The sequence below is a fragment of the Bacillus sp. FSL W7-1354 genome (genome assembly GCF_038002405.1).
Classification (GTDB): domain Bacteria; phylum Bacillota; class Bacilli; order Bacillales; family Bacillaceae; genus Bacillus; species Bacillus paralicheniformis.
The window spans coordinates 3,645,344-3,703,014 of sequence record NZ_JBBOCL010000001.1; the positions used below are offsets into that span (position 1 = coordinate 3,645,344).

At 46.1% G+C, this 57,671-nt stretch carries 56 protein-coding genes and 1 other annotated feature (2 of these 57 running past the window's edge); of the genes, 37 read left to right on the forward strand and 19 right to left on the reverse strand.

Going from position 1 to position 57,671, the window contains the following annotated elements; all coding sequences use genetic code 11:
• The 4 genes from MKZ04_RS18585 to MKZ04_RS18600 all read left to right on the forward strand — a co-directional run.
• Positions 1 to 492: the 3' portion of an ABC transporter permease gene (locus tag MKZ04_RS18585; protein WP_341046650.1), read on the forward strand. 207 nt of this gene lie to the left of the window's left edge; only the last 492 of its 699 coding nucleotides appear in the window; its start codon lies off the left edge, out of view; the stop codon is at positions 490 to 492.
• Between the two features lie 96 nt (positions 493 to 588).
• Positions 589 to 1,662 carry a DUF3900 domain-containing protein gene (locus MKZ04_RS18590; protein WP_020450009.1) on the forward strand — a complete coding sequence of 358 codons (1,074 nt, stop codon included), beginning with the start codon at positions 589 to 591 and terminating at the stop codon, positions 1,660 to 1,662.
• Between the two features lie 150 nt (positions 1,663 to 1,812).
• The gene (locus MKZ04_RS18595) at positions 1,813 to 2,985 is read left to right on the forward strand and encodes a DUF4885 domain-containing protein (protein WP_341046652.1); all 1,173 of its coding nucleotides are present in this window, start codon (positions 1,813 to 1,815) and stop codon (positions 2,983 to 2,985) included.
• A gap of 417 nt (positions 2,986 to 3,402) precedes the next feature.
• Entirely contained in the window at positions 3,403 to 4,314 is a 912-nt protein-coding gene (locus MKZ04_RS18600) for a macrolide 2'-phosphotransferase (protein WP_341046653.1), read from the forward strand.
• Between the two features lie 34 nt (positions 4,315 to 4,348).
• On the opposite strand, the gene MKZ04_RS18605 is transcribed toward MKZ04_RS18600, so the two are convergent.
• Complete coding sequence (locus MKZ04_RS18605; RefSeq protein WP_341046655.1) at positions 4,349 to 4,768, reverse strand: MarR family winged helix-turn-helix transcriptional regulator; 420 nt, start codon at positions 4,766 to 4,768, stop codon at positions 4,349 to 4,351.
• 277 nt (positions 4,769 to 5,045) lie between these two features.
• On the opposite strand from MKZ04_RS18605, the gene MKZ04_RS18610 reads away from it, so the two are divergent.
• From MKZ04_RS18610 to MKZ04_RS18655, 10 genes are all read left to right on the forward strand, one after another.
• Positions 5,046 to 6,557, forward strand: a complete 1,512-nt coding sequence (locus MKZ04_RS18610) for a class I adenylate-forming enzyme family protein (RefSeq protein WP_020450013.1) — start codon at positions 5,046 to 5,048, stop codon at positions 6,555 to 6,557.
• Between the two features lie 107 nt (positions 6,558 to 6,664).
• On the forward strand, positions 6,665 to 7,879 hold the full coding sequence (locus MKZ04_RS18615) for a serpin family protein (protein ID WP_023857768.1): 1,215 nt from the start codon (positions 6,665 to 6,667) through the stop codon (positions 7,877 to 7,879).
• 111 nt (positions 7,880 to 7,990) lie between these two features.
• Positions 7,991 to 8,818, forward strand: a complete 828-nt coding sequence (locus MKZ04_RS18620) for a PPC domain-containing protein (RefSeq protein WP_023857769.1) — start codon at positions 7,991 to 7,993, stop codon at positions 8,816 to 8,818.
• A 63-nt stretch (positions 8,819 to 8,881) separates the two neighbouring features.
• On the forward strand, positions 8,882 to 9,709 hold the full coding sequence (locus MKZ04_RS18625) for a DUF4885 family protein (RefSeq protein WP_020450016.1): 828 nt from the start codon (positions 8,882 to 8,884) through the stop codon (positions 9,707 to 9,709).
• Between the two features lie 118 nt (positions 9,710 to 9,827).
• Positions 9,828 to 10,580, forward strand: coding sequence for a MerR family transcriptional regulator (locus MKZ04_RS18630; protein ID WP_020450017.1), 753 nt, complete (start codon positions 9,828 to 9,830; stop codon positions 10,578 to 10,580).
• A gap of 211 nt (positions 10,581 to 10,791) precedes the next feature.
• Positions 10,792 to 10,971 (forward strand): hypothetical protein, encoded by a 180-nt coding sequence (locus MKZ04_RS18635; protein ID WP_023857771.1) that lies wholly within the window; start codon positions 10,792 to 10,794, stop codon positions 10,969 to 10,971.
• Positions 10,972 to 10,986: 15 nt separating this feature from the next.
• A complete protein-coding gene (locus MKZ04_RS18640; RefSeq protein WP_023857772.1) occupies positions 10,987 to 11,334 on the forward strand; it encodes a PadR family transcriptional regulator in 348 nt (115 codons plus the stop codon).
• On the forward strand, positions 11,327 to 11,842 hold the full coding sequence (locus MKZ04_RS18645; protein WP_020450019.1) for a DUF2812 domain-containing protein: 516 nt from the start codon (positions 11,327 to 11,329) through the stop codon (positions 11,840 to 11,842). The genes MKZ04_RS18640 and MKZ04_RS18645 overlap by 8 nt, the downstream gene beginning before the upstream one ends.
• 58 nt (positions 11,843 to 11,900) lie before the next feature.
• Positions 11,901 to 12,159 (forward strand) — a binding site (T-box leader).
• A 100-nt stretch (positions 12,160 to 12,259) separates the two neighbouring features.
• On the forward strand, positions 12,260 to 12,421 hold the full coding sequence (locus MKZ04_RS18650) for a tryptophan RNA-binding attenuator protein inhibitory protein (RefSeq protein WP_035337337.1): 162 nt from the start codon (positions 12,260 to 12,262) through the stop codon (positions 12,419 to 12,421).
• Between the two features lie 19 nt (positions 12,422 to 12,440).
• On the forward strand, positions 12,441 to 13,385 hold the full coding sequence (locus MKZ04_RS18655; RefSeq protein WP_023857775.1) for a DMT family transporter: 945 nt from the start codon (positions 12,441 to 12,443) through the stop codon (positions 13,383 to 13,385).
• A gap of 53 nt (positions 13,386 to 13,438) precedes the next feature.
• Here the strand turns inward: MKZ04_RS18655 and MKZ04_RS18660 are convergent, their stop codons facing one another.
• A complete protein-coding gene (locus MKZ04_RS18660) occupies positions 13,439 to 13,594 on the reverse strand; it encodes a hypothetical protein (protein WP_224146494.1) in 156 nt (51 codons plus the stop codon).
• 431 nt (positions 13,595 to 14,025) lie between these two features.
• Between MKZ04_RS18660 and MKZ04_RS18665 the strand changes: the two genes are divergently transcribed.
• The 6 genes from MKZ04_RS18665 (at position 14,026) to MKZ04_RS18690 (ending at position 19,501) form a co-directional block, all read left to right on the forward strand.
• Positions 14,026 to 15,093: a YecA family protein gene (locus tag MKZ04_RS18665; protein ID WP_341046660.1), complete on the forward strand. Its 1,068-nt coding sequence runs from the start codon at positions 14,026 to 14,028 to the stop codon at positions 15,091 to 15,093.
• 120 nt (positions 15,094 to 15,213) lie between these two features.
• Entirely contained in the window at positions 15,214 to 15,930 is a 717-nt protein-coding gene (locus MKZ04_RS18670; RefSeq protein WP_020450024.1) for a lantibiotic protection ABC transporter ATP-binding protein, read from the forward strand.
• Positions 15,927 to 16,685, forward strand: coding sequence for a lantibiotic immunity ABC transporter MutE/EpiE family permease subunit (locus tag MKZ04_RS18675; protein ID WP_023857778.1), 759 nt, complete (start codon positions 15,927 to 15,929; stop codon positions 16,683 to 16,685). The genes MKZ04_RS18670 and MKZ04_RS18675 overlap by 4 nt, the downstream gene beginning before the upstream one ends.
• 1 nt (position 16,686) lies before the next feature.
• Positions 16,687 to 17,457, forward strand: a complete 771-nt coding sequence (locus tag MKZ04_RS18680) for a lantibiotic immunity ABC transporter MutG family permease subunit (protein WP_020450026.1) — start codon at positions 16,687 to 16,689, stop codon at positions 17,455 to 17,457.
• A 20-nt stretch (positions 17,458 to 17,477) separates the two neighbouring features.
• A complete protein-coding gene (locus MKZ04_RS18685) occupies positions 17,478 to 18,140 on the forward strand; it encodes a response regulator transcription factor (protein WP_341046669.1) in 663 nt (220 codons plus the stop codon).
• Positions 18,131 to 19,501: a sensor histidine kinase gene (locus MKZ04_RS18690; RefSeq protein WP_341046672.1), complete on the forward strand. Its 1,371-nt coding sequence runs from the start codon at positions 18,131 to 18,133 to the stop codon at positions 19,499 to 19,501. Before MKZ04_RS18685 ends, MKZ04_RS18690 begins: the two co-directional genes overlap by 10 nt.
• 56 nt (positions 19,502 to 19,557) lie before the next feature.
• Here MKZ04_RS18690 and MKZ04_RS18695 read toward each other — a convergent pair whose 3' ends face one another.
• A complete protein-coding gene (locus tag MKZ04_RS18695) occupies positions 19,558 to 20,457 on the reverse strand; it encodes a LysR family transcriptional regulator (protein ID WP_043054034.1) in 900 nt (299 codons plus the stop codon).
• Positions 20,458 to 20,566: 109 nt separating this feature from the next.
• Here MKZ04_RS18695 and MKZ04_RS18700 point away from each other — a divergent pair, with 109 nt between their 5' ends.
• From MKZ04_RS18700 to MKZ04_RS18710, 3 genes are all read left to right on the forward strand, one after another.
• Entirely contained in the window at positions 20,567 to 20,983 is a 417-nt protein-coding gene (locus tag MKZ04_RS18700; protein ID WP_145654074.1) for a tautomerase family protein, read from the forward strand.
• Complete coding sequence (locus tag MKZ04_RS18705) at positions 20,967 to 21,707, forward strand: SDR family NAD(P)-dependent oxidoreductase (protein ID WP_043054035.1); 741 nt, start codon at positions 20,967 to 20,969, stop codon at positions 21,705 to 21,707. Before MKZ04_RS18700 ends, MKZ04_RS18705 begins: the two co-directional genes overlap by 17 nt.
• Before the next feature lie 87 nt (positions 21,708 to 21,794).
• Complete coding sequence (locus tag MKZ04_RS18710) at positions 21,795 to 23,879, forward strand: class I SAM-dependent methyltransferase (RefSeq protein ID WP_341046676.1); 2,085 nt, start codon at positions 21,795 to 21,797, stop codon at positions 23,877 to 23,879.
• Positions 23,880 to 23,889: 10 nt separating this feature from the next.
• Here MKZ04_RS18710 and MKZ04_RS18715 read toward each other — a convergent pair whose 3' ends face one another.
• Both MKZ04_RS18715 and MKZ04_RS18720 read right to left on the reverse strand, forming a co-directional pair.
• Positions 23,890 to 24,966 carry a DUF4352 domain-containing protein gene (locus tag MKZ04_RS18715; RefSeq protein WP_341046678.1) on the reverse strand — a complete coding sequence of 359 codons (1,077 nt, stop codon included), beginning with the start codon at positions 24,964 to 24,966 and terminating at the stop codon, positions 23,890 to 23,892.
• A 618-nt stretch (positions 24,967 to 25,584) separates the two neighbouring features.
• Positions 25,585 to 26,985 (reverse strand): YfcC family protein, encoded by a 1,401-nt coding sequence (locus MKZ04_RS18720; protein ID WP_274984846.1) that lies wholly within the window; start codon positions 26,983 to 26,985, stop codon positions 25,585 to 25,587.
• 125 nt (positions 26,986 to 27,110) lie between these two features.
• Between MKZ04_RS18720 and MKZ04_RS18725 the strand changes: the two genes are divergently transcribed.
• Together MKZ04_RS18725 and MKZ04_RS18730 are read left to right on the forward strand one after the other, a co-directional pair.
• Positions 27,111 to 28,280: a M20 family metallopeptidase gene (locus MKZ04_RS18725; protein ID WP_039073158.1), complete on the forward strand. Its 1,170-nt coding sequence runs from the start codon at positions 27,111 to 27,113 to the stop codon at positions 28,278 to 28,280.
• Between the two features lie 173 nt (positions 28,281 to 28,453).
• Entirely contained in the window at positions 28,454 to 29,584 is a 1,131-nt protein-coding gene (locus tag MKZ04_RS18730) for a type II asparaginase (RefSeq protein ID WP_095292812.1), read from the forward strand.
• 31 nt (positions 29,585 to 29,615) lie between these two features.
• Here the strand turns inward: MKZ04_RS18730 and MKZ04_RS18735 are convergent, their stop codons facing one another.
• Positions 29,616 to 30,068: a GNAT family N-acetyltransferase gene (locus tag MKZ04_RS18735; protein WP_039073159.1), complete on the reverse strand. Its 453-nt coding sequence runs from the start codon at positions 30,066 to 30,068 to the stop codon at positions 29,616 to 29,618.
• Between the two features lie 100 nt (positions 30,069 to 30,168).
• Here MKZ04_RS18735 and MKZ04_RS18740 point away from each other — a divergent pair, with 100 nt between their 5' ends.
• Positions 30,169 to 31,668 carry an amidase gene (locus MKZ04_RS18740; protein ID WP_079289373.1) on the forward strand — a complete coding sequence of 500 codons (1,500 nt, stop codon included), beginning with the start codon at positions 30,169 to 30,171 and terminating at the stop codon, positions 31,666 to 31,668.
• Positions 31,669 to 31,690: 22 nt separating this feature from the next.
• On the opposite strand, the gene pepF is transcribed toward MKZ04_RS18740, so the two are convergent.
• Together pepF and MKZ04_RS18750 are read right to left on the reverse strand one after the other, a co-directional pair.
• Positions 31,691 to 33,526, reverse strand: a complete 1,836-nt coding sequence (gene pepF / locus MKZ04_RS18745; protein ID WP_079289374.1) for an oligoendopeptidase F — start codon at positions 33,524 to 33,526, stop codon at positions 31,691 to 31,693.
• Between the two features lie 111 nt (positions 33,527 to 33,637).
• Entirely contained in the window at positions 33,638 to 33,907 is a 270-nt protein-coding gene (locus MKZ04_RS18750) for a GlsB/YeaQ/YmgE family stress response membrane protein (protein ID WP_017474015.1), read from the reverse strand.
• Between the two features lie 170 nt (positions 33,908 to 34,077).
• Between MKZ04_RS18750 and MKZ04_RS18755 the strand changes: the two genes are divergently transcribed.
• Positions 34,078 to 35,793 carry a serine hydrolase gene (locus MKZ04_RS18755; RefSeq protein WP_145929800.1) on the forward strand — a complete coding sequence of 572 codons (1,716 nt, stop codon included), beginning with the start codon at positions 34,078 to 34,080 and terminating at the stop codon, positions 35,791 to 35,793.
• Positions 35,794 to 35,852: 59 nt separating this feature from the next.
• Here the strand turns inward: MKZ04_RS18755 and MKZ04_RS18760 are convergent, their stop codons facing one another.
• The 6 genes from MKZ04_RS18760 to MKZ04_RS18785 all read right to left on the reverse strand — a co-directional run bounded on the left by MKZ04_RS18760 (position 35,853) and on the right by MKZ04_RS18785 (position 41,959).
• Positions 35,853 to 37,175 (reverse strand): (Fe-S)-binding protein, encoded by a 1,323-nt coding sequence (locus MKZ04_RS18760; RefSeq protein ID WP_328067005.1) that lies wholly within the window; start codon positions 37,173 to 37,175, stop codon positions 35,853 to 35,855.
• On the reverse strand, positions 37,172 to 38,584 hold the full coding sequence (gene glcD, locus MKZ04_RS18765; protein ID WP_341046689.1) for a glycolate oxidase subunit GlcD: 1,413 nt from the start codon (positions 38,582 to 38,584) through the stop codon (positions 37,172 to 37,174). Before glcD ends, MKZ04_RS18760 begins: the two co-directional genes overlap by 4 nt.
• A 119-nt stretch (positions 38,585 to 38,703) precedes the next feature.
• A complete protein-coding gene (locus MKZ04_RS18770) occupies positions 38,704 to 39,006 on the reverse strand; it encodes a PTS sugar transporter subunit IIB (RefSeq protein ID WP_023857786.1) in 303 nt (100 codons plus the stop codon).
• On the reverse strand, positions 39,003 to 39,335 hold the full coding sequence (locus MKZ04_RS18775; RefSeq protein ID WP_020450044.1) for a PTS lactose/cellobiose transporter subunit IIA: 333 nt from the start codon (positions 39,333 to 39,335) through the stop codon (positions 39,003 to 39,005). The genes MKZ04_RS18770 and MKZ04_RS18775 overlap by 4 nt, the downstream gene beginning before the upstream one ends.
• A 16-nt stretch (positions 39,336 to 39,351) precedes the next feature.
• On the reverse strand, positions 39,352 to 40,638 hold the full coding sequence (gene celB / locus MKZ04_RS18780; protein ID WP_020450045.1) for a PTS cellobiose transporter subunit IIC: 1,287 nt from the start codon (positions 40,636 to 40,638) through the stop codon (positions 39,352 to 39,354).
• Positions 40,625 to 41,959: a 6-phospho-beta-glucosidase gene (locus MKZ04_RS18785; protein WP_026580483.1), complete on the reverse strand. Its 1,335-nt coding sequence runs from the start codon at positions 41,957 to 41,959 to the stop codon at positions 40,625 to 40,627. Before MKZ04_RS18785 ends, celB begins: the two co-directional genes overlap by 14 nt.
• Before the next feature lie 162 nt (positions 41,960 to 42,121).
• Between MKZ04_RS18785 and MKZ04_RS18790 the strand changes: the two genes are divergently transcribed.
• The 5 genes from MKZ04_RS18790 to MKZ04_RS18810 all read left to right on the forward strand — a co-directional run bounded on the left by MKZ04_RS18790 (position 42,122) and on the right by MKZ04_RS18810 (position 47,955).
• Complete coding sequence (locus MKZ04_RS18790; protein WP_020450047.1) at positions 42,122 to 42,856, forward strand: GntR family transcriptional regulator; 735 nt, start codon at positions 42,122 to 42,124, stop codon at positions 42,854 to 42,856.
• Complete coding sequence (locus tag MKZ04_RS18795; protein ID WP_341046693.1) at positions 42,853 to 43,362, forward strand: carbohydrate deacetylase; 510 nt, start codon at positions 42,853 to 42,855, stop codon at positions 43,360 to 43,362. Before MKZ04_RS18790 ends, MKZ04_RS18795 begins: the two co-directional genes overlap by 4 nt.
• Positions 43,326 to 43,586, forward strand: a complete 261-nt coding sequence (locus tag MKZ04_RS18800) for a ChbG/HpnK family deacetylase (protein ID WP_341046694.1) — start codon at positions 43,326 to 43,328, stop codon at positions 43,584 to 43,586. Before MKZ04_RS18795 ends, MKZ04_RS18800 begins: the two co-directional genes overlap by 37 nt.
• A 400-nt stretch (positions 43,587 to 43,986) precedes the next feature.
• The gene (locus MKZ04_RS18805; RefSeq protein WP_206761293.1) at positions 43,987 to 45,783 is read left to right on the forward strand and encodes a glycosyl hydrolase family 18 protein; all 1,797 of its coding nucleotides are present in this window, start codon (positions 43,987 to 43,989) and stop codon (positions 45,781 to 45,783) included.
• Between the two features lie 90 nt (positions 45,784 to 45,873).
• Complete coding sequence (locus tag MKZ04_RS18810; RefSeq protein ID WP_341046698.1) at positions 45,874 to 47,955, forward strand: glycosyl hydrolase family 18 protein; 2,082 nt, start codon at positions 45,874 to 45,876, stop codon at positions 47,953 to 47,955.
• 58 nt (positions 47,956 to 48,013) lie between these two features.
• Here MKZ04_RS18810 and MKZ04_RS18815 read toward each other — a convergent pair whose 3' ends face one another.
• On the reverse strand, positions 48,014 to 48,964 hold the full coding sequence (locus MKZ04_RS18815) for a trypsin-like serine peptidase (RefSeq protein ID WP_023857791.1): 951 nt from the start codon (positions 48,962 to 48,964) through the stop codon (positions 48,014 to 48,016).
• 171 nt (positions 48,965 to 49,135) lie between these two features.
• On the opposite strand from MKZ04_RS18815, the gene MKZ04_RS18820 reads away from it, so the two are divergent.
• The 3 genes from MKZ04_RS18820 (at position 49,136) to MKZ04_RS18830 (ending at position 52,381) form a co-directional block, all read left to right on the forward strand.
• Positions 49,136 to 49,909, forward strand: coding sequence for a glucose 1-dehydrogenase (locus MKZ04_RS18820; protein ID WP_039073164.1), 774 nt, complete (start codon positions 49,136 to 49,138; stop codon positions 49,907 to 49,909).
• A 157-nt stretch (positions 49,910 to 50,066) separates the two neighbouring features.
• Positions 50,067 to 50,897: a DUF1835 domain-containing protein gene (locus MKZ04_RS18825; protein ID WP_341046701.1), complete on the forward strand. Its 831-nt coding sequence runs from the start codon at positions 50,067 to 50,069 to the stop codon at positions 50,895 to 50,897.
• A gap of 86 nt (positions 50,898 to 50,983) precedes the next feature.
• A complete protein-coding gene (locus MKZ04_RS18830; protein ID WP_079289379.1) occupies positions 50,984 to 52,381 on the forward strand; it encodes a YcdB/YcdC domain-containing protein in 1,398 nt (465 codons plus the stop codon).
• Positions 52,382 to 52,434: 53 nt separating this feature from the next.
• Here the strand turns inward: MKZ04_RS18830 and MKZ04_RS18835 are convergent, their stop codons facing one another.
• Positions 52,435 to 53,286, reverse strand: coding sequence for a sulfurtransferase (locus tag MKZ04_RS18835; protein ID WP_035339249.1), 852 nt, complete (start codon positions 53,284 to 53,286; stop codon positions 52,435 to 52,437).
• A 154-nt stretch (positions 53,287 to 53,440) separates the two neighbouring features.
• Between MKZ04_RS18835 and MKZ04_RS18840 the strand changes: the two genes are divergently transcribed.
• Positions 53,441 to 53,869, forward strand: coding sequence for a cell wall hydrolase (locus MKZ04_RS18840; RefSeq protein WP_023857795.1), 429 nt, complete (start codon positions 53,441 to 53,443; stop codon positions 53,867 to 53,869).
• 46 nt (positions 53,870 to 53,915) lie between these two features.
• Here the strand turns inward: MKZ04_RS18840 and MKZ04_RS18845 are convergent, their stop codons facing one another.
• The gene (locus MKZ04_RS18845; RefSeq protein ID WP_223254832.1) at positions 53,916 to 54,908 is read right to left on the reverse strand and encodes an LLM class flavin-dependent oxidoreductase; all 993 of its coding nucleotides are present in this window, start codon (positions 54,906 to 54,908) and stop codon (positions 53,916 to 53,918) included.
• Positions 54,909 to 55,205: 297 nt separating this feature from the next.
• Here MKZ04_RS18845 and MKZ04_RS18850 point away from each other — a divergent pair, with 297 nt between their 5' ends.
• Entirely contained in the window at positions 55,206 to 56,564 is a 1,359-nt protein-coding gene (locus tag MKZ04_RS18850; protein ID WP_103750337.1) for a C40 family peptidase, read from the forward strand.
• 51 nt (positions 56,565 to 56,615) lie between these two features.
• Here the strand turns inward: MKZ04_RS18850 and MKZ04_RS18855 are convergent, their stop codons facing one another.
• Together MKZ04_RS18855 and MKZ04_RS18860 are read right to left on the reverse strand one after the other, a co-directional pair.
• Complete coding sequence (locus MKZ04_RS18855) at positions 56,616 to 57,428, reverse strand: ABC transporter permease subunit (protein WP_023857798.1); 813 nt, start codon at positions 57,426 to 57,428, stop codon at positions 56,616 to 56,618.
• On the reverse strand, positions 57,425 to 57,671 hold the 3' end of the coding sequence (locus tag MKZ04_RS18860) for an ABC transporter ATP-binding protein (protein WP_026580491.1). The gene runs 641 nt beyond the window's last position; only the last 247 of its 888 coding nucleotides appear in the window; the start codon falls outside the window, past its right edge — the gene reads right to left on this strand; its stop codon occupies positions 57,425 to 57,427. The genes MKZ04_RS18855 and MKZ04_RS18860 overlap by 4 nt, the downstream gene beginning before the upstream one ends.

The following is a 57,671-nucleotide window of genomic DNA, read 5'->3' on the forward strand; positions in this document are numbered from 1 at the left end:
TTTGCAGGCGTGCTGATTGCCAAACTGATCATCGGAGAGTATAAAAACAGAACCATCACGGTCATGTTTACATATCCGGTCAGCCGAAAAAAACTGATCGCCGCAAAACTGCTGCTCACCGGCGGATTGACCTTCTTGACAATGATCGTGTCCGAACTGATTCTTGCGTTTATTTTCTCGCAGCTCAATGATGTCTATCAATTCAGCCCGGGAAAACTGACGCTGCAAGCCATTGGAAATGAGATTGGCAGTATGCTCATTTACGATGCTTCTTCGACAGGGTTGAGTTTTATTCCACTATACTTTGGGATGCGCAAACAATCCGTTCCTGCCACTATTGTGACATCCTGCATTTTGATTGCGCTGATCGGTCAGCAAAGTCCTGGATTCTCAATTGCATCTATTATTTATATTCCTGTTTCATTGGCTGTACTCGGGATTGTTATTGCGTTTTGGTCGATCCGAAAAATTGACCGGGAAGATGTATTATAATGGATCAATTATATAGTGAAGGTGCAAATTGACGGATTCCAGGCATTTACCTATACTTGAAGAACTGAAACAACAAGGAAAACGGGTGAACATGTCATGGAATTTGAAATTCGCTATATTTCTTTTTACGTCATTCAGGTCGACGGCAAGGATGAGCAGGCCAACAAGCAATATAAACATTTTCAGACGCTGGATACAGAGGAATTTGAAACCAGCGAACTGAAGGATTTCTTAGACGGGGAATTGAAAAAAATCGTGAAGCGGAAAGCCGAACGCCATCCGAAATCAGAGCAGGTGCCGACGAAAATCGGCCGCTTCATCACAGAGCCGGGGCATGAGCTTGATTCTAATCCGAACTACAATCTGTTTCACAAAACAAAACTGGCGGAGACAAAGGAAGAATTCAATGAGCTGAGCGAACAGTTCGTCCGCACATACCTCGACACGAGCGCCGTCAGGGGAGGCGTTTTTTTGGTGGCGACAGCCGTACCGCGCAAATACTTCGATGATACATTTGTCTTTGTCATGAAGTGCGACTTTGAACCGAAGGTCGCTTCGATCGCCGATGAATCATCGCTGATCCGCAAGGTCGAAATGGCGATCACGACGAAAAACATGAAATCGATCCAGTATCCGCACATGCCTGAAGAGGGCATGACAGAGGAAAGCGAAGTGAAAATCCACCAGGCCTCGCACGCCCGCTACTTTGAAGACTTCTTAAAATTCGTCGAGTACGGCGAGTCGATGCCGGAAATCATGAAGTCCCAAGTGATGAACATGGTGCAGGAGCATGTGTACGAAGCATTTGAAGACAAAAGCGAAGAACTCCAGCAGTTTGAACATGATCTCGAAATCTGGGAAGCGAGCGAAAAGCGGGAGATTCAGGAACGCCTCGACACCCATCAAGTCATCGAAGCCTCCGCCCAGATCGTTGAGCATATGCCTGAGGCAGAGCTGAAAATGAAGCTGGGAGCAACCGAGATTAAAGGACTGCTGGCTGAATTCGGAGATTCGATCCACCTTGCCAAGGTAAACGGGCGCTATGTCGCGCTGATAGAAGCCGAGACGATTTCCTTTGAAAAGGGCAGTTCTCCGGTGGAATTTTATAAACCCGAGGGACTGCATGAGGTGATTGAGCGGATACGGAATAAAAGTGATAGGGAAGATTAGAAATAAGGAAAGGCATCCGTTTTTTCGGATGCCTTTTGATTTTTCATCCAAATTGATGAGGGTGCTATGTAAATTACTGTTTAATAAGGTTAATATAAACATAATCAAGCCGATATAGGGATTATAGAAAGAATTGAGGAGAGGTACCCAATGCGTCTCAATAGTCAATACATCCGTACACAGCTGATGATTCAGAATATGTTGAAAAGGAATGCGGCTGATCCAACTGTAAAAAATGTCTCTTCCGATATCGCTGCCTTTGCGAAGAAGGCCAGCAGTCAAGCAGGAAGACCATCGAAGGAAAATTTGAGTAAGCTGAACTACTCAAAGGACAGTATTGTGAATCATGCCGAAGCTTTCAGGCGGGCATACGAAGCAGCAAATGATCAAACTGTGGAAGAAACGAAGATCAATGCCCAAAACCCCTATGAGTCAGAAAGTGATATCAGGAAAAAAATCTTAGATGAAAAATACAGCAAAATCAATGCAATGAACAAAACGAAACCTGATCCTTTAGGCTATATTAAGGATAAATACAAAAATTCCAATTCCCCTTATTTCAGAAATGACCTGTCGGCAGCAGAAAGACAAGCTGCATATGACAATGAAACTGAGTGGCTGTTCAAAGGAAAAGCGCAAAACTATAATATGCAGGATGCCGCGTTTCGAAATGTGAATTTTAATGGGGAAGTAGAGGCGGAGAATGAGAAAATATATCAGCGCAGCCAAGTCAACAAACAGCTTCAAGCGCTGCTGGATCAATATCATATTGCCATTCCTGCGGATACGGCGCTCACCTTTACAATTTCACCGATTGATTATCAAGTAAAAGTGAGCGGAACAGATGATGAGCAGCTCATCCATCAACTTGAACATATATTGCAATCAGGAGAAAACAGCAAACAGTTATTTCTGCATATCATGAAAAGCTTGAGCAGCGATTCAGCCCAATATTCCAAAGAAGCGCAGCAAAAATATCACACGGTTCGCGAGATATATGAGGTGACAGGCTATCACCTGAAGGACTTGGAAGTGGTTGATGGCCGATATGTAACACCTGACGGCCGTGATTTGTTAGATGTGTATAAAGAAGAGCTGGAGAAGGACCCTGTCCAAAAGAAAACGGCTCATTTCGCAATCGCTCATTATAGAGCAGAGCTGAACAGACTTGCAGAAGCCGGATATGATTCTGTTCCGGATTTTATCTTATCTATTGACTACAGCAACGGATCTTTGCGGGATACAGGGCAAAAGAAAAGCTATGGAACCGGGGATACGGCTTGGCTAAGAGAATTAAAGCGCCGAACGGGTGTTAATTATTAGTTAGGCAGGAACATATGGGTTTCCTCTATCAGGTTGATTTTCTTAATAATTGAATTTTGCGTTGCGGGTCACCCTGCCACCTGTTAAAATAAGGATAACTTTAAAGAACGGAGGGATTTCCCAAATGGCATACATCAGATTCCGATTGAACTTTGTCCTCGCTAACTAAATCGTGAACAAAGTCTCTGCCTGTGTGCAGGGTAATCGGGATCAGTCTGCCTGTTTTTAGGGGACCCTTTATGCAATAACAGAGGGAGAGGCGCGGATTCCAGCGCCTCTTTTTTTGCCTTTAAAAATAGCTTATCTGAAGCTTGCCTTCAGTTTATTTGTCATATCTTTCTCCGTTTACTTTCCAGCGCAGGCAGACGACCTGTGCTTTTTTTTATTAAAAACCTTCAGTAAAGGGGAAAATCGTATATGACAATTGTAAATGAACAAATTGAACAAATATTAAAACTTGCGGAAAAACACGGCCTTCGGCTGAAACGAAAGCATGCGGAAATCAACGAGTCCGGCATGGATTTTCAAGTCGTCTTTGCCGAAGATGAAGCAGGCAAGAGATGGGTCTTGAGAAAACCGCGGCGCGACGATGTGATTGAAAGAGCAGTGTATGAAGGGAAAGTGCTGAAGCTGCTGCAAAACCATCTTCCCGCCGCTGTGCCGGATTGGCGCATTCATACTCCCGAACTGATTGCATATCCGGAGCTTCCGGGGGTTCCTGCCGCGGTCATTGACATGGAGGTGAAGAATTACGTATGGAACATGGATCATGAGCCTCCGGCTGAAACCTTTGTCAAGTCATTGGCGAAAACGCTCGCGCTATTGCACAGCATTGATCATAAAGCCGCAGAAGAAGCGGGCATGCATGTGATGAATCCGGATGGCGTCAGGCGGTCAAAAGCAGAGCAGATGGAACAGATCAAAAGAGAGCTTGGGGTTAGCGGCGAGCTCTGGGATAGATGGCAAAAGTGGCTGTCCGACGACTCGTATTGGCCTGAACATACTGCGTTTATCCACGGCGACTTGCATCCCCCGCATATTTTAATTGACCAGCATCAGAGCATAACTGGGCTGTTGGATTGGACGGAAGCGAAAATCGCCGACCCGGCAAAAGATTTTCTATTATACGAGACGATTTTAGGAGAAGCCGAAACCGCCCGGCTCATCTCTTATTATGAAAAAGAAGGGGGCCGGGTCTGGCCGCGGATGAAAGAGCATATTACAGAATTGCAGGCCGCCTACGGCATCGAAATCGGCATGTTCGCCCTGCAGACAAAACAAGAAGAGCACTTGAAGATGGCGCTGGACGCGCTTGGGGTCAGACAATAAAAAAAGGGCTGTCGATTTCGATCGACGGCCCGTTTCACATCATAATTTTTTCAATCATAGCAAAAAAAAACTTTTTTTCTTCCTCTGACAATTTGCCGAAGAGCTTGTCGATCAAGGCCTGGCGGTTTTCCACCATTTGTGCGGCGATCCTCGTTCCTTCTTGCGACAGTTCGATCCAGACGGTGCGCCGGTCATCGTTATTTCTCGATCTGATCACAAAGCCCTCTTTCTCCAAATGGTTCAGAGCTGTTGTCGTTGCTGATGGAGACAGGGCGACCTCCTGTAAAATCTCCTTTATCGTACATGTTCCGTGTCTGTAAATGATACGCAAAATAAACCCTTTGCCGCTCGTGATACTTTTCGGAATCGTTTCTTCGTCCAATTTCTTTGAAGACCGCAAATATTTCGTGAAAGCATGATCCAATAGATTCGCTTCAATCCGATGGTGATTCATGAAGGTTTCCTCATTTCCGACATCGTGTAGTAGATCAGCAATTTTATGCTGGTCAAACAAACATAGGTCTATTTTATCATAAGCGAATGCTCCGCAAAAAACGATTTTATGAATTTTAACATGAGTCATTTAATTTCTTTTGTTATCAATTCATAAAGATAATAATTCTATTATGAAATAGTTTTACAATGGATATATTTTGTTTTAGAATGAATTTGTGCGTCACATAATCTCACCAGGTTTTGTGAGAAACAATGAAAATTTGGAGATGAAAATTTTGAGTACACTTCAGCAATTAATCAATCATCATATGGAAACGTCAGATGGGTTGGAAGCATTGTCCGGAGGAGATCGAACGTTTACGTTCAAAGCGTATCATCAACGGGTGAACCAGCTGGCTCATTATCTGCTGGAGGAGGGTGTTCAAAAAGGAGACCACATCGCGGTTTTATGTAAAAATAATCATCATTTTCCCGTCATTTTGCTGGCGTCTCTTAAAATCGGGGCGACAGTCGTGCCGTTAAGCTGGCAGCTGACATCGTATGAATTAAAAGGAATCTTGAACAACTGCCGGCCGAAGGTGATGTTTTATGACTTGGAATTTGCCGATATACTAACGCCGCTCCGCGAACAGCTTCAGTTCTGCCTGATGATTGAAGCGGGTGCGGGAATGAACACGACTGAACAGTTTGAGAGCCTATTTAAAAACAGGCCGCTGGAGGTGGAGGCCGACCAGGTGACCGAGCATGATTTGGCTTTAATGCTGTTCACCTCGGGCACGACCGGAAATCCGAAAGGCTGTATGGTCAACCACGGCAGTCTGGCCGCATACTTGACAGAGGTGAACGTGAAATCGAAACAGCTGAAAGGCATGCGCTTTTTAGCGAGCCATCCGCTTTATCATATGAGCTCGCTCAACCATGTTTTTCAGGCGGCTTTTGAAGGAATTGGGCTTCATTTCTTATGGGACCCCGAACCGTTTGAAATCCTGCAGGAGATCGAGAAGAAACACATTCATATGATGATGGCGTTTCCTTCCGTCTACACTTACATGCTGGAGGAAATGAAAAGACATCCATTCGACCTGTCGTCTGTGAAAATGCTTGTCTCCGGCGGCACCAAGGTGCCGGCGCGGCTGATTAAGGAGTACAATGACATGGGAATCCTGATGGTGCAGGGGTATGGCAGCACAGAAGCATGGACGGTCAGCGTATGGCGGCCTGACATGGGCTGGGATAAAGTCAATTCAGCCGGCAAGCCGATTCCGCAAGTCAGCATAAAAATCGAAGACCCTGATACACATGAAGAGCTGCCAAGGGGCGAAGTCGGAGAAGTCGTCGTCAAAAGCCCGTATGTTTTTGAAGGGTATTACCAAAATCCTTCCGCCACGCAAAAGGTGCTGAAAGACGGCTGGTTTTATATGGGGGACTCCGGCAAACTTGATGAAGACGGATTTTTATATATTACCGGCCGGTATAAAGACGTCATTGTCTACGGAGGCGACAACATTTATCCTGACCAGGTGGAGGAGATCATCGATCAAGTGCCCGGAGTCGTCGAATCGGCCGTCATCGGCGTCCCGGATGAAATGTACGGGGAAGTTCCGAGGGCGTATGTGGTGAAAAACGAAAGCTCCGGCCTTAAGAAGGAGGACATTATCGCGTATTGCAAAGAGCGCCTGTCCGACTATAAAATTCCTGAAATCGTTTTTACCGACAGCCTTCCGAAAAACAGGCTCGGCAAAATCGTCAAAAAAGATTTGCGCGAACTGGCTGTTAAAGGACAGTGAGCGCAGTAACAGAAAGCTTATCCAGCATTGGATAAGCTTTTTTTGCTGCCGTTTTTTGTAACGTTTTCCAATGCTAAACCCACTACAACAGTAGGAGGTGTTGACAATTGAAATCGAAATGGAGTGCGATGGTGATATGGACCGGTCTTTTATTGTTGGCCGGATGCGGAGTGCACAAGGAGGCCGATCCCCCGCCCGTCAGATCCGCGCAAAAAACGGACGCCTCGTTATCTGAAGCTGAACAGCGGTTTGCGCTCGCATTGTTTCAAGACATGATAAAAGAGGAAGGAAGCCGGAAAAACATCTTCCTCTCGCCTTACAGTATTCACCAGGCACTTGTGATGACGGCAAACGGTGCCGCGGGAGACAGCAGAAAGGAACTGCTCGGCACTTTAAACCTCAACCAGACGGATATGACATCGATCAACAGGATGTCACAATCTGTGAATCGTTCGCTAGAAACGCTGCCTCACGGCGAATTTTCATCGGCCAATTCGATATGGTCCAAAAGGGAGCTGAAAGAAAGCTTTCAAGACGCGATCAAAGGCCTTGGCGACGCCTATCAGCTTCATGATGATCCAAATCGGGCAGCAGAAGAAATCAACGGCTGGGTCAAAAAGAAAACGAAAGACCGCATTGATCAGATCGTTGACAAGGTCTCGTCGAATACGATTGCCTACATCATTAATGCCGTCTATTTTAGAGAAAGCTGGAAGCATCCATTTGATCCTCACATGACAGCGGAACAGCCATTTTATTCTGCGGACGGCTCCGCAAAAAAACACCCCATGATGACGCAGACAAACCGCTTTCCTTATCTGGAAAACAAACATTTTCAAGCCGTCAAGCTTCCTTTTCAAGACGAAGGTCTGTCATTGGCTGTTTTTCTGCCGAAAAAAGCGGCAAATCTTGAACAGCTTCTAGCTGGCATGACGTATGATCAATGGCGCGCCTTGCATAAGGGCTGGACGATGAAACAGGTGGAGCTCAAGCTGCCGCGCTTCTCATTTCAAACAGACTACATGTTAAATGAACCGCTTAAACGGCTTGGAATGAAAACCGTGTTTAGCAGCGCGGATTTTTCAAATATGTTTGCCGGAGAAGGCGCCGCTCAAATTGATAAAGTCAGACATAAAACATTTATCAAAGTAGATGAAGCGGGTACCGAAGCATCCGCGGCAACGGCGGTTGAGATCATCGAATCAGCTCCCGTCCCTGAAGTGACGATGACTGCAGACCACCCGTTTTATTTCGCGATTGTTGATGAAACATCCGGAATGAACCTTTTTGTGGGCAGTGTGGCAGAGCCGTCGGATGAGTAAACTTGGAAAAATTCTATTATTTTATAAAATATTCATTAAACTTCCAATTCAATTACCGATATAAGGAAGGGAGTTCCTTTATGGTGATGAATAAACGGGAGGCAATGACAAATGAAAAAAAGTTTGTTTCTTTTCGTGTTCAGTGTGTTTTTGATGGCGATTCCAGCATTTTCGGCTTCGGCAAATGTTTACGAAGATGAGTATGAACCCAACAATTCTTTCGCTGAGGCTTACGATTTAGGATTGTGGAAATACAAGACGATTTCGGCGACGATTCACAGCGAAAGCGATAAAGATTATTACAAATTTTACGCGACAAAGGGAGAACAGCTTGCCATTCACCTAAAGAACATCCCAGCAAATACAGACTATGATCTTTACTTATTTAAAGATTCTTACGGCTATCCTGCAGTAGGATCTTCTGAAAGAACGGGAAACCAAAATGAAATCATCCGCTTGGATGTTCCGGAGACAGGCCGGTACATTGCGGTCGTCACGTCTAAAGACGGTTCATATGACGGTTGGGGATTTTACAGACTTGAATTTATCGACAGAATGAAGAGCGGTGCTTATACGGCGAATTTGTCTCCATCATCCATCTCAAGCCCGGGACAGGGAGTCGTTTCTCCGGTTGCCGCCGTCAATCTTGCCAATGTCTCGGCCATTCCCGAAGGAGCGACTGTGAAAAGCGTTTCCGCCGAGGGAACCATTTCTCCGAGCCTCGGACACACCTACAGGGAAGTTCTGAACAAGGAAGAAGGCGTTTGGCACACATCGGTTTCCGGCGGCACACTGTTTCCGGATCTAAAGCCTGAACTTGCGCTTCCGGTCAAAACGACATGGAATGTGAGATACTATTCGCTCGCTTGGAGCAGTTCAACATGGAGATCGCCGCAGCTGAAGATCAATTATCAATATGATTCAACATACGGCTGGTAAACAGATCCAAATTCCGTCCGATATAAAAAGTAATCGAATGTAATTGGCATGAAAGGAGCTCCCATGAATATTAGAGACAGGGTAAAACTTTCGCTTTATTCCGAGCAGCTGATGAAGCCTGCCGCCGCGGAGATGCCGGCTAAGACTACAGGTTCCAAGAGAATGGCCGGCAGCCAAACAGACACCCTCTCCATCAGCAAACAGGCTGAAGCGGCTCAAAAAAATGCACCGTCATTACGATCACAAATGAACGGCGTTCAATTTGAGATCTATAATCTTTATGTGGACAGGCAGCGTTTGAACAGCCAGATCGATGAGACGCTGCGCGAGAGCGGAATTTCTCTTTCCGAGAGTGAACATCTGACATTGCATGTAGACGGAAATAACCGGATTATAGTTGAAGGCATCGAAGATGAACAAAAAAGAACCCGGATCGAAGCCGTTTTAAATAACAGTGATAAACGGTTTGGCGCCCGTCTGTTGAGCCATGCGGAATTGATCGGTGAACAAAATGGAACGCCGCTGGATAAAGAAGCTTATGAAAAATGGCATGTGAATGAGTTTTTGAAAACGATTGCCGGTCTGTCTTTGGCTGATGTCAGTTTGGATGAAAAAGGAGAGCTTGAAGGCGGAAATGAGAGGCTCATCAGAGTGATTGACTCTGCCAAAGACCCGAAAAGCGACTTGGAGAAGAGCTTTCAAAACATGCTGAAGAAGCTGAAGAATGTTCTGGCGAAAGGGCCGGACACCATTGCGGACAGATCGGCTTCTTTCGGATATGCCGGCGGAACGCTCATCGATCTCAATGTATCAAAAGGATTCTCCGCGGGCCAGCTGAACGAGTGGCTGGATGATCCGTTTCTTAAAGAAGTCTTGCTGAACAATTCTTAAAAGACCTGGCGAAGCAATTTTGCCGGGTTTTTTGTTTGTATAAAAAAAATTTCAAATTTCGCATTGACCCTCACGTTGCGGGATACTTTATAGTCGATATTGAAGGGAGGTCAGATAAATGAAAATGAAAGTAAAGGAAGTGGCCGACTTAGTCGGCATCAGTGTGCGCACACTGCATCATTATGATGAAATCGGATTATTAGCTCCGTCGGAGACGACCGAAGCCGGGTATCGGCTGTATTCAGATGACGATCTGGAAAAGCTGCAGCAAATCCTGTTTTTCAGAGAGCTTGACTTCCCTTTAAAAAAGATTAAAAGCATTCTTGAGAACCCTTCATTTGACAGGAATGAGGCGCTTCAGCTCCATCGCAAAGCGCTGCTGGAGAAAAGAAGCCGGCTTGACCAAATGATTGCGACAATCGATAAAACGATCCAATTCGCGAAAGGAGAAATCAACATGACAAACGAGGAAAAATTCGCGGGATTTGATTTCAGTCAAAACCCGTATGAGGAAGAAGCGCGGGAACGCTGGGGCGATGAAGCCGTCGACAGATCGAAGGCCTATATCGAATCCATGCCCGAAGGTGAACGGAAAAAGATGGAACAGCAATATGATGCCATTTACAGAAAAATCGCCGCCCTCAGAAAAGGCGCCTCAGACTCAGAGGAAGCACAGGCGGCTATAAAGGAATGGTACGACTTTCTGAACAATAACACCGGCCACAGCTATTCGCTCGAAGCTTTCAAAGGTCTGGGACAAATGTATGTCGCTGACGAGCGCTTTACGAAAAACATTGATCAATACGGCGCCGGCTTGGCGAAGTTCATGTGCGACGCCATGACGGTGTTTGCTGACAGGAATAAGGAATAATCGCTGGAAACCGCCTGATAAGGTCGTGAAATGACCTTTTAGGCGGTTTTTTTAATTTTAATGTGAGCTATTCCTTTTGGGCAATAGCCTGTGCTCACTTATTTGATTTGCAGGGTAAATGCTGTGTTTGATTTGTGTCGAATCTTCTAATATGTTATTATATCGTCAGTCGATATATCGTAAGGCGATGTAAAATAAGGAGGAGAATGATATGAATACACACTTTACCGGGATGTTATTTGTTTTGAGCGGAATTTTTTTATTAAATTTAGCGATTTTATCAGGAATAAACGGTGTATGGTGGGGACTAGCTCTTGGCGGCAGCATCATTTTCAATCTAATAGGTGTTGTACTGCTCATGAGATATATAAATGAAAAACGCCATACTTAAAATGAGGTGCGAAAAGTGAAGAAAAAAACGGCGGAAAGCTATTTACCGCTTACGCAGGCTACGTATTACATATTATTGTCATTAACTCAACCATTACATGGCTACGGCATTATGCAAAGGGTTGAGAGCATGAGTGAGGGTGAGGTCAAACTAGGGCCTGGCACTCTTTATGGTGCACTAAGCAAACTCGAAAAGCAGGGGCTGATTAGAAAGGAAGGCGAATCCGGCGATAATCGGCGAAAGCAGTATATTTTAACGAATGAAGGATGGCAGGTGATTGAACTCGAATTTAAACGCCTATCCAAATTAGTGACGATCAGTCAATCTATTTTTCAAAAAGAGGGAGATACAAGTCATGAGTAAAAAAAGAAAGCGTAAATTCCGTTTTTTTCTTGCTTGGCAAGACCGGAAGGAAGAGAACTGGCTGAATGAAATGGCAAAACAGGGGTGGATGTTAAAGTCCTTCTTTTTATTTATCTATATATTTGAAAAGACAAAACCAAGCAATACAGTATATCGGCTCGACTATAAGACAACATCAAACCTGGATCAGGAAGAATATATTCATATATACGAGGATGCAGGCTGGAAGCATGTGACACAGTTTTTAAATTGGCATTACTTTGCGGCTGATCCCAGTCAAGTTCAAACAAATGCGATTTATACAGACCGCGAATCTGAAGCAGAAAAATATAATGGCTTACTAAAAGTGCTGTATGCTGCATTTGCCAGTGTATTTCTCAGCTTGGGACTACCGCTTCTCGTCATAGGCATCCCTGGATATTTTTATTGGATAGCAGCATTCAATCTCCTTGTTTTGTGTCTGTTGACCGTGTGTATATTAAAGGTTCGTAAAAAAACAAGAATTTAATGCTGATTGACACCTGCTAATTTTCAGAGTAATATATTTTTTACAAATCATGTACGGTTAAACGATATTGAGGAAGAGCAAGTACGTGTCAGAGCATGGGTTTAAGAGAGTCGGTGGCTGGTGTGAACCGATGCCCTTCTGACGCCGAATGGGCTTCTGAATCGCTTCGCTGAAACGGACAGTAGGCGAAGCCGGGATAGTTCTCTCCGTTATCAAGAGAAGCGTATCGAAAGGGCTGACTGTTCCCTTTCCGTATGTTCCAAGCGAATCGTTGATGCGATTAATAAAGGTGGTACCGCGAGACCCTCGTCCTTTTGTGACGGGGGTTTTTTGTATTTTTAAGGAGGTGGTGGCCATGGAGGAAGGCTGGCCGGAGTGGCCGCATCATATTAAACGGAAACGGAGGTGTGATGGTAAATGGTGATTGCAACGGACGATTTGGAAACGACATGTCCAAATTGCAATGGAAGCGGAAGAGAAGAGCCGGAGCCTTGTCCAAAATGTTCGGGAAAAGGTGTGATTTTGACGGCCCAGGGAAGCACATTGCTCCATTTTATAAAAAAACATATCCACGAATAAAAAGGACGGGTGTTGAAAGTTGAGTCGAGAAGAGAAGAGTACAGCTGAGCAGAGCGGCCATATTCAAAGCGGCGTTCGAAAAGCGGCCGGGGTCGTTTTTATGGTCTTTGGGACGATGTGTTTTGCTTCAAAATCCATTTTTGTCAAATGGGCTTATGAACAAGGTGCACAGCCGGAAGCGGTGCTGTTGTACCGGCAATTATTTGCGGCACCGCTGTTTTGGCTGATTTTTGTTGTGTATCGTTCAAAGCTTCCGGCTAAACCAGAAAAAGCGGAGATTTTTAAAGCTTATGCGGCCGGATTGCTTTGTTTTTTTCTGTCGCCATTGCTTGATTTTATCGGCCTTCATGATGTTTCGGCAATCGTTGAACGGATGATTGTGATGAGCTATCCCATGTTCGTATTGATCATCACTGCCTTTGTAAATAAAAAAATGATCTCGGGTCAAACGTTTGCTGCCATCTTGCTTGTGAATGCCGGGCTGTTCTTGGCTGTCGGCGGATGGGATGTGCAAGCATTTGAAGCGAACCTGTCAGGAGCTTTTTTGATCTTATTGTCCGCTGTCGCCTATGCGGTTTATCTTGTTGTGGCGGGAGGCCTTGTCCGTCAAATCGGCGGGATTCGGATGAATGCCTATGGAATGTCGGCGGCAAGTCTTGCGATGGCCGGTTATGCGCTGTTTCGCGCAACAGGAAAACAGCCGGGAATCCTGCTTTCTTATCCTCCCGCAATGTATGTTTTTTTTATGATCATTGCAGCGGTGACGACGGTCATTCCTTTTTTATTCATGCTGGAAGGCATGAAGCGGATAGGAGCGGAGCGGGGAGCCGTCATTTCTATGATCGGCCCCGTTCTTACCATCTTCGGAGGTGTTTTGTTTTTAAACGAACGTTTAACATCCATTCAGTGGCTGGGGTGCTTCCTTGTGCTCCTGACCATCAGTCTGCTGGAATACCGGAAATAGAAAAAGGGATTCATATCCCTTTTTCTGTATGCACTTAAATACATAAAGATCGTTTACTCAGTGTCGCCTGTTTTCATAACATAAGTTCTAGCCGCAAAATCGTGGACAGCTTGTTTCGTTTCTGAAAAAACGACGGTTAAATACAGCAGACCGAAAGCAATATGCACCCATGAGACGATGTAGCGCACGAAAGCCTGCCATAGCTTCATCCGTCAGCCTGTATCATCAGAAACAATGCGAATTCTAAAAAGTGCTCTTCCAATGTGCCCCGGAGCTTTGTCAGCGGCATCAAAAGCGGATACAAAAACGAATACCAGCAGTGCTGTTGCACCGACCTCAGGAGATCCGTCTCCAAATCAATGCGGATGAAAAGTGTAATCCGACCGCCAATACGCAATCGATCAACAATGCACCCGCTCTAACCCAAAAACCAGCGTATTGCAAAATGTATAACACCCTCTGTCATAAATGGATGATAAAAACACAGAACTAACCATTTTATAGTCTTTTTTTCTATTTGTCCTCTTTTATAAAATTTTACTTTTCAGCTAAATCATACTGATTTTCATTATCGGATTTCCCCCTCCTGAAAGTTTTGATAAAATAAATAAGTTGTAGTATAAGATACGGAGGTTTAAACGTGGGAAAAGTAAAGAGAAATATGCCTTGCCCCTGCGGCAGCGGGCTGAAATATAAAAAATGCTGCGGCAAAGCAGAGGGAGCGTTTCCGGCTGTCGCGGTGCAGGAATTGAAACAAATCCAGAAAGACGTCATGGAATTCGCTTTTACGGAACATAAAGACACAATCGATCAATTTCTTAATCAGTATTCTTTTCTGTCAGACTTGGATCAGTCTGCACAAAAGATATGTGTTTTTAATCTGGGCGTGTGGGGAGTATTTTCCCGGCCGTTGGCAGACGGAGGATTGACGATTTTCGAAGACTTTTTACAGAAAAAGGGTTCTTCGATTCTCAGATCGCAGACTAAGGAAGCCGTTCAATCGTGGAAAGACCTCTCCCCTGCGCTGCTGCGTGTGAAACATATAACAGATGGCGGCATTCGCTTTGAGGATGCTGTAACAAATGAAGAGCTCACTATAAGGATGAATGTGAAGCGGGAAGGGCCTTTTGTAGGCGAGTACGTGCTCGGCTTTCCGATCAAGATCGGAAGCCATACCGAGTTCTTCTTACAATTCACCATCTATCCTGCAAAAATGGCGGATGCTCTCAAAGACAGGTTAAACGATGCTTTAAGCCGTTTCACAAAAGAAGGCGGAACAAAAGAACAGCTGATGAGAGATGATTTTCATCATGTGTTAATGCAGCTTTGCCGTCAGGAAGAGAGTGCACCGTCTGAACAAGGGTCGGAAGACATCGAATGGGCCAATGAGATGGAAAAAGAAACAGCGCTTGTCTTTGAGAAAGGTATGCTTGACGAAGGACATTCTGAATCATTTGTCTCCTGGGCGGTCGGCCTTTGGAAATCGTATTGTGTTAAAAAAGCGCCGGTCATCAAGAAAACAGAAGCCTTTGCAGCTGCTTTGGAGTATTTTATCAATACGATCTCCAAATCGGAAAAATCGTTATCCCAGGCGAAGCTTGCAAAAAAATACGGCGTCAGCGCTTCGACTGTATCGAATCGTTTTAAAGATATTGAAGCCGTCCTGCAGGACGAACTGGATCATCATCTTGAGCTTATGCCTTCTTAAGGCAAAGGCCGCTAAACCTTTCGGGGAACCGGAAGGTTTTTTGCGTTTGATTCTGATTAAATCTTGAGAAAGGTATTTTAAGATATCGGTACCGATCAGATCAAACAAGGAGAGATTAAGATGAGTACAATTCTATTGGAAACAAGGCATCTTCAAAAAAAGTTTGGAAGGTCGCAAGCGGTCTCAGACGTCTCACTGTCAGTTAAAAAGAACAGTATTTACGGTCTGCTGGGACCGAATGGAGCAGGAAAATCAACGACTTTAAAACTTTTAACCGGAATCTTAAACCCGACTGCCGGGGACATTTTGGTTGAGGGGCGGAAATGGAAAAGGTCTGTATTAAAAGACATCGGTTCTTTAATAGAATCCCCGCCTCTGTATGATAATTTAACAGCCTACGAGAATGCCAAGGTGCATGCCACATTATTGGGTCTTCCTGATGCGAGAATAACAGAGGTGCTTAAAACTGTTGATATGCATCATGCCGGAAAGAAAAAAGCGGGGCAGTTTTCTATGGGGATGAGACAGAGGCTGGGAATCGCCATCGCTCTTTTAAATCGCCCTAAATTACTCATACTTGATGAGCCTACGAACGGTCTCGACCCGATCGGTATACAAGAGTTAAGGGAACTCATCAGGTCATTTCCAAAGCAAGGGATGACGGTCATCTTATCAAGCCACATTTTGTCGGAAGTCGAGCAGATCGCAGACCATATCGGGATTATCAGCGGAGGATACCTCGGATATCAGGGGAAAATCAATAAGGGGGACGATCTCGAGCGGCTTTTTATGGATGTTGTCAAATCAACGCGGGGGAAAGAAGGCGGAGAACAATGATCGGATATTATGCAAAAGCGGAAAACCTGAAGTTTAAAAGAACATTTTCGAGAAAGATGATCTTCATTGTGCCTTTGATTAATATTTGCTTCGCCTTTTTAATGAATCCAGGATTCTTTGTAGCAGGTACGTATAATTGGTGGTCTGTCATCTTGATGCCGGTCATGATCGCCTTGCTTTGTGCATTATCACACCAGAAAGAAATGAAAGCGTCGAATTATAACGGCATTTTTTCTTCTCCCGTACATTTACATATGATCTGGTCTGCAAAAATAAGCGTCATTGCGCTCTATTCTTTAGCGTCTCAAGCTGTTTTTTTAGGGTTCATGGTTGTGATGCAGTTTGTCATTCCTCAATTTTCGAGCATTCATTTGACAGTCATTGCCGCGAATCTGCTGCTTTGGCTTACGACACTGTGGGAGATCCCCATCTGTTTATGGATAGCGCGAAAATTTGGGTTTATATCTGCCGTTTTGTTCAATATGCTGGGCAGTATCGTGTTGGGCATCATGTCGGCATCAAGTCCTTTTTGGTGGCTGAATCCGTGGAGCTGGCCGATCAGGGTCATGTGTCCGACAATTGGCATCCATCCAAACGGTGTGCCTCTTGAAAATGGCGATCCTTTAACAAGCTGGGCAGTCGTTCCTCCGGCTGTTGTTCTATCTGTTGTTTTATTTGCTATTTTGGCGCGTCTGACCAGGCGGTCTTTTTCCCCTGCCGTTGATCGCAAATCGATAAAACGGGAGGCGGTTTGATTTGTTGCTATTTTTCAGATGCCTTGCGGCTGATTTTCAAAAAACAAAGCGCACATCTTTTATTTGGCTTCACTTGACCGTTCCGGTTATCTGTGCGAGTGTTTTTCTGCTTTATTTCTATAACAGAGATCATGATCCATATCAATTATACCGCACGTATTTTGAGGCAATTGCGATTGCCCTGCCGCTTCTGATTGGAATAGTGTGCGGAATGACGGCTTCATTAGAGGAGCGGGCAGGCCGTTTTCAAGTGCTGTTGGGCGGCACGGCGCCCAAATTAACGGCTTATTTAAGCAAAGTCACACTGCTTCTGTTCATGAACTTGTGTGCGGTATTCTTGGCTATTGGACTCTATGTATTGGGGCTCAAAGTTCTATTTCATGTACCGAACCTGACAATCGCCCTTTTTTTAGAGGCTGGGGCATGGCTGGCAGCCGGAAGTGTCACACTTTATTTCATTTATTTTCTGATCAGCTGCATATTTGGAATGGGGGCTTCGATTTTAATAGGCGGAGCAGGTCTTTTGATGACAGCCCTGATGAATACGGGATTGGGCGATGTCATTTGGAAATATAATCCTTGGGCATGGGGAATCAGGCTGACAGGGTATAAGGGGATTGACCGATTTGTTCAAATTGATTCGTCTCTGCGTTCTGTTCTAGACGGGGAAATCAAGCAGGGGGCTTTCATCATGGTGTTTGCTATAATAGCTGTATTCGCTCTAAGCATCGTTTGGTTTATCCGCTGGGAAGGAAGAAAAGCTTATGAATAATGAAAAAGGGTGGTCAGCAAGTGGCGAACATTTTGGCAGTAGATGATGAGAAAGATATTCTTGTACTCATACAAAATATTTTGCGCCGCGATCAGCATCAAGTTCATACATTGAGTCAAGTTAACGCCGAATCTCTCGACGTGTTTTCTGGGTATGATTTAATTTTGCTTGATGTGATGATGCCGGGGATGGACGGATTTGAATTATGCGAGAAAATCCGGCCGCTGGTAGATTGTCCGATCCTGTTTCTCACCGCTAAGACGGAGGAAGAGGCCATCGTTAAGGGCCTCCTGACTGGAGGAGACGACTATATTTCAAAACCCTTCGGCGTTCTTGAGCTCAGTGCGAGAGTAAATGCACACTTGAGAAGGGAAAAAAGAGAGAAACACGAAACTAAACGTGTGATTTCCGGTTTTTTATTTCACTTTGACAGTAAAGAAGTATTTATTGATGATCAAAAGCTGAATTTAACAAAAAATGAATTTAAAATATGTGAGCTGTTGGCTCAGCATAAAGGACGAACTTTTACACGAGAAGAAATTTATGATCATGTATACGGGCTGGAAGGTAATGCATTATACTCCACGATAACCGAATTTATCCGCACGATTCGGAAAAAATGCAAAGAACACGAAAGAGATCCGATCAAAACGGTATGGGGCGTAGGGTACAGATGGGAATAATCCGTAAAAAAAAGACGCTGCGCAGAGAACTGATCAAATATATGCTCACTTTGAGTTTCAGCTTGATCGCGATCACGGCTGTATATGTTTTGATCAATATGATCGGAATGAATGCAGGGCTGTTTTATCCTGCCAATTACAATGAAATCGAAGCTGAAAAGCTTAAGCCCAAGCTTCAATCGGCTGAACGGATAACGGAAGACATGATACCTGATACGATGCTGTATGCCATATTGGATAAAAAGTCGAAACAAAAGACAGCGGGAAACATGAAAGAAACGAATCTTTCCATTGTACGGAAAAAAATTGAGAGCAGGCCGTATGTCACCTTAAGTCAAAAAGGCTATATGATCATCGAACGCAAAGACGAGTATTGTGTGTTGGAGTATCCTTTGCGCGCTGAGTTTCGGTCTCCCCTGCTGAGACGGTTTCTCCCGAACTATGAGCTGACAAGCTTATGCATCATCATTCTGCTTCTAATTACGGTCGTTTTTGCGGTAACAACCCGATTTGCAAACAGGTTAAAAGATCATTTTCAAACATTAAACACCATCGCTGAGCAAATTAAAAAACAAAATTTAAATTTCACTCCGGAGTTTTCGAATATTAAGGAATTTGATCATGTGATCAGTTCCCTGATAGACATGAGGAATGCCCTTCAAGCCTCCCTCCGCGCGCAGTGGCACTTAGAGAAAACGAAAAAAGAACAGATCGGCGCATTGGCTCATGACATTAAAATTCCAATGACCATTATTAAAGGTAATGCGGAATTGCTGAGCTTATCACCGCAAAATCAAGAGCAGTCGGAATATATCAGATACATACTTGATGCGGGACAAAAAATCGGCCAGTACATTGACCAATTAATCCATTTGTCAAAAACGGAGGAAGCATTAAATATCGATTATAGAGAAAGTGCTGTGAAACCGTTAGTCGAAAGTGTTCTCAATGACACTGAAGCATACATAGGGAACAAATCGGTTGGCATTGTGCTGAAGGAACAGAACCTTGAAGATAAAAAAGCATTGTTGGACAAACAGCTGCTTCACCGAGCGTTGATGAACATCATGACGAACGCTGCAGATCACACACCAGAAGGCGGGAGAATCGATTTTGAAGCTGTGTGTACGGATGATCAATTGATTTTCACAATCACTGACAGCGGAAAAGGATTTTCTCAAGAAGGCCTGCAGAAAGCTGCCGAGCTTTTCTATATGGAAGATAAAAGCCGGACATCGAATGGGCATTACGGTATGGGACTTACCTTTGCGCTTCGTGTTGTCAAGCTTCATCAAGGCGATTTATCAATTAAAAATGGTGAAGCGGGGGGCGGACAGGTGCAAGTAACCATCCCCCTCTGAGACCAGATCATCATCATTCAATGTCCCATTATGTCATCATCCCAAACCTTCCGACATCAGCCGGAAGGTTTTTTCGGTTTTCCCAGTTCCTGTTTCAAATATTGGTAAAGCTTTGCATCCGCTTGTTTCAGCGGGAAAGACGCGGTTTTGCAAAGGATGCCGAAGGTTACGCTGATCGGGTCATCGCCGATAAACCGGACAATCGTTCCGGGAGGAGGAGGGGAGACGATGCTTTTCGGAATCAGGGCAACGCCGAGTCCAGCGGCAACATAATTTTTCAAAGCGGTCATGCTTCCGATCTCCATCGTGTTCATTTGGCTTCCCGGCAGCTCTTGAAACGCGATTTCGACTTTCTTGCGGTAAGTGCAATTGTTGGCCGTGATCAGTAGACGGTGCTCCCTAAGATCTTTCAGATGGATGTGTTCATTGTTTCCGGCGGGGTGTCCTTCAGGAAGCAGCACTACGAGCTCTTCAGCATATAGCGGTTCAAAATAAAGATCAGTTCCCATTGCCGGAGTCGAACAGACGGCAAGGTCCAGGCTGCCTTGAACCAGCCGTTCCCCCAATGTCGATGAGTTGGCAATATCTACGGAAACCCGGATCTTCGGATAATCCGCTAAAAACCTCCCCAACATCCGCGGCAAATCACAGCTCGCGATTGGTTCGACCGCTCCCAGACGGATATTTCCCGCTTCGCCAAGCAATAAGTCGGCCATATGATGTTGAAGGTGATCCATATTCTTGACAATATGGCTGCTTTCTTCAAAAAAAAGCCTGCCGGCTTCAGTCAGTCGGAATGTTTTCCCCCGCTCGAGCAATCGGATGCCGAGGTCTTCTTCGAGTTTTTTGATTTGCATTGTGACTGTGGACTGCGCATAATTCAGTTCTTCAGCCGCGCGGTTAAAGCTTCCGCAAGCCACGATTTTATGAAACGTTTTTAACGTTTTGAAATCCATCCCATCACCTCAAGTTCAATAAAATTGAATGAATCCTTCAAATGATTCAATTATACAAAATGATATAACCGTTATACACTATTAAACAATACAAAGGAGGAATAAATATATGCCATTTGTCAGGATGGATCTTTTAAAAGGAAGATCAAACGAAGAGCTTCGACGGATTAGCAGAACGGTTCACAAGGCGATGACGGAGACGATCGATGTTCCGGAAGATGATTATTTTCAGGTCATCACCCAGCACGATGAGGAAGAATTCTTTTTCGATCCCGGCTATATGAATATCGAACGGACGAAGGATTTGATCTATATTCACATCACAATGAAAGAGAGACCGGTCGAAAAAAAGCTGGCGCTGTATCAACACATTGCAGAATGTTTACAAAAAAACGCCGGCATCCGCCAAGAGGACGTCATGATCATTGCGGCCGAAAACGTGAAAGAGAACTGGTCGTTTGGGAATGGAACAGCACAGCTTGCATCAGTTGAAAAGGGAGTGATGAAAAATGGAAATGAAAAATAAAACAGCCCTTGTCACAGGAGGCGGCACTGGGATCGGCAGAGCGGTATCGCTCGCTTTGGCAAACCGCGGCGCAGCGGTTATTGTCAACTATTCGCGTTCCGAAGCGGAGGCTGAAGAGACGGTTGGGATGATTGAAAATCAAGGCGGCCGCGCGCTCGCGATTAAAGCCGATGTTTCTAAGGTCAATGAAGTTCAAGGCATGTTTGATCGGGCGGCCCGTGAGTTCGGCACCGTCGATCTGCTCGTCAACAATGCAAGCATCACCAGGCATATCGAGCTTGATGACTTGGATGGAGCTTCTGAAGAAGTCTGGGATGAACTGTATGCGGTAAATGTCAAAGGGATGTTTTATTGCGCGAGAGCGGCGGCATCTTTAATGAAGCAAAATAAGCAAGGCGCCATCGTAAATGTCGGTAGCATCGCCGGACTGACGGGCTCAGGTTCTTCGCTCCCCTATGCCGTATCAAAAGCGGCGGTCCACGGACTGACGAAATCATTGGCGCATGCGCTCGCTCCGGATATCAGGGTCAGCTGTGTGGCACCTGGCGCTGTATCGACGAGATGGTGGGAGGGGAATGAAGAGAAAATGAAGCGGCTCAGCCAAAAGCTCCCGCTTGAACGGATCGCAAAGCCGGAAGATATCGCCTTGCTCATTTGCGCGCTGCTCGAACAAGAAACGGTTACTGGTCAAATCTTAACGGCGGACTGCGGCCAAACATTATAGCGGTTATAAGTCTATTATCCTATTTCTATATGAAACCATTTGCCTTATGATTAGTCATATCGAAATAGAAAAAAGAGGGAAGAACGTATGAGGCGTTTACAATCGTTAGAAGCCATTGAAAAAGTGAAAAGCGGGGATTATCATGTTTTGCGTGATGCCGAATGGCTCAAGTATCTTGTTTTAACTGAAGAACAAAATGTCAATCTGGAGCGGATATCTTCGCTGGAGAACATGCCTCAGAATCCTGTGTTTCTTTATGTGGAACAGACGCTCTCCATCTTGGAGAAAGCGGACATTCCTGAGCGGGAAAAAGAAATCATTGAAGAGGTTCTCATATGGAGTGAAACGGCTAAGTGCGGCCAGCCTCATAAAAGAAAGGAATGGCGTGAGAAAGGCTTTCAGCTTGCGATCCATAATATCGGGTCGGCGCAGATTTATGCTGATCGAAGACAGGCGTATATGCCGGAGCGGCAGGATATTGACGAACTCATCTATATTTTGATTTTGACGCATGGACTCATCGGGCAGTATATCCGCGGGGAATCAAGGTATCGCCAATTCACTCCTCTTATCGATTGGATTGAAGCATCCGAACTTCAGCACATCGACATCAGGCGGGTTCTGTACGTTCTGAACAAATGTATCATTGAAGGGGTTTCGCCGGCACTTTGGGAATCGATTGAACAAGACGTGAACCGGATAATCGGCCAAATCTGCACAGGAGAAAGAAACAAAGATTGGCCGTTCTCGGAAAGGATCAGAAAACTGCGGGGACAGGCGCTCGATTCCGGCGAAGACAGCAGCCGGTACGAGCGGTTTCTGAGGGAACATGCGGCGGAAGATGTGCTGAGACGCTTCTTTCAGCGGGTCGATTTATGGTATGTGGAATCCGCCTTGTCATCGTTCAGTTTTGAAGAGTTTGTCAAAATCTTTTTGCTTGTGCTTCGTTCTGTCAATCCTCTATCAGTCAAGCATATCAGCTTTGAGCTGCTGATGAAGGACATGTACCGTGATTACCAAGGTGTGCGTCATACGAATGTTTATAAAAAACGGATTATCGAAGCGTGCTTAAAAGAGATGTCGATCAGCGATTTGCTTTTCGGCGGGGTGCCTGTAAATGAACACGTTTCGCTTGCTGTTCAGCCGTTTGATCAGGCTTCCGAGATTGTCGGCGTCACGTTTTCGTTTTCGCAGGCCGGACTGAAGCTGATTGAATTTTGCCAGGAAGCGGAGAAATCGCCTTTATATGAACGGGCGATCGTGCTGCTTTATGATTTTTTTGAGTTTCGCAAGGATTCGTTTGACCGGCTGCAAAATGAAGCGGCTTATCTGTCTGACATGAACGGTGCGGAAGATTATAAAAAGAAGATTGCCGATTATGCAGTTGGAGAAAGAATGCTCGACATCGGAGCCGGAGGCGGCGTGATGCTTGATTTGCTGACGGACCAGCATCCTGAAGCAGAGGTCATCGGCATCGACCTTTCCGTTAATGTCATTGAGGAGCTCCAAAAAAGAAAAGTGCGCGAACATAAGCCGTGGCATGTGAAACAGGCTGATGCGTTGGATCTTCCTGAGTACTTCGAACAGGAAAGCGTCGACACGATTGTATTTTCATCGATATTGCACGAATTGTTTTCATACATTCCGTATGAAGGAAAACGATTTAATCATCTCGTCATTGCCCAAGCGTTAAAAAGTTCCTTTGATATTCTGAAGCGGGGAGGCAGAATCATCATCAGGGACGGAATCATGACCGAAAACAAAGAGGAAACGCGGCGGATTCGCTTTAAAGACCCGGATGGAATGGATTTCTTGAAACGGTATATCCATGATTTTAAAGGGAGAAAGGTGCAAATTCTTGAGGCTGAGAAGGATGCGGCCGTACTGTTTGTGAATGACGCGATGGAATTCCTCTATACATATACTTGGGGAGAAGAAGCCTATTCGCATGAAGTGAAGGAGCAGTTCGGCTATTTTACGCCGTCTGAATTCCGGCGCTGTATTGAGAAAGAGTTGGGGGAACGCGCGAACATTCTTGTGTTCGAACACTATGTACAGGAAGGGTATGAAGAACACCTTAACCCTAAAATCGAGCTGACAGATCGGCTCGGCCGACGCGTGCCGCTGCCGGACAGCACTTGTTTTATTGTAATTGAAAAAAAGCACCACTAGGGTGCTTTTTTTAGTTGTTGCTTTTAAGGAAGCTTGAGAAGTATTGTTCGGTCTTGTAATTATCAGCATCCATTTTCCATTTGTCATTTTTTGATTTTTCAAGCTTAACTTCAACGGTTTTCTCACTTGAAGTCGCCTGTGCTTTTTTGATTTCTTCACTCATGATGTCAATCGCAGGATTGATCAATTCATCTCTGGACATGAAGTTTTTGCCGCTGTCTTTCACATAGTCTTCCAGTCTTTTCTTCACTTTCTTTTGGACATCCGTATTATCGATTGGTGTAACGGTTGCTTCAACAGTTGCTTCATCGCCTGAAATTGATTTTGTAACTGCTTTGACTTGAGATTTTTCTTGATAAGCGTTTTGGATGGCGCTGATCAGTTTATTCAATTTCTTTTTATCGACATCTTCTTCATCATAATATCCTAAAGAGCGAACGATTGATTTTTGAGCGCCTTCAAGGTAATCGGTAACGACTTCACGTTTATTTTCGTCGACCAGTTTATCAAAGTTATCATTATCTTTGCCGAAAATCGTTACATCTGTGTAAGCCAGCAAAGCTTTTGCCGGATCTTCAAGTTTTTTGGCTGTTTTCAGCAAATCGTCGCTGCCGCCGTCGATCTCGAATTTGACAGGATCGGCTTTGTTTTCACCGTACATGTCAGGTGTGTATTCAAGCTGAAGCTTTTTGCCCTTTTCAACGATGTAATAGATATTTCCGTCGACTTCCTTGTCAGAATTCAGCGTGGAAGAACGAAGTCTCTTGTTTCTTTCATCATATACGCTGACGTCCGACATTTTTGAGTCGCCTTCGTAAAGGCTGAATTGGCTTTTATCAACCATCAATGGTTCTTTTCCTGTATTTTTAACGGAAACATTGATCTTTAGTATAAGTTCATTTTCGTGCAGGTTTGTTGATGAATCATCCGGAAGCGTATATTCGGAGCTTAGTATTTTAACTTCTGCATTATCTGCTTTTTTCGTATCTTCTTTCTCTCCGCTCGCACTTTTGCTGCCTCCGCAGGCTGTTGACACGACTGCTACAATCATCAAAAGCATCATTAGAAAAAACTTTTTACTTCGCATGGTCTGTCTCCTTTTTTATTATTATTTTTTCAATGTTATGTAAATGAAAAGAATGAGGTGGTTAGGGTAAAAAGGCCCTTCATCGGGACGAATCTTACTCAAGTCCCGGTCATTTCATTTATCTAACAGTGAAAATTTGATTATAATTCTTCCTTTTTCCTTAGTTTCTTTAAAAAAACAGAAACAACATCACTCATTTTAAGGTTTGAAGAATCAATAATAAATAGGTGTTAAATACTAATTTTGGTCAATGTTTTGCAAGATTAGGCATGTTTTCAAACTTTGAGTAGTATGAATAGACTAAAACTAATGACTTACAAAACGGTGCATTTAATTGAGATTGATCCATTTTCCACCTTAGCCATGACAAGGCAGAACAGGTGAAAAATATAAGTGTTTTGTTTAGAATCCGCCACTTTGTTGATGAATTTTGAAATTGGACTATGGTGGATAAAAAGTCCCATTTTCGGGTTTTCTTAACCTGAGCTTAAAATTTAGTAGATCAATCGTCTCAGAAACGCCGGTTTTGATGGTTTAGGCTTCTCTATGGTCAGGGAGACGGAGACATGTATGAGGAATGCAGCCGGGGGCTCCGGCTGCATATTGTGGACCGGATGTTTACTTAATACCGATGATCATGGCGATAACAATTGCGGCGGCGCCGATGAAAATCCAGCCTGCGACCAGCTTCCAGACAAACTTGACCCAGCGTTCGTAAGTGACGCCTGCGATTGACAGCGAAGCCATCAGTACACCGGAGGTCGGGATGATGGAGTTGGTGATTCCGTCTCCGTATTGATACGCGAATACGGCAATCTGGCGTTCGAATCCCAATAAATCGGCCAGCGGCGCCATAAGCGGCATCGTTGTGGCTGCCTGTCCGCTTCCGGATGGAATAAATGTGTTAATCACGATTTGCACGGCGAACATGCCAATGGCGCTGATTTCGTTCGGAAGTGAGCTGATGGCTGAAGCAAGGCTGTTGATGATCGTATCGATAATCTGTCCGTTTTCCAATACGATGACAATGGCACGGGCGAAGCCGACAATCAGCGCTCCGTATACAACCTGTTTCATACCGTCAACAAATGAATGGAAGGTGTTGTTGATGCCGAGTCCTCCCGCAAGGCCGGCGGCAAAGCCGATGATGAGAAAGCCGGCCGACAACTCGCTTAAAAACCACTCCCATTGAAATACACCGAACATATTGATGCCGAAGCCCAATGCTGTAATCAGCAGGACGAGGCCGTGTCTTCCGGTGAAGGAAAGATCAGCGTGTCCTGCGGCTGTCTCTTCATTCATCTCTGTTTCGCTTCCATACATCAAACCGGTATTTGGGTGCGCTTTGACTTTTTCGGCGTACCGCATGACATAAAAAATGGAGAAACCGAGCATGACGGCATAAACGGCCAATCTATAACCGAGGGCGCTAAACACCGGGACTTCCGCAATTGTCTGTGCGATTCCGACTGTGAACGGGTTCAACATGCCGCCGGTGAACCCTGCAGCCGCGCCAAGGGAAATCATCGCCAGCCCGGTCATTGAATCATAGCCAAGCGCTCTTGCAACAGCGATGCCGATCGGAATAAAAATAATCGTCTCTTCAGATAAACCGATCGTTGCGCCTCCGATGGAAAAGACGAACATGGTGACGGGAATCAGGAGGAAACCGCGTTTCTTCAAGCGCTGCACGAGCACATGAACACCTGCGCGAATCATCCCGGTCTGATGGATGATGCCGAAAGCTCCGCCTATTAAAAAGATGTAAAAAATAATATCCGCCGATTGAATCATGCCTTCCGGTATGGCTTTAAACATCTCGAAAAAACCGACCGGACCGGCGTCAGTCTGTGTGTAGCTCCCTTGTACGATAACCGTTCGGCCGTCTTCTTCAACCCGTTCAAATTCTCCTGATGGAATGAAGTATGAAGCCAGTGCAGCTAAAATGATAATGAAAAAAATCAAAGCATAAGTATGAGGGAAGTGCAATTTTATTTTCTGGGGGGTGCCATTGCTCATTCCGTTCGTCTCCTTTATAATGTATTAATATTCATATAATTATATATTTAATCATTTTGAGGATATGAGCTTTACTTTGTCAACCCTGGAAAAGAACTTCCGGTAATGGAGAAGGGAGAACCGTTATGAAAAAACAAATTGAGAAAGAGATCGAACATATTCGTGAAGAGCTGCTGCATATCAGCCAGTATATAGGCAATCACCCTGAACTGGGGCATGAAGAATTCAAAGCTTCAAAGATTCTGTCCGAGGAGCTGAAAAAACACGGTTTTCAGGTGGAGTTAGGAACATGCGGCCTTGCGACGGCGTTTACGGCCGAATTTGACAGCGGCCGTCCCGGCCCTGCCATCGGGTTTATGGCTGAATATGATGCATTACCTGACCTTGGCCATGCCTGCGGGCACAATTTGATCGGCACGATGGCGGTCGGCGCCGCAATCGGCGTCAGCAAAGTCATCGCATCATGCGGAGGGAAAGTGTATGTTTACGGAACGCCTGCGGAAGAAACGAAAGGCGGAAAAGTAACCATGGCTGAACAAGGGGTTTTTGATCACTTGGACGCCGCTATGATGGTTCATCCGTATTGCAGGCATGAAAAAAGCGGAACATCGCTGGCGATGGATGCGATTCAATTCGAATTCTTCGGAAAGGCCTCGCATGCGGCGGGAGCGCCTCACGAAGGAATCAATGCGCTCGATGCCGTCATTCAGACATTCAACGGCATTAATGCGCTCAGACAGCATATTCTCCCTGATGCCCGGATTCACGGGATTATTCCGGAGGGAGGGAAAGCGGCAAATGTTGTGCCGGATTATGCGGTTGCCCAGTTTTATGTCAGAGGAACAGAACGTGCTTATGTCAATGAACTGCTCGATAAAGTAAAAAATTGTGCAAAAGCAGCCGCACTTGCGACTGGAGCCCGACTTAAGAGCTCTTTTTATGAGCTGTCTTACGATGATTTGAAAACAAATGAAACGCTGTCAGACGCCTTTACACAAAACATGATCGAGTTGGGCGTCGATCCCGATTCGATTCATGAAAAAGCGGACGGAGGAGGTTCAGTTGATATGGGGAATGTCAGCCAGATCGCACCTTCCATTCATCCTTATGTACAAATTTGCGATGAACCGTACGCGTGCCACACACCCGAGTTTCGGGAGGCAGCCATGAGCAGCCAAGGGTTCGAAGGCTTAATGCTCGGCGCAAAATCTATGGCATTCACCGCCTATGATGTGCTCACCAATGAAGAGCTGTTGAGAAAAATAAAGGAAGAATTCAGCTTTTTAAAACAATAGAAGGTCTGAAGAGGGAAACGAGGTTTCCCTTTTTTTAATGCAAAAAAACGCAGAAGAAAATCTAACATATAAATAGACAGCGTATAAATGCATTTTAAACTGGTATGAAAGAGAGGAGGAAAGAGAAAATACATATATAATTAGCGGACTTCGCAGCAGGGAGAGATCAAAACATGACGAAAAAACGAATGTTATTTATTGTGTTAGGCTTATTGCTTTTGATCAATGCCGGGTGCTCCGGTTCAAACGAATCTCGAAATGAAACAAAGGCCCGGGCGAAGACGGAAACTGCGTCAGCTAAGACTGCTCAAGGAAATGAGGGCCTGCCCAACATAAGAATTTTAGCCACAGGGGGGACGATTGCCGGAGCGAATCAGTCCAAAACGTCGACGACCAATTATAAAGCGGGTGCAGTCGGGATTGATTCGCTCATCGAAGCCGTTCCGGAAATGAAGGATATCGCGAATATCAGCGGAGAACAAGTGGCAAACATCGGAAGTCAGAATATGACTAATAAAACGCTCCTGAAATTGAGCAAGCGCACTGCGAAGCTTTTAGCTTCAGATGATGTCGATGGAATTGTCGTCACTCACGGAACGGACACCTTGGAAGAAACGGCTTATTTTTTAAATCTCGTCCTCAAAAGCGATAAACCCGTCGTTGTGGTCGGATCTATGCGGCCTTCCACAGCGATTGGAGCCGACGGGCCTGCCAACTTGTACAATGCTGTAAAGGTCGCTGCGAGCAAGGAAGCTTACGGGAAAGGAACCATGGTGGTGCTGAATGACCGGATTGCTGCGGCAAGATATGTGACGAAAACCCATACGACAGCTCCTGACACTTTCAAGTCGGAAGAAATGGGTTACCTCGGCAATATTGCCGACGGCATCTATTTTCATAATGACATCACAAAAAAGCATACGAAAGATACCGATTTTAATATTTCCAAGATCAATCTGCTTCCTCAAGTCGACATCATATACGGGTATCAAAACGACGGGCGCTATCTGTTTGACGCTGCAATCAAGGCGGGAGCGAAAGGCATTATCTATGCGGGAAGCGGAAACGGTTCAGTCTCTGACGAGGCGAAAAAAGGGGCAGTCGCAGCGGTGAAAAAAGGGGCGGCAGTCGTGCGTTCTACACGCACCGGCAGCGGGGTTGTCACGCCCAATCCTGATCTTGAAAAGGAAAACATATTGGCTTCCAACTCTTTGAACCCGCAGAAAGCCCGGATTTTGCTGATGCTGGCGCTGACCAAAACAGATGATCCGAAAAAGATCCAGTCCTATTTTGAAGAATATTGACGAGAATCCGCCGGGGAGCCCGGCGGATTTTTTAAAGATCGAGCGCTAAGCGAACCATATCGATGCAGCGCATGCCGTTTTCGTATATCGGTTTCTCGTAATGCCTCAAGAAAAAGTCGCGGTCGATGCCGGTGATTCTAAATCCGCATTTTTGATAGAGCGCAAGCTGCCCGATGCTTGAATTCCCGGTTCCGATTTCAATTGTCTTAAATCCTTGTGATTTTGCCGTTTCAATCGCATGCATAACCAATTGTCTGCCGATTCCTTTTCCCTGCAGATCTTCTTTGACGGCGATATTGACGAGCTCTGCTGTTTCTGGTCTCGTCGGCAGCAGCACATAGACACCTACAATCCGGCGGTCGATTTCTGCTGTATAGGATTGTCCCCGTTTGAGATAATCGATAACCAGTTTTTCGGAAGGGTCTGCCGTCAACAGTAAATCAAGCGGCGGCTCATGTTCTGGGTGTAACCTTCGAATATTCATTTCACTCATCTCCTTTTTGATCTAAACTGAAAACATTGAAATCCTCAAAAGGCTCATGCACAATAGTAAACACAAGCGAACAGTAAAGTGAGGTACTGATATGAATATATCTGACTATATGAAGCATGACGCAGTTGCTTTATCTAAGCTTATCAAACATGGGGAAGTAACGGTGAACGAATTAATCGATGCTGCTTTTTCCCGCCTTGAAGAAGTCAATCCAGAACTGAATGCGGTCGTTCGGACGAGAAAAGAACAAGTCAAACATGAATGCAGACAGCTCGATATCAGACAGCAGCCGTTTGCCGGGGTGCCGATCCTTTTAAAGGACATTTCCCAAGCGTTGAAAGGGGAGCCTCTTACAGCCGGCGCCAAGCTGCTTTCATCTTATCAACCAAAGCGCGATTCGAATTTCGTTGCTAAATTGCGCGGCGCCGGCTTTTTATTTCTCGGCCAAACGAATACGCCCGAATACGGATTGAAAAATATTTCTGAGCCTGAATTATACGGACCGTCGCGAAATCCCTGGAACACCGATTATTCACCCGGCGGTTCAAGCGGCGGTTCCGCTGCAGCGGTTGCGGCCGGAATCGTTCCCCTTGCAGGGGCTAGTGACGGGGGAGGCTCCATTAGGATCCCCGCTTCATTTACCGGGCTATTCGGTTTGAAGCCGACCCGGGGCAGAACGCCTGTAGGACCGGGCGTCGGGCGGCAATGGCAGGGAGCATCGATCGATTTTGCGCTGTCCCGTACGGTCAGGGACAGCGCTGCGCTCCTTGATATCCTGCAAACCGTTCAGCCTGAAGCCGCTTTTCAAACGCCTTTATTTCCGGGCCATTATGAAGAGGATATGAAAAAAGGGCTGGAGCGCCCGTTGAATATCGCATTTTCTGTAGAATCACCCGTCGGAACGCCTGTCAGTGATGAAGCCAAACAAGCCGTCCACCGTACCGTTAAATGGCTGGAAGCGCAGGGACACCGCGTCGAAGAGCAGGCGAACGGCGTTGATGGACTCCGGTTAATGGAGAACTACTACTTAATGAACAGCGGTGAAATTTCCGCGATGATTCTGGGAATGGAAAAAACGCTTGGAAGAGCGATCACTGTTCAGGATGTTGAAATTGTCACATGGGTGCTTAATGAAGCAGGCAAAAAAGTGTCGGCAGCCGAATTTACGGCAAGCCTTGCTTCCTGGGATCAAGCAGCTGCACAAATGGCGGCGTTTCATGAGACCTATGATCTGTATGTGACCCCTGCAACGGCTTACCCCGCTCCAAAGGTCGGCGAGCTTACTCATACCGAAAAAGAAGCCGAAGCGCTCCTGAAAGTGAGTGAGCTGGAAAAAAATGAGCAGCAGTCGTTGATTTATCAAATGTTTTTGAAAAGCTTGACATATACACCATTCACACAGCTTGCCAACTTAACCGGACAGCCTGCGATGAGCGTCCCGGTCCACCTCACAAATGAAGGTTTACCGCTCGGCGTTCAAGTGACGGCACCGAAAGGAAAGGAACATTGGCTGCTTCGCACCGCACATTTATTAGAGCAATCAGACTTATGGATCGGAATGAAAGGCAATCCGATGTTCGGCAGTCTGTAACCGCATAAAAGAAGACCGGCTGTTAATCAGGCCGGCCTTCTTTTGGATCATACAGTTTTTCGAGCTCGTCAACCAATGTTCCGACATACGCAACTGCCTGGCGTATCGGTTGATCCGTCGACATGTCAACACCCGCGTGTTTCAACAGGTCCAGCGGTTTCATTGTACCGCCTGTTTTTAAAACGTTCAGCCATCTCTCGACGGCAGGGCGGCCTTCTTCTTTAATTTGCTGCGAGACGATTGTCGATGCTGTCAGCCCGGCTGAATAGGTGTAAGGGTATAACCCCATGTAGTAGTGCGGCTGACGCATCCATGTTAAACCTGCCCCTTCATCAAGCTTCACTCCGCTGCCCCAGAATTCGGACAGCACGGCGGTGGTTTGTTCAGACAGTACGGAAGCGGTAAGTGCGCACCCTTGTTCGGCGAGTTCGTAGACTCTCCGCTGATATTCCCCTTCAAGCAGATGGGTGACAAAATTGTGGTAATACGTGCCCATCAATTGGTTGATGACCCAGCGCTTCATTTTCCGGTCATTTGTTTTGGAAAACAAATGCTGGGCGAGAAGCATTTCGTTCATTGTAGAAGGCGCTTCGATGAAATATAGAGACGGTCTGACATTCATGATGCGCTGCTTGCGGTTTGCCAAGTAGAAATGACCGGCATGACCGAGTTCATGGGCAAGGGTAAAGGCGTCCCGCATCGTATCCGTCCATGTCATCAAAATGAAGGGATGCACTCCGTACGGACTTGAACAAAACGCACCCGTGGATTTGCCGATGTTGTCAGCGAGATCAACCCACCGCTCAGTCAATGCGGTTTCCATGACTTCCGCGTACTCGGGTCCCATCACTTGTAAAGCGTCCAAGATCATCCGGCCGGCCTGTTCGTAAGTCGTCTTTGGACTGAAGTCGTGATCAAGCGGAGCCTGCAAATCGCAGAAGCGCATGTCGTCGAGGTCTAATACACGTTTTTTCAAGGCGGCATACTTGCGCATATGAGGTGCAAGTTCGTTTTTAATCACATCAAGCTGGTTGTGGTACATTTCGAGCGTGACGCTTTGCGGCTGAAGAAGCATATCGGTGGCGGATTGATATCCGCGAAGCCTTGACATGCCGACCTGTTTTTTGACTTCTGTTTCATAGACGGCGGCGATGGTATTTTTGTATGTTTGCAGGGTATTTGTAAAGGAGTCAAAGGCGGTTCTGCGAATATGCGTATCAGGAGAGAACATGTATTTTCCTTCATATAACGCGAACGAATTGGCCAACTCATTGCCGTTCCGGTCCTGAATCGGTGAAAATTGCATATCTGCAAGCTTCGCCATCCCGAAAATTTTGTACGGTGCATCATGCACTTCGCCTAAAACGGCTAACGCTTCCTCTGTTTCGGGAGCAAGCTTATACGGCTTGCGCTCCATTATCTCGGACAGCATTTTGCTGAAAGGCTCCAGTCCTTTCTCATTTTTTATGTACGTCTCCACTTGATTTTCGGGGAATTCGAGAATTTCCGATTGGATAAATGAAAGCCCGGCGTTTAGTTTTGCTTGAAGTGCGGCCATCCTTGAAGCGTCGGCTTGGTTGACGGGGTTTGTCAAATCTTCGGACTTTCTGAGGTGAGTATAGGCGGCGGCCCGGACTAGGCGCTCTAGCAGTTTTTCCTGCAGCATTAAACAATCGAGCAACACGTCAGCTCCTTCGTGAAGCCTTCCTTTAAATGAGCCGATGGATACGAGATCTTCCTCAATTTTCACAAGTGCGTCTTCCCAAGCTTCATAAGAAGAAAATAAATCAGTAAGATTCCAAGTCAGTTCCTGCGGCACCTCAGAGCGCTTCGGTCTTTTTTCTGCCACTTTTTCCAATGTACAGCCTCCCCTTGAAAATATTTCGTGTTTCTAATTAATTATATAAAAGACGGCAGCAGAATGAAATAAAAAACGACGGTTTCTAATGAAACCGTCGTAAATCATCCATTATTGAGCATTGCGGTTTCGTCCGCCCATACTTCTCATGACAAGACTGACGATGAAAATCAAAATGATCGCACCGATCAGAGCCGGAATGATATTAAATCCGCCGATCATCGGACCCCAGCGTCCCAAAATCATGGAGCCGAGCCATGAACCGATAAATCCCGCGATAATATTTCCAATGATTCCTCCGGGTACATCACGTCTGATAATGAGGCCGGCCAGCCAGCCTAAAATTCCGCCGATGATCAATGACCAAATAAATCCAAACATTGAACAAAACCTCCTTGTTTTTTAGACATTTTCAGCCTTATACCTATCTTTTGGAATTCGTGAATAAATATACAAATTTTCTCTAAATGAAACCATTCGGGCGAACAAACGTATGGAATACGGACACCTGGAACAGGCATAAGACGCTTAAATCAAGAGAGGAGAGTAAAATGAGACAGCCTATAAAGGAATTAAAAGGCTTTCGGGCATTTGCCCTGGAAAAAATGAAGGAGTGGAACGTTCCCGGAGCCGCTGTTGCAGTCATTAAGGAAGACGAGATCATCATGGCGGAAGGGTTTGGATTCAGGGATAAAGAACGGAAATTAAAAGTGAACCCGGAAACGGTATTTGCGATCGGTTCCGCTTCCAAGGCATTTACAACGGCGGCGATGGCGGTTTTGGCTGATGAAGGGAAAATGGAATGGGACAAGCCGGTAAGGGAATACCTCCCGGAGTTTAAGATGTATGATCCGGTGGCAACCGAACGGATGACTCCCCGTGATCTGGCGTGCCATCGTTCGGGCCTCCCAAGACACGAAATGATGTGGTATAATTCCTCCTTTTCAAGGGAAGAGCTTTTCAGACGGCTCCGCTACCTTGAGCCGAATCTGGATTTTCGATCAAAATGGCAGTATCAGAACCTGATGTACATGACGGCCGGTTATCTTGCAGGAAGAATAGCGGGAACGACATGGGAGGAGTTTGTTCATGAGCGGATTTTCAAACCCTTGCACATGACATCCAGCAGCTTCTCGGTCGAAGATATGCAAAAGCTTTCCGATTTTGCCTTTCCATATCAAGAGAAAAACGGAACAGTTGAAAAAATTCCTTTTCGCAATATCGATGTGATCGGGCCGGCTGGATCGATCAATTCCAATGCCTTGGATATGGCAAATTGGGTGCTGCTTCAGCTTGGTAGCGACAAATTCAGCGGTGTTCTATCAGAGGGAAGCCTTCATGAGCTGCATACGCCTTGCATTTCCTGCGACTCCATTCTTAAAGCGAAGGAACTCCCTGTCTGCAGCTATGGGCTCGGCTGGTTTGTTGAACCGTACCGTGGCCGTCATATGATTCATCATGGCGGAAATATTGACGGTTTTTCATCGCTTGTTGCTTTCATGCCTTATGAAAAAATCGGGATTGCCATTTTGACAAATATGAACGGCAGCTTTCTCCCAAATGTTCTGGCGTACAATATTTTTGACCGCTTGCTTGGATTGGAAGAGATTGATTGGAACGGCCGGCTGAAAGGCGAAGCGGAAAAAATAATGAAAGCGGCTTTAGGCGTGGATCGAACCGCGGATCTTACCAAAATTGAAGGAACGAAGCCTTCTCATGACCTGAAGGACTACACAGGTGTATACGAGCACCCCGGCTACGGTGAAATCAAAATAGAGTGTAAAGACGGTATGTTACAGGCGCTCTTCAATTCATTTGTGATGCCTTTGAAGCATTATCATTACAATATATTCGAGATGAAAATGCCGCTCACGGAGATGGCGATGCTCTCATCTTTCATCGCTGATATACACGGACATATCAGCCGCCTTTCCGTACCGTTTGAAATGGCGGAAGGCGCTGGAGAAATCGAATTTGTCAGGAAGCCGGATCAGCGGTTGTACGATCCTGAATTTCTTGCTTCTTTAACGGGCGAATATGCATTGGAAGACGGAACAGATGTCGTTGTGTCTTTCAGAAACAACCGGACGCTCTGGGTTTCATTGCCCGGTCAGCCTGATTACGAACTTGAGCCTTACCGTGAGTTGACATTTCAAATCAAAAACCTGCCGGGTTTCAGCGTCCGGTTCGAAGCCGGCGATTCCGGACAGGTAACAGGTTTGCGCTTCATCCAGCCGAATGGAGAATTTCCTGCTGTCCGGAAATAGCAGCAGAAGACATATTTCGATTTATTTCCCGAGAAATATACCAAATGTGAGCCGCCTAGTCACTCCTGGACGGCTTCCAGCAATAAATCCGCCAGATGAACAGCTCTCACTTGGTTTGTAAGCCCAGCTCGTTCAATGCCGAGCTTCATTTGCAGCAGACATCCGGGATTAGCTGTAACGATCGTAGCGGCCCGGGTCGCTGCTGCTGCTTCCATTTTTGTATCGAGAATTTTCATCGACATTTCGGATTCGACAATGTTATAAATACCGGCTGATCCACAGCAGCTTTCGGCATTTTTCATTTCCTTGAATTCAATGCCGTTGATGCTGCGAATAAGGTATCTCGGCTCAGCGGAGGTGTTCATGACATTTCGCAAATGGCACGAATCTTGGTAGGTGACGATTTGCTGCGGCAGTTCAAGGGATCGCTGATCAAAGTTCAGCTCCAACAGGACGGAAGAAAAGTCTTTCAGTTTCCCTGTAAAAACCGCTGCCCGTTTCCCCCATTCAGAGTCATCTTTCAGGAGATGATCATATTCCTTTAAAAATGCTCCGCATCCCCCTGCATTTGTCACGATAAAGTCCGCGTTTGAATCCTCGAATGCCTGAATATTTCGTTTTGCGAGCAGGATGGCCTCAGACTTTTCGCCGCTGTGTCCGTGGAGGGCACCACAGCAGGTCTGCTGTTCGGGAATGATGATCTCGCAGCCGGCCAGCCGCAGCAGCTCGATGGTTGCCATATTCGTATCTAAAAACAACGTATCCATGAGGCAGCCCGAGAAAAAGGCGGCCCGTTTTTTTCTCTCTCCGATCGCAGGGAGCAGGTGCGGCCGTTTTTTCAGCTGTTTCATATCGGGAACTTTCGGCAAAACAGCCTCCATTTTCGCGAGATGGTCCGGCAAAAGACGAAGTAAGCCCGATTTGCGAATCACATTTTGCATGCCGGAACGCTGATACACGCCGAGTATTCCAGTCAGCGCCCTGATTCTGTTTTGGTGGGGGAAAAGCCCTTTGAATACCGCGCGGCGAAGCACTTTAACCGGAAGGGTGTGTTTTTTGTTCTGCTGAATAATATCCCTTGCTTCTTCAAGCAAGCGCCCGTAGTTTACGCCTGAAGGACATACAGGTTCACACGCCCGGCAGCCGAGGCAAAGCTCCAGTGACCGTTCGACATCCTCATCAGGCTCAATCGCCCCATCGACGACCGCTTTCATGAGCGCGATGCGTCCGCGCGGTGAATGGCTTTCCTGAAAACCGGATTCGATATAGGTGGGGCATGACGGCAGACAAAAGCCGCAGCGCATGCAATTCAGCAGCTCTTCCTCGTCCATTCTTTGTTTAAACTGCTGTTCAATGACCTTTCTTTCGTTAGCTGTCGTCATTTTGTCACCACCACCCGCTTGCGGGAGTCTTTCGCAAATATCTTCCCGGGATTCATGATGCTGTTAGGATCCAGCGCCTGTTTTACCGCCTTCATGGCGGCGATTCCCGCTTTGCCCAGCTTCAGTTCCAGATAAGGAGCTTTCATTTCGCCGACCCCATGTTCTCCGGTGATTGTTCCTCCCAGCTCAACCGCTTTTTTAAAGATGTCTTCAAAAGCCTGTTCGACCCGTTTCATTTCTTCACTGTTTCTGACATCTGTCGTACAGGTCGGATGAAGGTTGCCGTCGCCTGCGTGCCCGAATGTACAAATCGATATTTTGTGCTTTTCGGCGATCGTATTAATTGCTTTTACCATTTCGGCAATTTCAGAGCGCGGTACCGTGGCATCCTCCAGAATGGTCGTCGGCTTTAAACGGGCTAAAGCGGAAAGTGCGGTGCGGCGGGCCTCCCGAAGATTTTCCGCTTCAGCTTCTGTTTGCGCGGTTTGAACGGACACAGCATTTCCTTTTGTGCAAATCTCTTCAATCAGGGCAATGTCACGGCGGACTGCTTCCTCGGTGCCGTCCTGTTCGATCAGGAGAACCGCTTTGGCATGGACGGGAAGGCCGATTTTCGCGAAGTCTTCGATCACCTGAATCGTGGGCTGATCGAGAAATTCGAGCGTCGTCGGAATGATTTTGTGTGCGATGATATTTGAAACCGTTTGGGCTGCAGAGTCGATATCTTGATAGAGGGCGAGGACGGTTTTTTTTGTTTCGGGTGCCGGGATGAGTTTCAATGTTGCTTCAGTAATGATGCCGAGCGTTCCTTCAGAACCGACGAAAAGACGCGTCAAATCATAGCCGGCAACGTCTTTGGCGAGTTTGCCGCCAGTGCGGATGATATCCCCGTTTGCGAGAACGACTTCAAGCGCCATGACATAATCGCGTGTCACTCCGTATTTCAGCCCGCGGAGGCCGCCCGAGTTTTCATTGATGTTGCCGCCGATTGTCGAGATCTTCATCGAGCTCGGATCGGGCGGATAAAATAATCCCTTTTCTTCAGCGGCGTGAATTAAATTAAGCGTGATCACGCCGGGCTGAACGGTTATCGTTAAGTTTTCTTCATCGATTTCTAAAATTCGATTCATATGCTTAAACAGGAGGACAATTCCTCCTTCAGTCGGGCATGTGCCGGCGCAAAGGTTTGTACCTGAACCTCTCGGCACAATCGGAATGCGGTGCGTGTTGCAGATTTTCACGATTTGCGATACTTCTTCTGTGCTGCGCGGGGCTATGACCGCGTCAGGCATCGATTGAAACTGGGGTGTCGCATCATAAGAATAGACGAGCCGTCCGGCGTTCGAATCGTCATAATTGACAGAGCCGACAATTTCAATCAACTGGGATTTCACTTGTGAGGAAATCATGTATGATCACATCCTTTACCAATTATTATACAAAAACAAACGCTTTCAAAAAATCATTCTTTTAAACTTCAAAAAAAAGAACCCGTTTTCAAAGAAAACGCGGTTCTTTGCAGGAGGCATCAGGTTGCAAGGCTGATTGCCTGATTCAGCACTTTTGCACCGTCCATCATTCCATAAGCCATTTGATCAATGACGGCCACGGGCGTATGATAAGGCTCGGCACGCTCTGTCATTTGCCCTTTTAAATACCGGACCTGCGGACCAATCAGTATCACATCAATTTCATCCAGATGACTTGGCAAATCTGCCTCCGCATATGCATTAATTTCGGCCTTCAATGAACGGTTTTTCGCTTCTTCCCTCATTTTTTTGACCAGTATACTCGTAGACATTCCAGCTGAACATACAAGTGCGATCTTCATTTTTCTCTTCCTTTCTGAAGCTCTTGATATAAATGAATCAATTCTTTCGCCAAATCTTTTACAGTCATGGCTGTCATTAAATGGTCCTGCGCATGGATTAATAATAGATTGGGTGAAAGGCCTTCGCCTTGTGCTTCTTTTTGCAGAAGGCGGGTTTGCGCCTGATGAGCTTGGCTCAGCTCCGATTCTGCTTCTTGTATTTTTTGATATCCGGTTTCCCATTCGTGTTGTTTCACAAGCTGCAATGCTTCCATTGCAGAAGAACGCGCATTTCCGGCGTGAAGAATGATTTCAAATGAGACCTGTTCCAATTGTAGTGTATCTGCCATAACATTCACTCCTTACTTATTCGTTTTCTGTCTGGTGCAAGGCGGAACGTTCTGCTGCTTTTATAAACGGGAGGTAGAGCAGGGTGGCTAGCACCAGGTTGAAGATTTGCAATAAGACTCCCCGGACTGATCCTCCGGTGACGAGATACCCGCTGACAATCGGCGGCGTTGTCCACGGAAGGATCGCGACAGTTTTCGGGACGAGACCGGAAGCCAAAGCGACATATGACGTAATCGTTAAAATTAATGGAATCAAGATAAACGGAATGAACATGATCGGGTTTAATACAATAGGAAGTCCGAACAGAACGGGCTCATTGATGTTAAAAAGGCCGGGTGCGAGAGACACCTTCCCGATCGTTTTGTAGTGCTTCGATTTCACGGCAATTAAAATGCCGGCAAGCAGAGCCAATGTCGTTCCCGATCCCCCCATAAATACGTAAGAATCGAAGAAAGGCTTTGTCACAATATACGGCACTTCAAAAGCGCTCATTCCTTGCGAGAATAAGTGTTGATTTTCCTGAATAAGCGGGAGGTAGACGGATTCCATGATCGGCCCGAGGATATTTGTTCCATGCAATCCAAAGAACCAGAGCAAATGATTCAAGAAAGTGAAAATCAAGGCTGACCCAACCGTGTTGGAAAGACCTTGAAGCGGCTCTTGAATCGTGCTGAAAACAAGCTCATGGATGCTTTGTCCCGAATAATGAACAATCAGAGCATTACATAGCCCGGCAGTGGATAAGATGACGGCAGCCGGCAATAGAGCATTCAAGGATTTTGTGACGCCGTCAGGCACTCCTTCAGGCATTTTGATTTTCCATTTCTCATTTTGTGAAAACAGCCGGAAGACTTCCGTCGACAGCAAAGCCACGATTAAGCCGACGAACAGGCCTTGTGCTCCCAGCCAAGTCATTGAAAAGCCAAAGTCTTCAGTGGTCGGCGTAAGCACGGCGAATGCGCCAATCCCGATTAAGGCGGCAGACAGGCCATCTGTGTGATAGGACTCGGCCAGCTTAAAGCTGACAGCCGCAACGGCTAAAAGGCTCAACAGAGCAAAAGAGCCATTCCATATCGCCCCGCCGACAGCAGTCCATCCCTCTCCGAACAGGCCGGTCATAAAGTTTTGAAACGCCGGTATTGGAAAATTATTAACCAGGATGGCGAGGGAACCGATGATAATAAGAGGCATAATGGCGATGAATCCGTCGCGTATTGCAATCAGGTGTCTTTGGGAACCGATCTTTCCGGCGATCGGCATGATGTTTGCTTCGATGAATGCCATCATTTTATTTTGTTTCATGTTCACAGACCTCCTCAAAAAATTGCGGGAGGTAACGTTTATGCGCCTCGAGCATTTCATCCAGTACCTTTTGAGCTTTGTGATCAGAGGAGACCAACGGATTGGTGATCATGGCTGAATATGCCGTATTGTAGTCGCCGGTGACCGCAGCTTCAATCACTAATTGTTCAAATTTTTTCATCAGGCAGATCGGCCCGCAAATGGCAGCAGGCAGTTTTCCGACGGTCAGAGGAATCGGTCCGCTTTTTGTAATGACACTGTTGACTTCGATCACCGCATCATCGGGAAGGTCTGGTATGCTTCCTTTATTCAGTGTGTTCACGGTCTGAATATCCATTGAATGATGATAAAGCGAGTTCATTAATGAGCAGGCTGATTCACTATAGTAAGCCCCGCCGCGGCCTTCCAGTTCTTTAGGCTTCTCATGGATCTCGGCGTCTTTGTATTTCTCAAACAGCTGCCGCTCCACTTCCATGACGGTTTCCGCTCGTGTTCCGTTGTTATTGTACGCTTCGATATCTTTTGCGAGCGCATCTTCATGTTGATAATAGTACTGATGGTACGGGCTCGGAAGCATACGTAAAGACCGCAGAAATTGGCGATTCCACGGCAACGCCGCAATATTGGAGGGCGAGTAGCCGAGGTGATCATTCAACAGATGCTCAATCGTCTCTTCCGTCCGGTCGATGCCGTCGATCCATACCCTTTTTCCGAAAACAAAATGGTTGAGGCCTGCGAATTCAATCATGACGCGGTTCACATCCACGCCGAATATTTCTGCAATGCTATTTTTCATGTTGTAAGGAATATTGCATACCCCGACGACCTTTTGATGAGGTCCGTGCTTCAGCAAAGCTTCCGTCACGATGCCGGCCGGATTGGTAAAGTTGATCAGCCATGCTTCGGGACAAATCTTTTGGATATCGCGAGCGATATCCAGCATGACAGGAATTGTGCGGAAAGCTTTAAACATACCGCCGGCTCCGTTTGTTTCCTGCCCGATTAGGCCGTGGCTGAGCGGAATTTTTTCGTCTAAAGCTCTCGCCTTCAGTCCGCCGACTCTGATTTGAACCGTGACGAAATCGGCACCTTGCAACGCTTCTGCCCGATCTATTGTATGGCTCAGTTCGATGGGAACCCCCGCATGCCTGATCATTCGCTTCGCGAGTTCTGAGACGATGCGAAGTTTTTCTTTGCCCTCCTCGATATCAACAAGTGCAATCTCATTCACCGGAAATTGATGCTGCCGTTTGATGATGCCTTCAATAATTTCCGGTGTGTAGCTGGACCCTCCGCCTATAACAACTACTTTCAGCGCCATAATCCCCCTCCTTCATTCTCTTTATATGAAAGCGCTTCACACAATTGAAACTTAACATGTCATAACAAATTTGTCCATACATATTTGTTATGACAAATTGTTTTTTTTAGGAACCTTTTGTGTTATTCTATAATTACGAACACACCCCAAAGGAGAACATGTATGGCGAAACAACCACAGCTCCACAGTCAAATTAAACAAGATATTGTAGATAAGATTGAAAGCGGTTATTATCCGCCTGGCAGCCTGCTGCCGACGGAGTCCGAGTTTTGCAAACTGTATGATGTCAGCCGGACGACGCTGCGGACCGCGCTGAATCATTTGCTTATGGAAGGGGCCATTTACCGAAAGCAGGGAAAAGGGACATTTGTCGCCAAAGGAAAAGTAAAGCAGATCTTGAGCTCCAGCAGCCTCCGTTATGCAGAGCAATTGAAGGCTCAAGGCTTTAAACCGAAAATCAAAGTTGTTGATTTGCAAAAAATAAAGCCGTCTGAAAAAATCCAAACCCTCCTCGGAATCGACGCTGAACAAATGGTCTATCAAATCAAAAGAATCCGCTATGCGGACGATGAAGAAATCCAGTTTGAAACAGCCTATATCAGAACGGATCTCGTCCCCGAAGTAACGGAAGAAATGGCGAATATTTCACTTTACCAGTGCATCAGCAGGCAAGGAAACAACATAAAAAGAACAGAGGAACAAATCAAAATTGTGATTTCTGATGAGGAGATTGCACAACATTTAAATATTACACAAGGCACACCTTGCTTCCAGATATCGACGCAAACATTTTTGGCGTCGGAAGAAGTCGTCGAGTATTCTATGGCCTATTTTCGCGGTGACCGTGTTGAGTTCTTCATTGAACGTGATTATGAACAAAGGGGGAATGAAAGGTGAAATCTCTAATCATAAATGCGGATGATTTTGGATTTTCAAGGGGAGTCAACCTTGGAATCATTGAAGCTTTCCAGCACGGGGTGCTCACATCGACTACGCTCATGGTCAATATGCAAGAAGCGGAGCATGCCGTCGAACTCGCACGGCAAAATCGTGAACTCGGAGTCGGCGTCCACTTGGCATTGACGGCCGGGCGCCCGATTCTCGGCGGACTGCATACGATAACGGATGAAGAAGGGAATTTTCGCAAGCTTTTGTACTACCAGGGTTTCTTCGACATTGACCTTGATGAAGTATACCGAGAGTGGAAAGCGCAAATAGAGAAAGCTTTGTCTTTCGGTTTAAATCCGACACATATCGACAGCCATCATCATATTCATACATACGGAAATCTCCCTGAGGTGTTTGTAAAGCTTGCGAAAGAGTATGACCTGCCATGCAGAAAGGTCAATCATGATCATCCTTCACTGTGGAAGGGTGTAAGTCGAACGATGCTTTTGAGCTGAAAGTCGATCGATTGAAGGATCTTTCGAGCATCCTTCGTGATTATCAAGACGCAGCAGTGATTGAAGTGATGTGCCATCCGGCTTACGTCGATAAATGTCTGCTTGAAAAATCGTCTTTCCATTATCCTCGGGTATATGAACTTTCACTGCTGACGGAACCTTCTCTTAAATCGGCTTTGCAACAATGTCCGGATATTCGTCTTACGTCTTACGCTAGTCTATGAAGAGGCTAGAGGCGCCGCTTCTATTCCTTAAATGGAGTAGAAAGCGGCGGTTGTGTAGTCAATGTCTTCAAGTTGACAGTTCAGAAAATTCTGATTAATATAGATTTGTCATAACAAATTCAGCAACCCTTCGCCATTAAAAAGTCTTCTTTTATACGCAAATGTATAGACATCTATACGTGTTTCACCCTCAGCACAACCAGCTTTTCCAAACGAACACACCCGAAATTTTAATGAAATCATGATGTCAATCTCATTTATGTAAGCGTTTTCCCTTGTTGGCTTCTGTGCAGCTGCAGCTATTAGATGACAAGGAAAAATATAAAACAAACAAAAAAGGCGGTGAGGAATAGGAGATTTCTAGTTTCATGGTTTGTCAAAAAAATTGGATGAAAAGGAGATGAACATCGTGTTGGTCAACAAAAGCAAAAAGTTTTTCGTTTTTTCTTTCATTTTTGTCATGTTGCTGAGCTTGTCATTTGTAAATGGGGAAGTTGCAAAGGCCGATTCCGGAAAAAACTATAAAATCATCGGCTACTATCCATCATGGGGTGCTTACGGAAGGAATTTTCAAGTTTGGGATATGGACGTTTCAAAAGTCAGCCACATTAATTATGCTTTTGCTGATATTTGCTGGGAAGGAAGGCACGGGAACCCCGATCCGACAGGCCCCAATCCCCAAACATGGTCATGTCAGGATGAAAACGGAGTGATCGACGCGCCAAATGGAACAATCGTAATGGGCGATCCCTGGATTGACGCACAAAAGTCAAATCCCGGGGATGTCTGGGATGAACCGATCCGCGGCAACTTTAAACAATTGCTGAAGCTGAAAAAGAGCCACCCTCATTTGAAAACGTTCATATCGGTCGGCGGATGGACTTGGTCTAACCGCTTTTCAGATGTCGCGGCAGATCCTGTGGCAAGGGGGAATTTCGCCGCTTCGGCCGTTGAATTTTTAAGGAAATACGGGTTTGACGGGGTCGATCTTGACTGGGAATACCCGGTCAGCGGAGGATTGCCGGGGAATAGTACACGGCCGGAAGATAAAAGAAATTACACGCTGCTCCTGCAAGAGGTGCGTAAAAAACTTGATGCTGCAGAAGCAAAGGACGGCAAGGAATACTTGCTGACGATCGCATCCGGCGCAAGTCCGGAGTATGTGAGCAACACTGAGCTTGATAAAATTGCTCAAACCGTGGATTGGATTAACATCATGACCTATGACTTTAATGGCGGATGGCAAAGCATAAGCGCCCATAATGCGCCGCTGTTCTATGATCCAAAAGCAAAAGAAGCAGGCGTTCCAAATGCTGAGACCTACAACATTGAAAACACTGTGAAACGCTATAAGGAAGCCGGTGTCAAAGGGGACAAATTAGTGCTTGGAACACCGTTCTACGGAAGGGGCTGGAGCGGTTGTGAGTCCGGCGGCCACGGAGAATATCAGAAGTGCGGACCGGCGAAAGAAGGGACATGGGAAAATGGAGTATTCGACTTTTCAGATCTTGAAAAGAATTATGTAAATCAAAACGGCTATAAAAGGTATTGGAACGATCAAGCGAAAGTGCCGTTTTTGTATAACGCGGAAAATGGCAATTTCATCACTTATGATGATGAACAATCATTCGGCCACAAAACGGATTTTATTAAAGCAAACGGATTAAGCGGAGCGATGTTCTGGGATTTCAGCGGCGATTCCAATCGGACGCTTCTCAATAAATTGGCAGCCGATTTAGATTTTGCACCGGACGGAGGCAATCCGGAGCCGCCTTCATCGGCACCTGTGAATGTGCGTGTAACCGGAAAAACTGCTACAAGTGTCAACCTGGCTTGGGATGCGCCGAGCAGCGGAGCAAACATTACGGAATATGTCGTGTCATTTGAAAACCGGTCGATATCTGTAAAAGAAACATCAGCGGAAATCGGCAACTTGAAGCCGGGTATGGCCTACTCATTTACAGTTTCAGCAAAGGATGCCGATGGAGAACTCCATACCGGACCAACAGTAAAGGTCACGACGAATTCTGACCAGGCATGTTCATATGACGAATGGAAAGAGACGAACGCATACACGGGCGGAGAGCGGGTTGCATTTAATGGAAAAGTGTATGAAGCGAAATGGTGGACGAAAGGCGACCGGCCGGATCAATCCGGTGAATGGGGCGTATGGCGGCTGGTCGGAGGCTGCGAATAACAGAAAGTCAAATGGATAGAAAACGATAAAGAGAGATTTGGGAAAAAGCTTCTCACGTCTCTCTTTATGGACAAAGGAGTCTGAATAAACATGAAGATAGCCGCTTCATCTATTTTATCCTGTGTGCTGCTCCTTGCGCTTTTTATCCCGAACCGGCACATTTCTGCAGAGACTTCAAATGAACAACCGGACTGCCGTCCGGAAGGGCTTTGGGACTCAGACGTTGAACATGTGCCGTACTGCGATGTATACGACCGGGACGGCCGTGAAAAGCTTGCCAATCAGTTAGACCGGAGAATCATCGGGTACTTTACAAGCTGGCGTACTGGAAAAGGCAATCAAGATCGTTATTTAGTAAATGATATCCCCTGGAAGTACTTGAGCCACATTAATTATGCGTTTGCCCACATCGGGGAAGATCATCGGATTTCAGTCGGAGATGAGACAGATGAGAACAACCCGTCCATCGGGATGACCTGGCCGGAGCATTCCGATGTAAAAATGGATCAAACCTTGCCGTATAAGGGGCATTTTAACCTTATCCATCAATATAAAGAGAAATACCCGAATGTAAAAGTTTTGGCGGCTGTCGGCGGTTGGGCCGAAACCGGCGGTTATGTTGACAGGGACGGGAAGCGGATTCCAAGCGGCGGCTTTTATTCGATGACAACGAATGGAGACGGATCTGTAAACCACAAGGGTATTCACACCTTTGCGGAGTCGGTCGTTGCGTTTCTCAGAAAATACGAGATCGATGGAATCGATATTGACTATGAGTACCCTACATCAATGCAGGATGCAGGAAATCCTGCAGATTGGAACATCGCCAATCCGCGGCGCAACGGGTTAAATAAAAGCTTTGAGGCATTGATGAAAATATTAAGAGAAAAGCTTGATCAAGCGTCCGCTGAAGATGGAAAGTACTACATGCTGACCATTGCAGCGCCATCATCGGCATATTTACTGAGAGGGATGGAAACGTTTAAGCCGCTTCGATATGTCGATTATGTCAATATCATGTCCTATGATCTTCATGGAGCCTGGAATGAGTTTGTCGGACCGAACGCTTCTTTATTCGATAACGGCGAAGATGCCGAACTCAAGCATTCCAACATATATACTACGCCGGAATACGAAGGGATCGGATATTTAAATACGGACTGGGCTTACCATTATTTTAGAGGAGCTATGGAATCGGGGCGAATCAATATCGGTGTTCCTTATTATACGAGAGGCTGGAAGAATGTGAACGGCGGAGTAAACGGGCTGTGGGGAACATCCAAAAGCGCAGATTGTCCTCAGGGACTCAGGCAATGCGGTGACGGAGCAACTGGAATCGATAATATTTGGCACGATAAAGATGAGCAGGGGAATGAAATTGGAGCAGGGGCAAACCCGATGTGGCACGCCAAAAACCTTGAAAAGGGCATTGCCGGTTCTTATCTGGAAAGGTATGGATTGAGCAAGGCTGATTTGACAGGCGCTTATCAAAGGCATTATGACGCGGGGCTGGCAGCGCCTTGGCTTTGGAATCCAGAAAAGAAAGTGTTTCTATCGACAGAGGATGAGGAATCGATCAAAACGAAGGCGGATTATGTCGTTGATAAAGGAATCGGGGGTGTCATGTTTTGGGATTTGAGCGGTGATTATGACTGGTATCCCGAACGAAACGGCAATAAAGGAGAATACGATATTGGCAATACTTTAACGAGCACGCTGTATCACAAATTCTCGGATACAACACCATACGATAACCGGCTCAGCACATCGCCTTTTCCTGATGAATCATTGGATGTAGACATAGAGCTGACGAACTTTCCATTAGGAGATCAAAATTACCCGATCCACCCGGTAATGAAGCTGATCAATAACAGCGATGTCACGATTACGGGAGGTTCTGTTATCGAATTTGATGTGCCGACATCCACTTCCCCTCGGTTTGGAAGCTGGAGCGGCGATCAAGTTGAAGTGATTGCTAAAGGGCATACGGGACCGAACATTGGCGGACTGACGGGAGATTTCCACCGCATCGGAGTGACTCTATCAAGCTGGAAAACGATTAAACCTGGTGAGGCGGCGGAGTTTCAGCTTGTTTATTATTTGCCGATCAGCGGCCCTTCAAATTTCACGATATCAATAGATGGAAAAAAGTACAGGCTTAAAGTGAAGTAAGTGTGCAGCCGTTAGATATAACAGCCCGTTCCAAAAGGAGGCGGGCTGTCTTCGTGTGTTATTGGGCGCTGTTTTTCCAGTTGCTCAAATTGTCAAACACTTCTTTTGTAATCCGGGTGCCTCTGTTGTACGAAGAGCCGCCGTATACTCCATTTGTGTGGACGGCAAGCGAGCATGGACCGCTGCAGTTCGTTCTTGAACTGCTTTGTTCGAATACCGGTGAACCGCTCTGGCCTCCGTACGTGTCCATTGCATACTGCAATTTATACGTTTCGGAGATGGCAATCGGTCCTGAATGCTGCCATTGTGTGCCTGTTGTTTTATCGCCTGGATAACCGCTGATAGTAACAGTTGTCCCGACAAGTGATGAAGTGGTGTACGAGTATCCGAAGTATCCGACAGTATTGCCGATTGGTTCGCTTAGTTCGATTGCACCGTAATCGTAATTGGTGTTACCGCTTCTCCATCCTGACGGAATAAAGTAGCGCGTCGATTTAACAGAGCCGTAAGGGTAGCTTGTCCCGTTCCGTCCCGGCGAAACAGTAGCTGTCCCGGCAAATGAACCGCTTGATGTGTCATAGATGCAATGTCCGGCTGTTGCGACGGTTTTCGGACCGATCATCCATCCGGTGCACGAACCGATGCTGCTTGAAATATGAACGATCGCTCTGTACGGATATGCGCTTGTGTTGGTCACCCTTGTCCGATCATCAGAACCAATCACCGATTTAATGCTGTAAGGAGCTTTGGCGGAGGACTCTTTTGCCGTTTTTTCCTTTGTTTCATTCACTTTGCCGGTGCCTGTAAATGCCTTTGAATACGAGCCGTATTGATCGCTTTTCATGTTTGGATCATAGGTAACCGATGTTTCCGCTTTGTATGAAGGATCGCTTGAAACAGGAGAATGAGGCGATGGTGCGGCTTGGGCCGGGTGGATACCTAAAGAATAAATAGAAATACCAATGAGACCTGTGATCAAACCTCGTTTAACACTCTTTTTACTAACCAAATCGTATCACTTCCTTATTTTGTTGTAAGTTCAAGTTAGATATTAACAAAATAATTCTGAATTTTCCATATGTTTAAAAAAGATCATACTAGAGGCATGTATTCACATTTTGTTTGATCATATTGATACCGGGTAATGTACATGAAGAAAAGAAATTGAGGGGGGTTTAAGTTGTACAGTGATTTAAAAGGAAAAACAGCAATTGTGACCGGTTCTTCAAAAGGTATAGGCAAGGCGGTTGCAGAACGGTTTGGAAAAGAAAAGATGAATGTGGTTGTCAATTATCGCAGCGATCCCGGAGGCGCACGGGAAGCCGTCGACAATATTCAAGCAGCGGGCGGAAACGCCCTTGCGGTAGAAGCTGACGTGTCTTCTGAAGAGGATATAAAAAAGCTGATTAAATCAGCAGTTGAACATTTCGGCTCACTTGATGTCATGGTCAATAATTCAGGATTTAACGGCGCAGAAGCCCTCCCGCACGAACTTGAACTTGGTGAATGGCAGAAAGTGATCGACGTTAATTTAACCGGTACGTTTCTCGGCGCACGGGAAGCCTTAAGATATATGGCGGACCGCCACATGAAAGGGAGCATACTCAATATATCAAGCGTTCATCAGCAAATTCCGAGGCCGAAAAATGTTCATTACTCCGCTTCAAAAGGCGGAATGAAGCTTTTGACAGAAACGCTTGCCCTTGATTATGCGGACAAAGGAATCCGCGTCAATTCGATCGCGCCGGGAACGATCGCAACCGAAAGCAATGAAGACTTGGAGGGAAGCCACAAGTCGGCACAGCTGAAAAAGATACCGATGAACGAATTTGGCGAGCCTGAACAAGTGGCTTCCGCAGCGGCATGGCTTGTGTCGAAAGAAGCCGCCTATGTAACGGGCGCGACTTTGTTCGTTGACGGCGGTATGACGCTTTACCCGTCACAGCTGGAATAGCAAGTGCATTTTTCAGCTCCCGTTCTGCCTTTTTCGAATGGCGGAATGGGGGTTTTTTATTGCGTCACCTTTTATATCCTGTTTTTGTATATAATAGTTAAAAAGATGAGTTTAATAGCTTTAATGCTATTACAACTTAACTAACAAGGAGATTATAATGCAAAACAATGTCGTTCACATTGCCTTCGGCGAATCTGTCGGCGGCAGTATCAACATGATGCTCAAACAGTCGGGAGGAACCCAGGAAAAGAGTCTGATCGTCCTTCCTGAATTATTTTCCATCGGGCCGCTTCAAAACCTGGAAATTAAAGAAGGCAGGGTCAATCGTTATGAATGGTTGAAAACATATCTCAATGACCGATTTCACGAGCTTGGAGAGATATACAGCCGTTTTGAAGATGCGGTTTCTGCATTAAGCTGTATTCAGGAGCAAGCCTCCGTCTTTATGTGGACGGGCGATCATGCACACGAACAAACGGGCCTGAGATTTGTACATCATATCCTTCGGCAAATGAACCTGGCTGTTTTCCATCTGAATACGTCGAAGTACTTTCCCTATACCCGAAGTTCTGGTGAATTGAATGATGAAAAACTGAGATTCATTTATGAACAAGGGGATCAGTCGGCTTTGACAGCCGCTGAAAGACGGGGCCTTGCGGAGGAATGGACAGCGCTGTCTCAGCAGACAAGCGTGTTGCGAGTATGGGAAGACGGCAGAATTAAAAGCGTGAAAGAAGACTTTTATGATTCGTTCATCATCGGCAAGCTCGCACAGCTTCAAAAAAACCGTTCAACCAATACCTTTATCAACTGTCCCCGCCTGATCGGCGAAGTCATTGGCCATCTGAAGGAGAACATCGGAGATGAATTCATCGAGTACCGCATTTTAGAGCTGATCCGCAAAGGCATTTTTGAGATGGAAGGCGTACCAAAAGGAATGAGATATTTTAGCATAAGGTTAAAATCGCCATGTAAGTTCACCATTTAAATCCAATTATCTCAATTTTCATGAAACGATTAATGGTATATTTCGTATACATAAGGAGACGAAAATGAAAGAGAGGTAGACAGGATTTGGTTCGTGAACAGTTAAAACAAAAAGCGCAGTCCATCAGTAAGGTTCCCTCACATTATCAGCTCATGATCGAAGATTACGGAGAAAAGGACGAAAAAGAGAGGCCGGTTTTTTTCGTCTGGAAGGATATTGAAGAGCCGGATCAGGACATATCGGTAGAGTTAGATCATCACGGCCGCTTAATCAGTTTGACAAAAGAGTATGAACCGGCGGTCGAGGAATCTCTTCCAGAGGAAAGGCTGCTGAAAATCGCCCTTCAGTTTACAGAACAGCATTACCCGAGTGCGTCTCATGAATTTGTTTACCATGAAAAGAAGGAAACAGAACAATTCGTCCGTTTTACGTATGTTCAGACTGTCCTTGATCTTCCGCTGCCGCAAACAGGCTTTTACGTCAAGGTCGCCAAGAACGGAGAAGTGATGGAGTTTCGCTATAACGGTGGAACAAGCTCTTTCTCCATTCCAAAGCAGATCGCTGATAAGGAATCGGTGACAGCCGATTATCTTAAACATATTCAATTCGAATTGGCGGTCGAAAAAGTCCGCAGTGAGCTTTATGAAGGGGGAGATGATCGCCCGCATCTCATTTACGAAGCAGACTTGCCGTTTTTCAGCTATCCTGCTGATATCACGGAAAAATGCCATATGAAGCCTGCGGCGGATGAAGAGGAAGAGGAGGAAACATTGCCTCTCCCTTTGCTGCCTGAGGCTGACCGTCATGCTGATATCGATGATATGATCGGCTATACTCCTTCGATGCGGAAAATCCGTGAAACCGATATGGGAGAGTCAATTGGAACGGTATGGCGCCTGGGAAACGATCCTGAGCCAAGAGACCGGAGTATAGCCGGCTACTTCGAAACATGGAACAAAAATACGTTGAAAATCATGAAAGATAAAAAGTCAGGGAAGCTCAAAGGGGTAGCTTCTTTCATCAAATCAGAAGGACACCTTTCCTTGAGCGTGGAAGACTGCTTGAAACGGGCGCTGCAATTTTTGTACAAGCTTTATCCCGGCGCAGATCAGCTTTTTCGAATGCATCCGGCGGAAAATGACGGGGACAGGCAAAACGCTTTTTTTCAATTTGATCTTCAATACAAAGAGGTGCCGTTAAGGCTTGGCTCTGCCAATATCAGTATCAGTCGGACAACCGGCAGGGTCGTCGGTTATAACGGTCCGGAAATCGAGCCGGAAGCGCTGGCCGATCTGAGTCCTTCGCCATCTATTTCAGAGGAAGAAGCGAAAGCGGTTTTTGCAGCGGCATTTGATGTGAAGCTGCAATGGGAAAGGGATTACAGTCGGGAAAAGGATGACTTCTACAGGCTTATTTACCGGCCGGTCTACCCATACTTTATCGATGCCCATGACGGAAAGGCGTTTATGAGCAAAAACATGTAATAAACGGCGGCTGGCTAAGGCACAAAGGCCCCCGGCCGCCGTCTCTTGTAAGATCAGGTGTCGTCCTCTGTCCCAGTGGAGATCGGATGGTCGGGGTAGCTGATCCAATCGCTCCAGCTGCCGGCATACAGCTTCACATTTTCAAATCCGGCTTCTTTCAGGCCGAGCACATTTGGGCAGGCTGATACGCCCGATCCGCAATAGACGACAATTTCACTGTCCGGGTCTAAAACAGCATAGTGCTGTCTGAGTTGTTCTTTGCTTTTCCATAATCCGCTTTCGGTCAGATTGCCTTTCCAAAAAAAGTTTTTGGCTCCGGGAATATGGCCGGCCCGGTGATCGAGTGGCTCGTTTTCCCCTGTGTATCGGGAAGGATCACGCGCATCAATCAGGATGGAGCCTTTTCTGCCGATTCGCTTCAGCACGTCTCCGGCATCAAGGAGTTCGTTTTCTCTGAGCGCCGGCTTAAACTCGCGCTGGATAGGACGGGGAACCTCGGCGGTCATCGCATAGCCCGATTTGATCCAGTTGGACAGCCCCCCATCCATAATATAGACGCTGTCATGCCCGAGGTAGTGAAGCTGCCACCAAAAGCGCGCTGCAAACATGCCGCCGCTGTCATCATAAACAATGACATCTGTTTCCCGGTCAATGCCGATTTTCCCAAGCTTTGCGGCCAGACGGTCAGGGTCTTGAAGCGGATGTCTGCCGCCGTGCACTTCCGCATTACGCGACAGATCCTCTTTTAAATCAATGTAAACGGCTCTCGGCACATGGCTTTTCGTATACGTTTTCCGGCCTTCGTCCGGTTTTGTCAAATGAAACCTCACATCGACAATAACCGTTTGGTCCGGATTTTCCCTTAATCGTTTGTATACCCATTCAGGGCTTTTCAATACTGACAATCCGATCCCTCCGCTCCCCTTTGTTTTTTCTCGGGTTCTGATAATAGAAGAATAGCTTTCTTTCATGGGGAATGTCAAAGATAAATCCCGAAATCGTCATCACCTAAATGAAACAGAATATGATAAAGGTGACGACATCATGGGGGTGACTAAAATGGCAGTAGTTAAGGCTTCTTCTAAAGATATCAATCTTTTGGCCAGACTTTTGAGAGCGGAGGCTGAAGGTGAAGGTGTGCAAGGAATGCTGATGGTCGGAAATGTCGGAATCAACCGCATCAGGGCAAACTGTTCCGACTTTGTGGGACTTCGCACCATTCCGCAGATGATCCATCAGCCGCATGCGTTTGAAGCCGTGACGCACGGTTATTTCTATCAAAGGGCACGGGAAAGCGAAAGGCGCTTGGCGCGCAGGGCGATCAACGGAGAGCGGCTCTGGCCGGCAAAGTTCAGTTTGTGGTATTTCAGACCGGCAGGGGCGTGTCCCGCACAGTGGTATAATCAGCCGCATGTCGGCCGCTTTAAAGCGCATTGTTTTTATGAGCCGACAGCGGAAGAGTGTGAGAATGTCTATAATACGTTTTAATAAAAACATCCCTTTTCAACGGATTTTGAAAAGGGATGTTTTTTGATCAAAATAACTCTGCAAGTCTTTCGTAAGACTGCTTCTTATCTTCAAACCGGTAAACGTTCGTCAAAACCATAAACTCATCTGTTTGATATCGGTCAGAGAGCTCGAGCAGTTTTCTTTTGACCGTTCGAGGAGACCCGATCACCATACGGCTGCGGTTGTGGGCAAGCTTTTTTTTATCGGCAGCGGTGTAAGCGGCAGATCTTGCCTCCTCAATGCTTGGGACAAGACTGTCCAATCCTTTTTCAACTCTTAGAAGCCATAAATCCTGGCTCAAGCAAAGCTCTTCAGCTTTTTCATCGGATTCCGCACAAACGACGAAAACGGCGGCCAAAGATTGGGGGCGCTTAAAGAAAGGAGAAGGCCGAAAGCTTTCCCGATATAATTGAAAGGCGTTCCTCCCTCTTGCGGAATTGATGAAATGTCCGAATACGTATCCCGCTCCCATGTCACCGGCCAATTTCGCGCTGTTTTCTCCAAGCCCTAAAAGCCACACCTCCGGCGGCGAATCCGTCAAAGGGGCCGCTTTGATTCCGAAATAATCGTGTCCGGAAGGGACGGAATCAGTCAAAAAGCCCAACAAGTCTTGAAGCTGTCTCGGGAATTCGTCCAGGCTTTTATGAACCCCGTCTGTCAGCGCCAGCCTCGTTTTGGCTGTGCCTCCCGGAGAGCGGCCGATCCCCAGGTCAATCCTCCCGGGATAAAGGGCTTCAAGCTGCCGAAAGCTTTCAGCCACTTTAAAGGGACTGTATTGAGGAAGCAGAACACCGCCCGAACCGACGCGAATGTTTGCAGTTTTTGCCGCAATGTGTGCGATCATGATTTCGGGAGCGGTACTGGCAAGTCCGCGTGTGCTGTGATGCTCGGCAAACCAATACCTTTTGTACCCCCATTGATCCGCGAGCTCTGCCAGCTCTGCAGAATGCTTCAAGGCTGAATACGCATCTGAGCCTTTTGATATTGGAACTTGGTCAAGAACACTGAGCTGCATCATTTGTCACCGGCCTTCCTTTTCAGTAAGACAAGCATATGAAAAACAGCAGGAAGGGTCAAATCGAAGAGAATACGAGAGTTAAAACAAGATGAGTCAAAACATGACACTGCTGAAACAAAAACGAAATATAAATGTAATATAAATTGACGCCTATTGTCGAAAATAGATGGTATAATAACGTCTGTACATCGGTAACGGATATATTAATCATAGGTCATAAGATTCATTTTTTAATAATGTTCAAGCGAATTTACATAATGAAAAAACAAGAATACATAAAGGAAAGAGGAGTAGAAAGTGAAAAAAAAGGTTTATACTTTTGGTTTAGCGTCGATTCTCGGAACAGCTAGTCTATTTACCCCCTTTATGAACAACACGGCATCGGCAGAAACCTCTCAGCAAAAACAAGAAATTCAGCAAAAGCGTTCTGAAGTGAATTCAGGCATCGAGGGCAAACGGAAAGAAATCGCCAAGCTGCAAGACGAGCAGAAAAAGCTTGAAGCCAAAATCCAAGAGCTTGATAAAAAAGCACTTGAAACAAGCAACAAAATCGAAGACAAAGAAAAAGAAAACAAAAAAACCAAAAAAGAAGTGGAAGCTCTGAAAAAAGAAATCAAAGAAACTGAAAAGCGGATTGAAGAGCGTTCAAAAGTGATTAAAAATCGCGTGCGCAGCCTGCAGGAAAACGGCGGATCCCAAAACTATCTGAATGTCCTTCTGGGCGCACAAAGCTTCGGAGATTTTATCACTCGTGCAACGGCTGTTTCAACAATTGTTGACGCGGATAAAGACCTGCTTGACGAGCAGGAGAAAGATAAAAACAAGCTTGAAAAAGCAATGTCTGACTTAAATACAAAACTGGATGAAATCCAAAAAACTTTAGCCGATTTAAAAACGCTTAAATCGGATCTTGATAAACAGCTGAAAGAACAGGCGAACCTTTCTAAGCAGCTGCAAACGAAACAGGCGGCAGCAGAATCAGAGCTGAGCGATCTGAAAAAAGAAGCGGGCTCACTGACAAAAGAAGAAGCCGCTCTTGAACAAAAACTTAAAGAAGAAAGAGCTGCAGTGGCTGCAGCAGCAAAAGCGAAAGAAGAATCTGCGACGGCTGAAAAGTCTGACTCAGGATCTTCATCAAACTCAACCTCAGGTTCAGTCAGCAAATCCAACGGATCGTCCAACAGCGGTTCTTCAAGCAGCAAGAAAAGCAGCAGCCCGTCAAGAAACTACTCTTCCGGTTCTGTTGTAAGCAGCAATGGAAACGCGATTGAAGCTGCCATCAGCACAGGTTCAAGCATCGTCGGCAGATCTCCGTACGTATGGGGAGGCGGACGTTCTCAAGCTGATATCGACAACCGTCGTTTCGACTGCTCATCATTCGTACGCTGGGCTTATGCATCAGCAGGCGTAGAGCTTGGATTCGGTGCGACAACAAGCACGCTTGTCGGCAAAGGACGAGCTGTGAGCGCGTCTGAAATGAAGCGTGGAGACTTGGTCTTCTTTGACACATACAAAACGAACGGCCACGTGGGTATTTATCTTGGCAATGGAACATTCTTGAACGATAACAGCTCACGCGGGGTATCCGTCGATTCTATGAGCAACCCGTATTGGAAGAAAGCCTTCAGCGGAGTTGTCAGACGGGTCGTTGAATAAAATATCATACAGAAACAAACGCCGTTCCTGATCGGGAGCGGCGTTTTTATATTACAGCGGCAAGTCGCGCTTTTTAAAGATGAGAATGCTGAGTGCGAAGGCGGCAAAACCGACCGCGGCGAGAACAAGAGACACTTGGGCGATATCGGCGCTCCCGTTTACAATATCGCCAGGTCTGAATAAAGAGAAAACCGACAGGCTCCTCATCCATTCCGTCTTTTCGCTTAGTTTGCCGAGCAAGTCGAAGCTGAAGAATAAAAACGTGATGCCTCCGGAAAGTCCGAGGGCTCTTTTTTCGTCATTTGAAATGGCCGAAAAGAGGAACGAGATGCCGCCGACGGCAAAGAAGAGCAGAAAGCCGAGCAAGTTCAGAACGAGAAACCTTGACACATTAAAATCGTAATCACCGCCCAGCATCAAATGGTAGCCAGCCAGCCCGGCCGCTGTCGTCACGGCCATAATGATCAAAAGACCTGTCGTTAAAACGGCTGCTTGGGTGAAAGCCACTTTGCCGCGCGTTGTCGGCGCAGACAGAATATAGGCCATTGACCCTTGATCCACGAGCTTTGCCAAAAGCTTAGTCGACAGCATGACAGAGAAGATCGACAAAATCACGATAAAGATTAAACCGTAATACTCTCCAGACATAAAATCTTCAAGATTCCCCAGTCCGTTTTCAAACCCAAAAGCATTGAGAAAGCCTTCCGGCATCGATTTGATCATTTTCTCAATATCCTCCGCATTGCCCGCGATGCTTGGATAAATGCCCAGTATCAAAAGAATATAGAAAGCGGAGCCTGCCCCGTAGCTTATGATTCCTTTCATGTTTGTTCTCATCATTTGTTTGTACAGGGAGAAGTTCATTTCACTGTCCCCTTTCTGTCATAGTAGTTCATGAAAATCTCTTCCAGGCTTTGTGAAGAAGAATCAATGTGCCGAATGTGATATTTGGCGGTTTCTTTAATAAATTGATCATGGTTCCCTAAAACGGCCACTTTGACACGATTGTCCGTCCGGGATTCGATTTGCAGACCCGAATTCATGAAGGCGGGAATGTCGCCCTTGTTTTCAAATGTAACTTCGAATACCTTTCGCTGCATCGACTGC

Bases quoted from the DNA above. Each gene is read 5' to 3' on its own strand.
- MKZ04_RS18590 (WP_020450009.1), top strand. From the start codon at position 589: ATGGAATTTGAAATTCGCTATATTTCTTTTTACGTCATTCAGGTCGAC.
- MKZ04_RS18595 (WP_341046652.1), top strand. From the start codon at position 1,813: ATGCGTCTCAATAGTCAATACATCCGTACACAGCTGATGATTCAGAAT.
- MKZ04_RS18600 (WP_341046653.1), top strand. From the start codon at position 3,403: ATGACAATTGTAAATGAACAAATTGAACAAATATTAAAACTTGCGGAA.
- MKZ04_RS18605 (WP_341046655.1), bottom strand. From the start codon at position 4,768: ATGAATCACCATCGGATTGAAGCGAATCTATTGGATCATGCTTTCACG.
- MKZ04_RS18620 (WP_023857769.1), top strand. From the start codon at position 7,991: ATGAAAAAAAGTTTGTTTCTTTTCGTGTTCAGTGTGTTTTTGATGGCG.
- MKZ04_RS18625 (WP_020450016.1), top strand. From the start codon at position 8,882: ATGAATATTAGAGACAGGGTAAAACTTTCGCTTTATTCCGAGCAGCTG.
- MKZ04_RS18630 (WP_020450017.1), top strand. From the start codon at position 9,828: ATGAAAATGAAAGTAAAGGAAGTGGCCGACTTAGTCGGCATCAGTGTG.
- MKZ04_RS18635 (WP_023857771.1), top strand. From the start codon at position 10,792: ATGAATACACACTTTACCGGGATGTTATTTGTTTTGAGCGGAATTTTT.
- MKZ04_RS18645 (WP_020450019.1), top strand. From the start codon at position 11,327: ATGAGTAAAAAAAGAAAGCGTAAATTCCGTTTTTTTCTTGCTTGGCAA.
- MKZ04_RS18650 (WP_035337337.1), top strand. From the start codon at position 12,260: ATGGTGATTGCAACGGACGATTTGGAAACGACATGTCCAAATTGCAAT.
- MKZ04_RS18660 (WP_224146494.1), bottom strand. From the start codon at position 13,594: ATGAAGCTATGGCAGGCTTTCGTGCGCTACATCGTCTCATGGGTGCAT.
- MKZ04_RS18670 (WP_020450024.1), top strand. From the start codon at position 15,214: ATGAGTACAATTCTATTGGAAACAAGGCATCTTCAAAAAAAGTTTGGA.
- MKZ04_RS18675 (WP_023857778.1), top strand. From the start codon at position 15,927: ATGATCGGATATTATGCAAAAGCGGAAAACCTGAAGTTTAAAAGAACA.
- MKZ04_RS18690 (WP_341046672.1), top strand. From the start codon at position 18,131: ATGGGAATAATCCGTAAAAAAAAGACGCTGCGCAGAGAACTGATCAAA.
- MKZ04_RS18695 (WP_043054034.1), bottom strand. From the start codon at position 20,457: ATGGATTTCAAAACGTTAAAAACGTTTCATAAAATCGTGGCTTGCGGA.
- MKZ04_RS18700 (WP_145654074.1), top strand. From the start codon at position 20,567: ATGCCATTTGTCAGGATGGATCTTTTAAAAGGAAGATCAAACGAAGAG.
- MKZ04_RS18705 (WP_043054035.1), top strand. From the start codon at position 20,967: ATGGAAATGAAAAATAAAACAGCCCTTGTCACAGGAGGCGGCACTGGG.
- MKZ04_RS18710 (WP_341046676.1), top strand. From the start codon at position 21,795: ATGAGGCGTTTACAATCGTTAGAAGCCATTGAAAAAGTGAAAAGCGGG.
- MKZ04_RS18715 (WP_341046678.1), bottom strand. From the start codon at position 24,966: ATGCGAAGTAAAAAGTTTTTTCTAATGATGCTTTTGATGATTGTAGCA.
- MKZ04_RS18720 (WP_274984846.1), bottom strand. From the start codon at position 26,985: ATGAGCAATGGCACCCCCCAGAAAATAAAATTGCACTTCCCTCATACT.
- MKZ04_RS18725 (WP_039073158.1), top strand. From the start codon at position 27,111: ATGAAAAAACAAATTGAGAAAGAGATCGAACATATTCGTGAAGAGCTG.
- MKZ04_RS18730 (WP_095292812.1), top strand. From the start codon at position 28,454: ATGACGAAAAAACGAATGTTATTTATTGTGTTAGGCTTATTGCTTTTG.
- MKZ04_RS18735 (WP_039073159.1), bottom strand. From the start codon at position 30,068: ATGAATATTCGAAGGTTACACCCAGAACATGAGCCGCCGCTTGATTTA.
- MKZ04_RS18740 (WP_079289373.1), top strand. From the start codon at position 30,169: ATGAATATATCTGACTATATGAAGCATGACGCAGTTGCTTTATCTAAG.
- MKZ04_RS18750 (WP_017474015.1), bottom strand. From the start codon at position 33,907: ATGTTTGGATTTATTTGGTCATTGATCATCGGCGGAATTTTAGGCTGG.
- MKZ04_RS18755 (WP_145929800.1), top strand. From the start codon at position 34,078: ATGAGACAGCCTATAAAGGAATTAAAAGGCTTTCGGGCATTTGCCCTG.
- MKZ04_RS18760 (WP_328067005.1), bottom strand. From the start codon at position 37,175: ATGACGACAGCTAACGAAAGAAAGGTCATTGAACAGCAGTTTAAACAA.
- glcD (WP_341046689.1), bottom strand. From the start codon at position 38,584: ATGATTTCCTCACAAGTGAAATCCCAGTTGATTGAAATTGTCGGCTCT.
- MKZ04_RS18770 (WP_023857786.1), bottom strand. From the start codon at position 39,006: ATGAAGATCGCACTTGTATGTTCAGCTGGAATGTCTACGAGTATACTG.
- MKZ04_RS18775 (WP_020450044.1), bottom strand. From the start codon at position 39,335: ATGGCAGATACACTACAATTGGAACAGGTCTCATTTGAAATCATTCTT.
- celB (WP_020450045.1), bottom strand. From the start codon at position 40,638: ATGAAACAAAATAAAATGATGGCATTCATCGAAGCAAACATCATGCCG.
- MKZ04_RS18785 (WP_026580483.1), bottom strand. From the start codon at position 41,959: ATGGCGCTGAAAGTAGTTGTTATAGGCGGAGGGTCCAGCTACACACCG.
- MKZ04_RS18790 (WP_020450047.1), top strand. From the start codon at position 42,122: ATGGCGAAACAACCACAGCTCCACAGTCAAATTAAACAAGATATTGTA.
- MKZ04_RS18805 (WP_206761293.1), top strand. From the start codon at position 43,987: ATGAACATCGTGTTGGTCAACAAAAGCAAAAAGTTTTTCGTTTTTTCT.
- MKZ04_RS18810 (WP_341046698.1), top strand. From the start codon at position 45,874: ATGAAGATAGCCGCTTCATCTATTTTATCCTGTGTGCTGCTCCTTGCG.
- MKZ04_RS18825 (WP_341046701.1), top strand. From the start codon at position 50,067: ATGCAAAACAATGTCGTTCACATTGCCTTCGGCGAATCTGTCGGCGGC.
- MKZ04_RS18840 (WP_023857795.1), top strand. From the start codon at position 53,441: ATGGCAGTAGTTAAGGCTTCTTCTAAAGATATCAATCTTTTGGCCAGA.
- MKZ04_RS18845 (WP_223254832.1), bottom strand. From the start codon at position 54,908: ATGATGCAGCTCAGTGTTCTTGACCAAGTTCCAATATCAAAAGGCTCA.
- MKZ04_RS18855 (WP_023857798.1), bottom strand. From the start codon at position 57,428: ATGAACTTCTCCCTGTACAAACAAATGATGAGAACAAACATGAAAGGA.